This window comes from Massilia yuzhufengensis (genome assembly GCF_900112225.1).
Classification (GTDB): Bacteria; Pseudomonadota; Gammaproteobacteria; order Burkholderiales; family Burkholderiaceae_D; genus Telluria; species Telluria yuzhufengensis.
The window spans coordinates 1-57264 of sequence record NZ_FOLD01000034.1; the positions used below are offsets into that span (position 1 = coordinate 1).

The window sequence follows — 57264 nt, forward strand, 5'->3', positions numbered from 1 at the left end:
TGACGCTGCGCTCGAAAACAATGGATGGGGTATATCAGGAAATCTGGGGTACGCTCATTGCCTACAACCTAATCCGCCTTGAAATCGCCAAGGCCGCGCTGGCGGTCAAGTGCGAGCCGACCGAGGTGAGCTTCATTCGCGCCTTCCACCTGATCCAGTTCGAACTGCATTGGGCAGGCGTCACTAGGTCGTACGGAAAATTGCCAGCCTCGATGAAACATTTGCGAGAAAGGCTGGTTAGCCTTCTGAAAGACGAACGGCCCGGCCGCAAATGCGACCGGGTCGTCAAGGCAACGCCGAAGCGCTATGCCGTCAGGAAGGTCAAGAAACTACCTTAACTGAACGGCATTACGGCCGGATGGCCGTTTTTCGCGGAGAAAAGATGCGTGTCCTGAACCGACTGGTACTACCCCTGGCCTTGACCCTGTGCGCGCCCGCCGCGCTGGCCCAGACAACCGTCGAGGCCTTCAGCCCGGAGGGCCAGGCCAAGGCGATTCGCCAGGTAACGGCGCGCTTCTCGGCGCCCATGGCGGCGTTCGGCGACCCGCGCGCGATCGCACCCTTCACGGTCGCGTGCCCGGGGGCGCTGGAAGCCACCCGCGGCGCCGGGCGCTGGGTCGACGCCAGCAACTGGAGCTACGACTTCGGGCGCGACCTGCCGGGCGCCACCGCCTGCCGCTTCACCCTGCGCGACGGCCTGCGCGACCTGGCCGGCCAGCCGGTCGCAGGGCGGCGCGAGTTCGCCTTTAGCACCGGCGGCCCGGCCGTCATCCGCATGCAGCCGCGCGAGGGCAGCGAGCTCGATGAAAACCAGGTCTTCCTGCTGGCGCTCGACGCGCCCGCCACGCCCGCGTCCATCGAACAGCATGCCTGGTGCCGTGCGGACGGCATCAACGAAAAGATCGGCGTGCGCCTGCTGGCGGCCGATGAGCGCGCGGCGCTGCTCGCTGCCTGGCGCGGCAAGCGCAGCCCCGCGGCGCCGCTGGTGGCGCTGCAGTGCCGCCGCACGCTGCCCGGCGACACCAGGCTCACGCTGGTCTGGGGCAAGGGCGTGGCCGCGCCCAATGGCATCGCTACCACCGAGGACCAGGAACTGGCCTACCGCACCCGCCCGGACTTTCGCCTGTACCTGAGCTGCGAACGCACCAACACCCGCGCCGGCTGCGTGCCGTTCCGGCCGGTGCGCGTGGTGTTCAGCGCGCCGGTCGCAGTGGAGGACCTGGGCGCCCTGGTGCTCGAAGAAGCCGGCGGCAAGCGCCACGCACCGCGGTTCGACGACGAAGCCAAGGGCGGCTTCGCCAGCGCGGTGAGCTTCGCCGGCCCGTTCCAGGAGCAATCCACCCTGACCCTGCGCGTGCCGGCCAGCCTGCGCGACGATGCCGGCCGCAGCCTGGACGTGCCGAAGAAGCGCCTCAGCCTCAAGGTCGACCGCCAGCCGCCGCTGGTGAAATTCGCCGCCCCCTTCGGCATCGTCGAGGCGCGCGGGGACCGCATGCTGCCGGTCACGGTGCGCAACGTCGAGCCGTCCATCGCGACCGCGGTGCGCAGCAGCGGCGCCAGCCTGCGCGTGGCGCGCGACCAGGACGTGCTGGCCTGGCTGGGCAAGCTCAACCAGCACGGGGGCGACCCGTGGTTCCAGGCCGAGGGCAGCATGGACAAGCCCTTGCTGGCCCCGCTCAAGGACGCCGCCATCGAACGCTTCGCCCTGCCCAAGCCGAACGGCAGGCGCGCTCTCGAGGTCATCGGGATACCGCTGCGCAAACCGGGGTTCTACGTGGTCGAGATCGGCAGCCCGCTGCTGGGCAGGGCGCTGCGCGACCGGCCGGCCACGGCCCATGTACGCAGCGCGGCGCTGGTCACCAATATGGCGGCCCACCTCAAGCAGGGAGCCGAGTCCTCGCTGGTGTGGGTCACTTCGCTCGACAAGGGCAGCCCGGTGGCGCGCGCCCAGGTGGCGCTGCGCGACTGCACCGGCAAGCTGCTATGGACCGGCGCTACCGGGGCTGACGGCGTGGCCCACATCCGCACCGAGCTGCCGCGCGCCAAGTGCGGCGACAAACTGTTTGTCAGCGCCCGCAGCGGCGAGGACTTCACGTTTACGCTGTCGAGCTGGCAAAAGGGCATCGAGCCCTGGCGCTTCCAGCTGCCGCAGGGCAGCGTGGGCGACGACACGCGCATCGTCGCCACCGTGTTCGACCGCACGCTGCTGCGCGCCGGCGAGACCGTGCACATGAAACACTACCTGCGGCGGCGGGTCGGGGCCGGCCTGGCGCTGGTGAGCCGCAAGGACAGGGGGCCGCAGCCCGGCTACGCCTGGCTGGGCGAGGAGACGGCCGAGGCGGGCGCGGTGCCGGCCAAGGCCTGGATCGTCCACCAGGGCAGCGGCGACAAGATCGCGCTGCCGCTTGCGTGGGACGCCGGCGGCCAGGCGCACGGCGAATGGACCATTCCGGCGCAATCGAAGCTGGGCGGCTACCAGGTCGTGGTGGGCGGGCAGGTGGCGGGCGAATTCCGCGTCGGGCAGTTCCGGGTGCCGACCATGAAGGCCATTCTCAAGGGGCCGGCGGCGCCGGTGGTGGCGGCGCGCGCGCTGGACATCGACGCCCAGGTGAATTACCTCAACGGCGGCCCGGCCGGCAAGGCGCCGGTCACGCTGCGCACCGTGGTCCAGGACGGCGACGCCCGCTTCGACGGCTTCGAAGGTTTCATGTTCAACGGCGGCGATGTCAAGGAAGGCATGACGGAGCGCGGCAGCGACGATTTTTTTGACGACGGCATGGGCGACGGCGAGGAAGAGGATGAAGACGCGGCGCCGGCCGAAGGCGCCAGGCAGGGCGACGCGCCGCGCACCCAGCGCCTGGCGCTGGACCGCGCCGGCGCCGCCCGCATCACGGTGCCGGACCTGCCGCAGGTCGACCGGGTGCGCAGCCTGCTCGCGGAGCTGAGCTGGCAGGACGCCAACGGCGAGACGCTCACGGCGTCCACCCGGGTGGCCCTGTGGCCGGCCGCGGTGGCGGTGGGCATCAAGCCGGGCGACTGGATGAGCAAGGAACGGCTGAAGTTCCAGGTGGCGGTGGCCGGCGTCGATGGCAAGCCCGCGCCGGGAATGCAGGCCTCGGTCGACTTCTTCCGGCGCGAGACCTATTCGCACCGCCGGCGCCTGGTGGGCGGCTTCTACGCCTATGAGTCGGCCAGCGAGACCAAACGCATCGAAGGCGCCTGCAGCGGCCGCACCGATGCCCGCGGGCTGCTCCTGTGCGATGTGGCGGCGCCTGGCGAAGGCAACATCATCCTGCGCGCCCGCGCCACCGACGCCCAGGGGCGCAGCGCGGTCACCAGGCACGAAGTCTGGGTGGCGGGCAAGCGCGAGACCTGGTTCGACGTTTCCGACAACGACCGCATCGACCTGCTGCCGGCCAGACCGCGCTTCGAGCCGGGCGAGCAGGCCAGCTTCCAGCTGCGTTCGCCCTTGCGCGACGCGACCGTGCTGGTGACGGTGGAGCGCGAAGGCATCCTCGACACCTATGTGCGGCGCGTCTCCGGCACCGACCCGACGATCTCGATCCCGGTCAAGGCCAGCTATGCGCCCAACGTCTATGTATCGGCGCTGGTCGTGCGTGGGCGCGTGGCCGGGGTCAAGCCCACCGCCCTGGTCGACCTGGGCAAGCCGGCCTACAAGCTGGGCATCGCCCCGATCAAGGTCGGCTGGGGCGCGCATGAACTGCGGGTGCAGGTAGTGCCCGACCGCCAGGTGTACAAGGTGCGCGAGCGCTCGCTGGTCAAGGTGAAGGTGAGCCGGGCCGACGGCCAGCCGCTGCCGGCCGGCGCCGAAGTGGCGCTGGCGGCGGTGGACACCGGCCTGCTCGAGCTCATGCCCAACGACAGCTGGAAGCTGCTGGAGGCCATGATGCGCCCGCGCAGCCAGCAGGTGGAAACCTCGACCGCGCAGATGCAGGTGGTCGGCAAGCGCCACTTCGGCCGCAAGTCGGTGGCCCACGGCGGTGGCGGCGGCCGCGGCGCCAGCCGCGAACTGTTCGACACGCTGCTGCTCTGGAAAGGCAAGGTGGTGCTCGATGCGCAGGGCGAAGCCGCGGTCCCGGTGCCGCTCAACGACTCGCTCACGGGATTTCGCATCGTGGCCGTGGCCAGCGCCGGCCCGGCCTTGTTCGGCACCGGGTCGAGCGACATCCGCAGCACCCAGGACCTGATGCTGCTCTCCGGCCTGCCCTCGCTGGTGCGCGAGGACGACCGCCTGCGCGCCGGCTTCACGGTGCGCAACGCCTCCAGCGCGGCCCTGGACGTGCGCCTGGGCGCCAGCATGTCGGCCGACGGCCACGCGGGCCAGGCGCTGGCGCCGCAAACCGTGTCGCTCGAACCGGGCGCCGCGCGCGAGGTCGGCTGGGACGTCACGGTGCCGCAAGGCCGCGCGCTGCACTGGCAGGTCGACGCCAGCGCCGGCGCCGCGCGCGACAGCCTGCGGGTGACGCAGAAGATCGCCGAAGCGGTGCCGCTGCGTACTTTCCAGGCCACGCTGCTGCAGCTCGACGCGCCAAAAACCATCACGGTCCAGCGTCCGGCGGACGCGCTTCCCGGCAAGGGCGGCGTGCGCACCACGTTCAGCCCGAAGCTGGCCGGCAGCATGGCCGGCGTGCGCGACTATATGGCGCAATACCCCTATACCTGCTTCGAGCAGCGTACCTCGAAAGCGGTGGCGCTCGGCGACCCGCAGCTGTGGTCTGGCGTGGCGGCCACGCTGCCGGCCCACCTCGACGGCGACGGCCTGCTCAAGTATTTCGCCACCATGCGCGAGGGCGACGATGCATTGACCGCCTACGTGCTGTCGGTCACCGACGAAGCGGGCTACGAGATCGCGCAGGAGCAGCGCGAACGCATGGAAGCGGCGCTCATCGGCTTCGTCGAAGGGCGCGTGCTGCGCGGCGGCAGCCTGCGCACCGGCGAGCTGGCGGTGCGCAAGCTCGCCGCACTCGAAGCCCTGTCGCGGCGCCAGCCGGTGCGCGAGAGCTGGCTGCAATCCTTCCGCATCGAGCCGAACCTGTGGCCGACGTCGGCCGTGATCGACTGGTACCTGGTGCTGCAGCGCTCCAATGCCTTGAGCCGCCGCGACGAGCTGCTGGCCCAGGCCCAGCACATCCTGCGTTCGCGCCTGAACCTGCAGGGTACGAGCGTGGGCTTCTCGACCGAGGCCAGCGACGACTGGTGGTGGCTGATGGCCTCGCCGGACGTGAACGCCAACCGGCTGCTGCTGGCCATGCTCGACAACGCCGCCTGGCAGCCGGACATGGGGCGCCTGGCGCGCGGCACCCTGGGCCGCCAGCAGCAGGGGCGCTGGAACACCACGCTTGCCAACGCCTGGGGCGTGCTGGCGATGCGCAAGTTTTCAAGCCGGTTCGAAGCGACGCCGGTGACGGGCAAGGCCAGGGTGCAGCTGGCCGGCCAGGACTGGAGCGGGACGCTGCCCGCCAGCGTGCTGCAGGGCTGGCCGGACCAGGCCGCGCCGCTGGCGATCCGCCACGAGGGCACGGGAAAACCCTGGGCGACGGTGCAGAGCCTGGCGGCGATCCCGCTCAAGGCGCCGTTTTCCAGCGGCTACCGCATCGCGCGCAGCGTCACGCCGGTCGAGCAGCAGGCGCCCGGCGCGTGGAAGCGCGGCGACGTGTACCGGGTGCGGCTCGAGATCGACGCGCAGGCCGACATGAACTGGGTGGTGGTGGACGACCCGATCCCGGCCAGCGCCAGCATCCTGGGCACCGGGCTGGGGAGCGACTCGCAGATCGCCACCGGCGGCGAACAGCGGCGCGGCTGGGTGCAGCCCGACTTCGAGGAGCGCACCGCCGGCGCCTTCCGCGCCTATTATTCCTGGGTCCCCAAGGGCAAGTGGACCATCGAGTATACGGTGCGGCTGAATAACGAAGGGCGCTTCAGCCTTCCGCCCACCCGGGTCGAGGCGATGTACAACCCCGAGATGTTCGGCGAAGCGCCCAACGCGCAGGTCGTCGTAGGAAAATGATGAAGGCCTGGCGCGCCGTGTTGCTGTTGCTGGCGCCCGCCTGTGCCGCGGCCGGCGCACCGACGCCGGCCCAGGTGCGCGCCGCCTGGCAGCCGTCCGAGGCGCGCCTGCTGGACCGCCATGGCGAGGCCATCGACGCGGTGCGCGTCGACATGCAGGCCCGGCGCGGCAACTGGGTCGCGCTCGCCGACATCTCGCCGGCGCTGGGCGTGGCCGTGATGCAGGCCGAGGACCAGCGCTTCATGGAGCATGGCGGGGTCGACCTGCGCGCCGCCGGGCAGGCCGCGTGGGACAACCTGTTCCGCCAGCGCCCGCGCGGCGCCTCCACCATCACCATGCAGCTGGCCGGCCTGCTCGATGCGCGCTTGCGCGCCTCGAGCGGCGGCCGCAACTGGCTGCAGAAATTCGACCAGGCCCTGGCCGCGCGCGAGATCGAGGCTGGCTGGAGCAAGCAGCAGATCCTGGAAGCGTATTTCAACATGGTCGGTTTCCGCGGCGAGCTGCAAGGCGTCGCGGCGGCCTCGCGCGCGCTGTTCAACAAGGCGCCCTCTGGCCTGGACGGCACCGACGCCGTCATCCTGGCCGCGCTGCTGCGCGCGCCCTCGGCCACGCCGAAAATCGTGGCACGGCGCGCCTGCCAGCTGGCTGCGGAGCTGCAGCTCCCGGGCGGCTGCGCGGCGGTCGAATGGCGCGCCGCCGTCGCGCTGGCGCGCCCCGCGCCGCCAAACCGTCCGGGCGCGCCGCCGGCCCTGCGCCGGCTGCTCGGCACGGCCGGCGCCGGCGTGCGCACCACGCTCGACGCGCGGGTGCAGCGGGCCGCCTTGGAAGCACTGCGGCGCCATGTGCGCGAGCTCAGCGACCGCAATGTCGGCGACGGCGCCGTGGTGGTCATCGACAACGCCAGCGGCGAGCTGCTGGCCTATGTCGCCAATACCGGCAACGGCGAAGTGGACGGCGTGGCGGCGCCGCGCCAGGCCGGCTCCACCCTCAAGCCCTTCCTGTACCAGCTGGCGCTCGAGCGGCGCTTGCTGACGGCGGCCTCGCTGCTCGACGACAGCCCGGTCGGTATCGCCTCCGGCGGCGGCGCCTACGTGCCGCAGAACTACGACCGCTCGTTCAAGGGCTATGCCAGCGTGCGCACCAGCCTGGCCAGCTCGCTGAACGTGCCGGCCGTGCGCACGCTGGTGCTGACCGGCGTCGAACGCTTTCACGCGCGCCTGCAGGCGCTGGGCTTGAGCACCCTCACCGAGGACGCCGACTTCTACGGCCCCTCGCTGGCCCTCGGCTCGGCCGAGGTGACCCTGCTGGAGCTGGCCAACGCCTACCGCACGCTGGCCAACGGCGGACGCCATGGCACGGTGACCCTGCTCCCGCGCAGGCAGGCGCCACTCGCCGCACTGCTGGACCCGGCGGCCAGCTTCGTGGTCGGCGACATCCTGGCCGACCGCGGCGCGCGCAGCCCCACCTTCGGCCTGCGCAGCGACCTGGCCACCGCTTACTGGAGCGCGGTCAAGACCGGCACCAGCAAGGACATGCGCGACAACTGGTGCATCGGCTACAGCGACCGTTACACGGTCGGTGTCTGGGTGGGCAACTTCAATGGGCAGCCGATGTGGGACGTGTCGGGCGTGTCGGGGGCGGCGCCGGTGTGGCGCGATGTGATGGACTACCTGCACCGCGACCGGCCGGGCCGGCAAGGCGCGGCGCCGGCGGGACTGGTGCGCAAGGCGGTCGCCTACGCACCGGCGCACGAACCGGCGCGCGAGGAATGGTTCCTGCGCGGGACCGAGACGGCGCTGGTGGAGGCGGTGCCGGCGGCGCGGCGTTCGGCCAGCATCGTGTATCCGGTGGACGGGAGCATCGTGGCGGTCGATCCGGACATCCCGGACCGGGTCGAGCGCATGCTGTTCCAGGCGCAGGGCGCGCAGGAGCATCGCTGGCGGCTCGATGGCCGGGACGAAGGGCCGGCGTCGGGCGTGTTTGCGTGGCGCCCCGTGGCGGGGGAGCATCGGCTGGAACTGGTGGATGCAGCGGGGAAGGCGGTGTCGACCAGCCGGTTTGAAGTGCGCGGCAACTAGCGCAACGTTGCGCTTACTGGTGCCACCAACCCATGCACCGTCGTACCGGCGAAGGCCGGTACCCAAGTTCGTTGCGCAGCCACCAACGCTTCATTGCATCGCTGCTCACAAAAATTGGGTACCGGCCTGCGCCGGTAGTCGTAGCCGCCAGTGGCGGGTACGACGGTCTTAAGGTTGACTCAGGGAGCCATGGTTACGACTTCGCCTCCTTCGGAACCGCCACCGGAACGTCCTTCTCCCCCATCAATATCTTATCCGGCGTAATCGGCGTGGTGCGCAGCCGCTTGCCTGTCGCGTGGAAGATCGCGTTCGCGATCGCGGCCGAGGTCCCGACAATCCCGATCTCGCCCACGCCCTTGGCCCCCAGCTGCTTGCTGACGATCCGGTCGTCCTCATCGGCGAAGATGACCTCGATGTTGTGGATGTCGGCGTTCACCGCCACGTGGTATTCCGAGAAGTTGTGGTTCATGAAGCGCCCGAAGCGGTGGTCGGTGTGGCTTTCCTCGTGCATGGCCTGGCTGATCCCCCACACCACGCCGCCAATTACCTGGCTGGCCGCGGTCTTGGCGCTGATGATGCGCCCTGCAGCCACGGCGCTGACCACGCGCGTCACCCGCACGATGCCCAGCTTCTCGTTGACCCGCACCTCGCAGAACACGGCCTGGTGCACGGCGCGCACGTACTTGCGCTGCTTGAGCATCTGCGGCGTCATGAGGAACTTGTCTTCGACCCGGTCCAACTTTTTCTCGGCCAGCAGGTCGACCAGGCGCAGCGAGACATCCGGCTGCTTGCGCAGGCGCACCGTGCCGTCGGCCAGTTCCAGGTCCTTGGGCGTGGCCTTGGCCAGCGGCGACTTCGGGCTGTCGATCGCCATCCACATCAGGCGCGTCCTGAGCTTCTCGCAGGCGCCGTGGACGGCGCCGCCCACGGTCGCCACGTGCGAAGACCCGCCTTCGATCGGCGCCATCGGCAGCGTGGAGTCCCCAAGCTGGAAAGTCACCTGTTCCATCGGCAGGCCCATGGCTTCGGCGGCGATCATCGACATGACCGTGTAGGTGCCGGTGCCGATGTCGGACGCCGCGCTGCTCACTACCAGGCGGCCGTCCGCATGCAGCACGGCCGAGGCGCGCGCCACCATCACCAGCGAATCCCAGATGCCGCTGGCCATGCCCCAGCCCACCAGCTCGTCGCCGTCGACCATGGAACGCGGCTCGATGGGCCGGTTGGCCCAGCCGAAGCGCGCCGCGCCCTTGTCGTAGCACTGGGCCAGCTCCTTGGTGGAGTAGGGCTTGCCGTCCATCGGGTTGCGCTCGGCGTAGTTGATGCGCCTGAGTTCGAGCGGGTCGATCTTGAGCTTGTAGGCCAGTTCGTCCATCGCCACTTCGAGCGCATGCACGCCGTGCGCCGCGCCGGGCGCCCGCATGTCCATTGGCGAGTGGCGGTCGTGCGCCACCAGCTTGTAGCCCAGCTTGATGTTGTCGCAAGCGTAGAGCTGGCCGGACCAGTTCACCACCACCTCGACATAGTCTTCCAGGCGCGAGGTCTCGTGCACCGCTTCATGCACGATCGCCTGCAGTTTGCCGTCCGGGTTGGCGGCCAGCTTCACCTGCTGCCAGGTTTCCGGGCGGTGGCCGAACGTGAACATCTGCTGGCGCGTCAGCACCAGCCGCACCGAGCACTTCAGGTGCAGGGCCGCCATGACGGCCAGCGGCAACTGGTACTGCGGGCGCAGGCCCGAGCCGAAGGCGCCGCCCACGTAGGGATTGCGTACCGTGACCTTGTCCTTCGACAGCCCGAACGCGTGCGACACGTACCAGCGGCTGTTCTGCGAGCTTTGGGTCTTTTCGTAGATGGTCAGGTGGCCGTCGTCGGCGCGCACCACGGTGGTGGCGTGCATTTCCATCGGGTTGTGGTGTTCCACGCCGTGGTAGAACTGCGACTCCACCTTGACCGGCGCGGCCTGGTAGGCCTTATCGGCGTCGCCGGTGGAGCTGGGCGGGGTAAAGCCGGCCTTCAGGGCGCGCGGCTTGTAGGCCTGGTCCAGGCTGCCAAGCAGGTTGGTCTCGTGTTCTTCTTCCTGGTAGCTGACCTTCACCAGCTGCGCCGCGTGGCGCGCGGCTTCGAAGGAGTCGGCCACCACCAGCGCGACCGGCTGGCCGCTGTAGAAGATGCGGCTGCCATACAGCGGCCGGAACGGCGAGCCGCCGGGAGCCGTCATGTCCTTGTGGGCCAGGTCGAAGCCGCGCACCTTGGGCCGGTTCAGGTGGGTGAGTACGTCCAGCACGCCCGGCACGGCCAGCGCGGCGTCGGTGTCGATGGCGGTGATGGTCCCGCGCGCGATGGTGCCGCTTACCACGACGCCGTAGCGCAGGTCGGGCGCGTCGTGCTCGGCCGCGTACTGGGCCGCGCCGGTCACCTTGGCGCGGCCGTCGATGCGCGACACCGGCATGCCGCTGTGCACGCGGCCGGTGCCCTCGGGCGCCGTCGGGGTGCGCAGTTCTGGAATCAGGTCGGTCATCGCTGTTCTCCCTTGGCGAATTCGGTGCCGCGTGCGGCAGTGGTCAAGGCCTGCACAATGGTGTTGCGTGCCAGCGTGAGTTTGTAGTCGTTCTCTCCGTACCCGCGTGCGCCGCGCAAGAGGATATCGGCCGCCGCATCGAAGGCGGCCGCATCGGGCTTCTTGCCCACCAGCGCGCTTTCCGCTTCCTCCACGCGCCAGGGCTTGTGGGCGACCCCGCCCAGCGCGATGCGGGCGGCGCGGATGGTGCCGCCGTCGAGATCGAGCGCTGCCGCCACCGACACCAGCGCAAACGCGTAGGACAGGCGCTCGCGCACCTTGATGTAGGCCGAGTGGGCAACGAAGCGCGCGGCGTCGGGCAGCACGAGGTGGGTAATCAGCTCGCCCGGCTGGAGTGTGTTGTCCAGCTCCGGCTGGTCGCCCGGCAGGCGGTGGAAGTCGGCGAAGGGGATCTCGCGCTGGCCGCCCTGGGAGCGCACGTGCACCACGGCGTCGAGCGCCCGCAGCGCCACGCACATGTCGGACGGATGGGTGGCGATGCAGTGTTCGCTGGTGCCGAGGATGGCCAGCTGGCGGTTCAGTCCTTCCTTGGCCGGGCAGCCGGTGCCGGGCTCGCGCTTGTTGCACGGGGTGCCGAGGTCGTAGAAATAGTAGCAGCGGGTGCGCTGCAGCAGGTTGCCGCCGTTGCTGGCCATATTGCGCAGCTGGGGCGAGGCGCCGGCCAGGATGGCGGCGCTCAGCAGCGGGTAGCGGCTGCGCACCAGTTCGTGGTAGGCGGTGTCGGCGTTACGGGCCAGGGCGCCGAGCTTCAAGCCGCCCCCTGGCGCTTCCTCGACCTGGTCCAGGCCCAGGCGATTGATGTCGACCAGGTGATCAGGTCGCATCACACCGTCGGGCGGAACGCCCGACTTCATCAAATCGAGCAGATTGGTGCCGCCCGCGATCGGACGGGCCTTGCCGGAAGCCAGTGCGGCCAGCGCGGCATCGACGTCGCTGGCCTGGGTAAAGGTGAACGGGTTCATGCGAGCACCGGACCGGTCGTGAATGGCTTGCCGTCGCCGACGGCTTCGCCGGGCGTGCCGGAAATGCCCATCACCTGGGTGACGGCCTGCGTAATCAGCGGGTAGGCCCCGCAGCGGCACAGGTTGCCGCTCATGAGTTCGCGCACGTCGTCCACGCTTTTCGCCTGGCCTTCGGCGATCAGCCCGACGGCGGAACACAACTGGCCGGGGGTACAGTAACCGCACTGGAAGGCGTCGCAGTCGATGAAGGCCTGCTGCAGGGGATGCAGCTGCTCGCCCTTGGCCAGGCCCTCGACGGTGGTGACCTCGCGGCCATCCTGCATCACGGCCAGCGTCATGCACGAATTGATGCGTTTGCCGTCGAGCAGAACGGTGCAGGCGCCGCACTGGCCGTGGTCGCAGCCCTTTTTGGTGCCGGTAAGGCCCGCGCGCTCGCGCAGGAGGTCCAGCAGCGTCACCCAGGACTGGACGGCGAACTGACGGTCCTGTCCATTGATGCGCAGCCTGAGCGGGTATTCCTGGTGAAGGTCCATCGTCCGTCCTTTCGTGTGCGAATCCTTCACCATAACCGCCACGCCGTTTCGGATCGGTTAGTTCACGCACGCAGGACGGAAATGACTTAATCGATAGTCACGGTCCTGGCCTGCGGGTCGATCATGCGCACCATCCGCAGCACCGCGTCGGTGGTGACGGTGTCGATCTGTCCTGCCATGCGGCGCTCGAACGGATGGTCGTCGAAGGCCACGTTGGCGCGGAACATGCGCGCGCCCAGGCGCACCGAGGCCGGGATCTCGACCGTGGGCGGCTGGTAGCGGATCGATTGCAGCCATTTCTGGGCTTCCGCACGGGTCTCGACCTGGCCGGCGGGTGCAGTCGCGGCCGCCAGCGTCTCCAGCACCCACTGGTTGGAGTTCTGGTATTTGGTCGAATACACGTAGGCCAGCATATTGTAAGTGGGCTCGTGCAGCCGCAGCGGCGTGCGGCTTGCGACCAGCTTTGCCAGTTTCGCCTGCGCCTCCAGGCCCGGGATCACCAGCTGGGCTTCGTGGCGGTACAGGTCGGTGAGGAAGAAGTTACCCATGCCCTCGTTGTACAGGCCGGAGACCGCGGTGCCGCAGTCGTTCAGCGCGTGGACCACGGTCCAGCGCCCCGCGGGATGGTCGCGCACGGCGATGCCCATGTGCGAATAGCGCAGGCGGTAGCGGCTCAGGTCCTGGCCGGCGCGCGAGACCAGCGCCACCTGGGCGCCGCTGGCGTCGAGCGCCCCCACGGTGCGCTGCGCCAGGTCCATCGACAGCACCACTTCGTGCGGCGCCAGCGGACGCTCTTCGCAGGGCTGGCCGGCCTGGGCCGGAAGCGCCGCCGCCAATGCGGCGGCCAGGACGAGGCGCTTCATCAGACGGCCCGCGCGTGGTGCAGCAGGGCCTTGCCCGCTTCGTTGGGCAGGAAGGCGATGGCCTTGCCCGACATGACCAGCACGTAGCCGGTCGAGGCGGTGACCACTTCCAGCGCGGCGCCCGCTGCCAGCGAGACGCCGCCGGCAACCCGGCCCGACAGTCGCACCGTGGCGCTGCTGGCGTCGGCCACGTTTTCCAGTACTATTTCCAGGGCGTCGCCCACGGTCCTGACGCTGGCGATGACCACGCTGCCGCCGGCGGCGAGGGTGAGGATGGAGCCGCCCACCACCACGCCGGACAGGTTGGCGCTGGCGTTCGACAGCGCGGACTGGCCGGCCGCGTGGCCGGTGGTGCAGGCCAGGCCGAGCAGGGCGGCGATCAGGATGCGTTTCATGGTGTGCTCCGTGGTTGGTGTATTCCCATCATCGCCAGCGGCGACGGTGAAGGCAACACCAGGGTGCGGAGTAGCACCGGGCGGGCGCGCAGGTAGCGCCACGCGCGACCTTTACGGGCCGCGGAACACGATGGTCTTGTTCCCGTGGACGAAGACGCGCCGCTCGATATGGAACTTGACCGCCCCCGCCAGCGCCATGCATTCGTTGTCGCGGCCGATGCGCACCAGCTGCTCGGGCTTGAAGTTGTGGTCCACCCGCGTGACCATTTGTTCGATGATCGGGCCTTCGTCCAGGTCTGGCGTCACGTAGTGGGCGGTCGCGCCGATGAGCTTGACGCCGCGATCGAAGGCCTGGTGGTAGGGCTTGGCGCCCTTGAAGCCGGGCAGGAAGGAGTGATGGATGTTGATGCAGCGCCCGGCCAGGCGGCGCGCCAGTTCGTCCGACAGGATCTGCATGTAGCGCGCCAGGATGACCAGTTCGGCGCGGGTTTCTTCCACCACTTCGAGCAGGCGCGCTTCCTGCTGCGCCTTGTTTTCCTTCATTACCGGCAGGAAGATGAAGCGGATCCCTTCGCGCTCGACCATCGGGCGCAGGTCGAGGTGGTTCGAGACCACCGCCGTGATCGACATGTTCAGCTCGCCGTTACGGCGGCGGTACAGCAGGTCGTCCAGGCAGTGGTCGTCCTTGGAGACCATGATGACGGTTTTCACGGCGTCGGTCGGGTCGTGGATTTTCCACTGCATGTCCAGGCGGGCGGCCACGCCGGCGCCGAACTGCTCGCCGATAGCGTCGATGGTGGGCGAACTGGCCTGCAGGCGGAACACGGCGCGCATGAAAAAGCGCTCGGTGGAGTCGTCGTCGAACTGCTCCAGCGCGCAGATGTAGCAATCCCGCTCGGCCAGGAAGGTGGCGACGGCGGCCACGATGCCAATGCCGGCGCGGCAACTGGCGTTGAGGATGTACTCGATCGGCGAGTGGGGCGGCTTGGCGGTGTCGTTCGGGGTCATGCGGTCGTCCTGTAGGTGCGCGGTATGGTTGGCGCCTGCGTGTTGCATGCGGAGCCGGAGGCGGGACGGTGGTTGACCGCATGCCGGGGGCGCCGCCGTGCAAGCCTTGTGGACGAAGCAGACGTTGTTAGTTGCTTAGCATGATTGATGCGGCTGGCGCCGTCAAGGCGAGCACGCCAGATCAGTCCCGGAACAGGTGGGTGAAGGTCCGACTGACCGCCAGCTTCTCGTCGCAGCCGCGCAGCAGCACCTGCATGCGCTCGGCATCGAGCTTTTCCACCGCCGCGATCGCGCTCACCTTCACCAGGGTGCCGCGGTGGATCTGCCAGAAGCGGTCGCTGTCCAGGCCCCCGAGCAGGTCTTTCAGCGGGATGCGCACCAGCGCTTCCGAATCGGCCAGCACCACCCGCGTGTACTTGCTGTCGGACTGGAAGAACAGCACTTCGTCGACATCGATCAGGCGGATCTGGCGCCCGACGGTGGCCTTGATCCACTTCATTTTCTCGACCGGGGCGCCAGGCAGGGCGCTTTTCAGGTGGCGCAGCAGGTCGCCCAGGTCGGCCGGCGGCTTGCTCAGCTTGGCCCGGATGCGGGCCACGGCCCGCTCCATGCGGTCGGCCTGCACCGGCTTGAGCAGGTAGTCGACGGCGCCGGCGTCGAAGGCGTCGACCGCGTACTGGTCGTAGGCGGTCACGAACACCACGTGGGCATTGTCGCCGATGCGTCCGGCCACTTCCAGCCCGGACAGGCCCGGCATGCGGATGTCCAGGAAGACCACGTCCGGCTCGTGTTCCAGGAAGCCGTCCCAGGCATCGTTGCCATTCTCGGCCACCATGACGATGTCGGCTTCGGGCCAGCTGGTGGCCAGCAGGCCGACCAGGCGCTCGCGCATCAGCGGTTCGTCTTCGGCGATCAGGACGCGGGTCATGCGGGCTCCTTTGCCGTTACCGGCATGGTCAATTCGGCCATCAGGCCCGGATAGGCTTCGCGCAGCACCAGGCCGGCGCCATCGCCATAGGCCAGCTGCAGCCGGCGGCGTACGTTGTCCAAGCCGGCGCCGTCGCCCGGCGTGTCGCTCATGCCGACGCCGCTGTCGTGCACGCAGACCGTCAGCCGCCCTCCTGCGCTGGACGCCGCGATGCGGATCTCGCCGCCGCGCAGCGACGGCTCGATGCCATGCTTGATCGCGTTCTCGGCCAGGGTCAGGACGATCATGCTGGGCACCGGCACGCCCTTGAGTTCCTCGGGCAGCAGCAGTTCGAAGCGCAGGCGGGCCCCCATCCTGGCTTGCATCACCCGCAGGTAGGCGCCGATCGTGGCGAATTCGCTGGCCAGGCTGACCTGTTCGCTGCGCATGTCGCTGAAACTGGCGCGCAGGAAGGCGATCAGGTCGCCCGTCAGGCTGGCCGCCCGCGGCGCCCCATCGGCCGCCAGTTGCTGCACCGCGCCCAGGGTGTTGAACAGGAAGTGCGGTTCGATCTGGGCGCGCAGCATGCGCAGCTGCGATTCGCTCACTTCGCGCGCCAGCCGCTCGCGCTCGGCATGCTGCTGCAGCTGGGCCGCCTCGATCTCGTACTGGCGGCGGCGGTAGGCGCCCAGCGTCAGCACCGGGATATAGATCCCCATGCCGCCGACGATGGCGCCGAGCGCCAGTTGCGACAGCCGCGGGAAGATGCTGTCCAGCGGCTTGCCGTGGTAAATCATCAGGACAGTGTAGGAGCCGAGGGCGCCCAACAGCGCGCCAACCACGCTGCCAACGATCATCTTGCGCTTTTTCTTCATCACGTCCGACGGGTTGAACCAGGTGCCGACGGCTCCCATCAGCAGCGAGAATCCCAGCAGGTTGGCCAGCACGACCGGGGTGACGAATCCTCCCTTGGGAAAAGCGAAGGCCGCCAGCACGCCGGCCACGGTAAATGCCGCCGTGAACGCGGCAATGGCTTTCCAGAGCCGGGCGCCCCGGTAGGCAACGCAGAACTCATGCAGGCGGGCGCGCTCGAGCGGCGACATGGCGGCCAGCTTGGTGGCGTTCCAGCGCCGGAAGCCCTTCGGGGCATGCGCAGCCAGGCTCGGGTCTTTCATGACCGCGAGCTGTTCCTGTTCCAGCGTGTCGTACCAGTTAACAATACTGCGCCACATGATGATCTCCTCCTATTAATACTATAAGGCAATGTAGACAGTGTAGGTACTGGCAAGCGGGATGACCACCGCAGGGCGATGAACGACGAGGGGGCGGGGATGAAATACGAAGCGCGGCATGCTAGGATACCGGCCCCGGGTTTTAGCGAAGAAACGATCATGCAGGACAGCCATTGGCGCTTGCGCGCAATGCGCGCCGCCGACCTCGCCGCCATCCTCGCCGTGCAGGCCGCGTGCTATCCGGCATCGATGCAGGAGCCGGCTTGCGTGGTGCAGGCCCGCATCCGCGATGCCGGCGACAGCTGCGCCGTGGCGGTGGACAGGGAGGGGGTGTGCGCCTACCTGTTCGCCTACCCGAGCCGGTTGGGCAAGGTGACGCCCCTCGACGGCCTGTTCACGGTCGCGCCCGATGCCGACGCGCTTTACCTGCACGACCTGGCGGTGGCGCCGCGGGCGCTCGGGCGCGGGCTGGCGCGCGCCTTGGTCGGCTACTTGCTGGAAGCGGCGCACAGGCGCGGCTTGCCGGCGTCGGCGCTGGTGTCGGTGCAGGGCAGCGAGGGATTCTGGTCGGCGCTGGGCTACCGCGCCAGCGCGCCGGCCTGCCCGCAGGCGCGCGCGGCCCTGGCCAGTTATCCGGGCGGCGCGCAGTACATGACGCGCGTGCTTACTGGACCCGGCGCACCTTTGCCGAACTGTTAGAGCCTTCCACCTTCAGGAACAGCGTGCCGAACATATTGCGCTCGATCGTCACCTTCTGGTCGCGCGCCGGCGTCAGCACCGCTTCGCTGCCGTCGATGATGCGCCATACCTGGCCGTTGGCCAGGCGGATCTGCGAGCCCGGGCCCCAGCCTGCGAAGTTGCCGACCACGGTGCTGCTGACCGACTTCGGGCTTTCTTCGCGCATCTTCGCCACTTCCATGCCAAAGTTTTCTTCCTTGCTGCGGGCAGGCAGCGCGGCGGCGACGGGCGCCGCAGGCGCCCTGGTCCCGACCTTGATCGCGTCGTAGCAGGCCAGTCGGGCGGCCGTATCGGTCATCGTGCGGCAAGCGAGGATGGCCTGGTCGTCGGCCATGGCGGCGCCCGAGAGCAGGAGCAGGGAGAGGGGCAGTGCTTTCATCGTGGTCCTGGAGTTAAGTACACAAGCGCCCGATTATAGGGCCAGTTCCGTAAAAAAGGCGGAGGGGAAGCCGCGCGGGAGACCAGATGCGGGGCGTGACGCTGGTGTCCGCCCACGCTGCATCAACAAGGGTGGCCGGCTTCGCCGGCCGCGCGTTCAATCCAGGTTTGCGGCCCACGACGGGTAGTTGAACGCACGGTCGGCACAGCCGACCACCCTACGCGGAGTATTGGCGGATGAAGGCTGCGCAGTCTTCCGCCGCCAGCGGCTCCGAATAGTAATACCCCTGGATCTGGTCGCACTCCGCCTTGCGCAGGGCCGCGACCTGTTCCGCCGTGTCGACCCCTTCCGCGATCACGGTCAGCTGCAGCTGGTGCGCCATCGCGACGATGGCCTGCACGATGGCCACCGACTCGGCGCTGTTCGCCATGTCCTTCACGAAGGACTTGTCGATCTTGAGCTTGTCGAGCGGCAGGCGGCGCAGGTAGCTGAAGCTCGAGTAGCCGGTGCCGAAATCGTCGATGCTGAGCAGGACGCCCAGCGCGCGCAGTCCCTGCATCACCACCACGCTGCGCTCCGGGTCGGCCATCGACACGCTTTCGGTCAGTTCCAGTTCCAGCATGCCGGGCGCTAGCCCCGACTGTTCCAGCTGCTGGCGCACGCTGTCGATCACATCGCTTTGCAGGAACTGGGGCGCCGACAAATTTACCGCGACCGGCGCCAGCGGCAGGCCTTCGGCGCGCCAGGCCACCAGCTGGGCGACGGCGCTGCGCATCATCCACTCGCCGATCGGCAGGGCCATTCCGCTTTCCTCGGCGATGGGAATGAATTCGTCGGGCCGGATCACGCCGAACTCCGGGTGGCGCCAGCGCACCAGCGCCTCGAAGCCGGCGAGCAGGCTGCTGCGCAGGTCGACCTTGGGCTGGTATTGCACGAACAGTTCGCCCTGGGCGATGGCGCGCCGCAGGTGGCTCTCGAGCGTGAGCCGGCGGCCCTGTTCGGTGCGCAGGCCGGGCATGAAGCGCTGGATGTTGCCGCGGCCCTGGGCCTTGGCATGCATCATGGCGGTAACGGCGTTGTTGAGGAGGGCGTCGGCGTCGTCGCCGTCTTGCGGCAGCAGCGCGGTGCCGATGCTGCAGGTGAGGGCGATCTCGCCGCTGGCCGTGGGCACGGCGCGGTTGGCCGCCGCCATGATGCGCTCGAGCGCGCGTTCCGGCTCCGGGTGCTCGCCGCGCGCGTGCAGCAGCACCAGGAATTCGTCGCTGCCGGCGCGCGCCAGCATGTCGCCCTCGCGCAGCAGCGCCTGCAGGCTGGTGGCGATTCCCACCAGGATGTCGTCGCCGGCCCGGTGGCCCAGCAGCTCGTTGAAGCGCTTGAAGCGGTCGACGTTGATGCAGGCCACCAGCGCCGGCGTGCCGTCGGCGCGCCAGTTGGCGATGCTTTGCCCGATCGCGCGCAGCATCGCCTGGCGGTTCGGCAGGCCGGTGAGCAGGTCGTGCGCCACCAGCCAGGCCAGCTCGCCCGAGGCGCTGTTAGGTTCGGCCGCGGCGCCGCCCGAGGTGCAGGCGTCCTGCAGGCGCTCGCTCAGGGTCTGGGCGGCCATCGCCAGCTGGCGGTGGTAGACCAGCTGCTCCACCATGCGCGCCAGGTCGCGCAGCGCATCGAGTTCGCCCTCGTCGAGCCGGCGCGGCTGGCGGTCCATGACGCACAGGGTGCCGATCTTCTTGCGGTCCACCGAATACAGCTGCACGCCGGCATAGAAGCGCACCCCGGTCGGGCCGGTGACCAGCGGGTTGTCGGCGAAGCGCGCGTCGAGGGCGGCGTCGGGCACCACCATCGGCTGGTCGCTATTGATGGCATGGCCGCAAAAGGAGATGTCGCGCGGCGTCTCGCGGGCATCCATCCCGGTGCGCGACTTGAACCACTGGCGGTCCTTGTCCACCAGCGACACCAGCGCGATCGGCACGGCGAGCAGGCGCGCCGCGATGCGGGTGATGCGGTCGAAGGTTTCTTCCGGCGCGCTGCCCAGCAGCCGGGTGGCGTGCAGGGCGGCCAGGCGCTGGGCCTCGTCGAGCGGGATGCGGGGTCGTTCCATCGTGCTTGCCTTGCGGTTCGGGTGGGGCGGGTGCGATGGGGAGATTAGACCATAGCGCGCCGGAGACGGGAGCACGCACGGGCCCGCCCATCCGGCCAGCTAGGCCATGCAGGCCGGCCTGCCGCATAATTGGCGCAATGACAAAATACAAGGGACGGCCATGGACAAGCTCAAGGCCATGCAGGTATTCGTACGCATCGTCGAGGCGAACAGCTTCACGAAGGCGGCCGAAACCCTGAACTTGCCGCGCGCCTCGCTCACGGCCGCCATGCAGAACCTGGAAACCTTCCTCGGCGCCCGGCTGCTGCAGCGGACCACGCGCCGGCTCTCGCTCACGCCCGAGGGCGAGCGCTTCTACCAGCAGTGCGCCGACATCCTGGCCGCGGTCGACGCGGCCGAAGCGCCTTTCCTGGGCGGACAGGGCGGCGGGCCGCAGGGCCTGTTGCGGGTGGAGCTGCCCGGGACGCTGGGCCGGGCCCGGATCGTGCCCCGCATCGGGAGCTTTCGCGCGGCCTATCCCGGCGTCGCGCTGGCGATCAGCCTGGGCGAGCGGCTGGTCGACCTGACCCGGGAGGGGCTCGATTGCGCAGTGCGGGTCGGCGCGCTGCAGGATTCGTCGCCGGTGGCGCGCCCGCTGGGCAGCATGCGCTTCCTGGTGACGGCCGCGCCGTCCTACCTGGCCGCGCGCGGCGTGCCGGCGTCGCTGGACGACCTGGCCGGGCATGAGGGCGTGGTGCATTTTTCGGGGCGCACCGGGCGCGCCTTCGACTGGGAGTTCACTAGCGGCGCGGGAGTGCGCAAGCTGGCGCTGGGCAGTGCGATCGCCGTCAACGACGCGGAAGCGAATCTCAGTTGCGCGCTGCAGGGCCTCGGCCTGGCCCAGGTCGGGCGTTACCAGGCGCGGCCGCACCTGGCCAGCGGCGCGCTGGTGGAGGTGCTGCCGGGCGTGGCGCCCACCAGCATGCCGATCTCGCTGCTGTATCCGCAGGGGCGCATGGCGAGTGCGCGCCTGCAAGCCTTTGCCGGATGGCTGGGTGCGCTGTTCGCGGCCGATCCCGACCTGTACCTGGACCGCTGAGGTGGACAATCGAAAAAATCGATGATTGATCTGCAAATTATCCGTTTTTCAAGCCGTAGCGAGGCGAGCATAATGACTCCATCGTATCGAACGATAGCAACGACGGGGCAGGCAGCGGGCAGGCCGCCAGTGATCGAAGCCTTCGATGGTCCATAACGAAAAGGAGAATACCATGTTAAACGTACGTAAAAGCAATGAACGCGGCGCCGCCAGCTTTGGCTGGCTCAATTCCCAGCACAGCTTCTCGTTTGGCCACTACTACGACCTGAAGCACATGGGCTTCGGACCACTGCGCGTGATCAACGAAGACCATGTGGCGCCCGGCCGCGGCTTCGATTCGCACGGCCACCGCGACATGGAAATCATCTCCTATGTGCTGGAAGGCGAGCTGGCGCACCAGGACAGCATGGGCAACGGTTCGGTGCTGCGCTACGGTGACGTGCAGCGCATGAGTGCGGGCAGCGGCGTGGTGCACAGCGAGTACAACCACTCGAAGCAAGAGGAGGTGCACTTCCTGCAGATCTGGATCGAGCCGAACACGAAAAGCGAAGCGCCGGGCTACGAGGAAAAGCATTTCGACGCCGCCTCGAAACAGGGCCGCCTGCGCCTGATCGCCTCGAACGACGGCCGCGAAGGCTCGGTCTCGATGCGCCAGGATGCCGCGATCTACGCCACCATCATGGGCAATGGCGATGCACTGAGCCACCAGTTGGCGGCGGGCCGCCAGGCCTACGTCCACGTGATCCGCGGCAGCGTCACCGTGAACGGCGTGCAGCTGTCGGGCGGCGACGCGCTGAAGCTGACGGACGAAGAGGCGGTGCAGCTGGCGCAGGCCGACGCGGCCGAGATCCTGGTCTTCGACCTGCCACAATAAAAGCATGAGCGACAGGCGCGGCGCCGTCCGCGCCATGCGAATTCAAGGAGGAATGCGATGGAAGTGACTGCACACAAAGGGAGCGGCAAGCTGCAGCAGGTGATCGGCATCGGCCGCCACCAGCTGCTCAGCGACGCACCGGACGCCCTGGGCGGCGAGGACAGCGGCCCCGAACCGCACGACCTGTTGGCCGCGGCGCTGGCCGCCTGCACCGCGCTGACGGTGACGATGTATGCGAAGCGCAAGGGCATGCTGCTCGACGATGTGCGGGTGCGCATCAGCCACGGGCAGAAGGATGGCGGCTATGCCTTCCAGCGCCACATCGAGTACGTCGGCGAGCTCGGCCCGGAAGACCGCCAGCGCTTGACCGATGTCGCGAATAAATGCCCGGTACACAAGACCTTATCGGGCACTATCCGTATCGACACGCAGGCCATGTGAATGTGCCGCGCACGATACGTGCGCGCTGGCGCGGCCGTGGCGATCGGCCTACCATCGGCGTTGTCCGGAAGGGCAATGTGAAGGTAAATGCGTGCGCAAAGGGGGCTGGGGTGGCTGCATCGTCGCGTCCGATCATGCTCAAGCGGGAGCGCTGCCCCGGCTGCCACGGCCAGGCCAGCACCACGCTGTACCGCGAGCCCCTCGACAGTCCCGCCATCACCCGCTACCTGCTTGCCCACTACCAGCAGCGGGTGGCGCGCGACTTCTCCGGCTATGACTACGAGCTGGCCCGCTGCCGGCATTGCGGCCTGGCCTACCAGGCCCAGGTTCCGGCGCCGGCACTGCTGGAAGAAATCTACGACCAGTGGCTGCCCGCCACCGAGCGCGCGCTCGTGGCCGCGCGCTGGGGCCTGGACGACTACCGCTACCTGGCCGCCCAGGTGGAATTCATGCTGGAGCATTTCCGCCTGCGGCCGGGCGCTGTCAAGGCGCTCGACTTCGGCTTCGGCTGGGCCGAGTGGGCCAAGATGGCGGGCGCCTATGGCTGCGACGTCTGCGGCGCCGAATTGTCGGAGGTCAGGATCGATTACGCGAGGTCGGTTGGCATCCCGGTGCTGGATGCCTCGGCGCTGCCGCAGGGCGAATATCACTTCATCAATACCGAACAGGTATTCGAGCACCTGCTCGAACCCGGCGACATGCTCAGGCGCCTGGGTAGGTCGCTGCGCCCGGGCGGGGTGGTGAAGGTCAGCGTCCCCGACGCCGCACATTCACTGCGCAAGCTGCTCGGCGCCAGGAGCTTCGCCGCCCTTGGCGAGGCCGACATCATGCCGATCGCCCCGTTCGAGCATGTCAACGCTTTCACCCATGCGTCCCTGGCCGCGCTGGGGCGCGGGGCGGGGCTGGCGCTGCTGCGGCCGTCGCTGCGCAAGCTGTATAACAGCAGCTCGGGCTGGATGAACCCGAAATCCGCGCTGAAAACGCTGGCGCGGCCGGTCTACCGCCACATCTACCCCAGGAGCACCTTCATCTATTTTGCCCGGCCGGCCTGAACAATGGCCGCTTCATGGCAGTGGCGGCCGATCATGCGTTCAAACGGCGACTGCGCGCGTATCCGTTGCAGCCACCATGTCAGCGCGGCCCCATCCTCGCCGCTGCGCCAGGCCAGGTAGAAGGTTTCGTCCGGCTTGGGCTCGACCACTTCCTTCTCGACCAGCAGGCCGGCGTCGATCGCCGGGCGGGCCCAGGCTTCGGGCAGGAAGCCGAAGCCGATGCCCTTGAGCTGGAATTCGTACTTGGTCTCCATGTCGGGCACGGCCAGCGTGTCCTGGCCAAACAGCAGGCCGACCGTGCGGGCGCCGAGCTGGCGCGCCGAATCCGAGACCGAAATCGCGCGGTAGGGCAGCAGGTCGGACTTGTCGAGCGGGTGGGCCAGGCCCGCCAGCGGATGGCCAGGCGCCACCGCGAACACGAAGCTGCTGCTGCCGATCGCCTCGGCCGTGTACCCGCCGCCGGACGGCCCTTCGCCGGCCGCCCCCACCAGCAGGTCGACGCGGCGGTCGAGCAGCGCATCCCAGGTCCCGGACAGCACCTCGCGCACCAGGCGCAGCCGGGTTTGGTCGGCCACGCCGTAGAAGGCTTCGATCTCCGGCTGCAGCGCGGCGGGCGAGAGCATCGAATCCATCCCGATCGCCAGCCCCGTCTCCCATCCCGAGGCCACCCGCCGCACCCGTGACTCCAGGTCGCCCGCCGCGCGCAGCAGGTAGCGGCCCTCCTTGAGCAGCTCCTTGCCCGCCGGCGTCAACGCCACCCGGGGCCCGAAGCGGTCGAACAGGCGCACGCCCAGGTCATCCTCGAGCTTCGAGACCGTGTACGAAATAGTGGAAGGCACGCGAAACAACTCCTTCGCGGCACCGGCGAACGAGCCCTTGCGGGCAATGGTTTCGACGATCTCGAGTGCGTCGAGGCTAAGCTTGAGCAATTACATTCCCTGTTGTCAGCAATCCCCCATGGTACCCAACTTGTTCCACTTCGGGGTCAGGTCTGACAATTGGACACGAGCTCTGCTATTGCCTCGCAGATCGGCAAGCGACATCGCCTGAATCATTGGGTGCCGGTTATTTGTTGCGCATTGGACGTGGATGGTAGGTACCTACAGTTGAGCTCGTGTCCAAATGTCAGACCTGACCCCGAAGTTACGACGTTGTGAGGATATGGCTTACTGGCCATTGGGAGGGGGCGGGGTGGGGCTTGGCGCGTTAGGATGGTGGGGATGATGAACAAGAACCGGCTCGAAGCCTTCAGCGACGGCGTGATTGCGATCGCCATTACCATCATGGTGCTCGAATTGAAGCCGCCGCATTCCACCATTCCACCAGCCTGGCCGACCTGGCGGCGGTGTTGCCGGGGTGGCTGCGTTACTCGCTCAGTTATGTCTATGTGGGCATTTACTGGGTCAACCACCATGCGCTGCTCGATCGCGTCGAGCGGGTGGACGGCCGGGCGCTGTGGGCCAACCTGCACCTGCTGTTCTGGATTTCCCTCATTCCCTTCGTGACGGCCTGGGCCGGCGAGCATCCGATGGATCCGGGGCCGGTCTCCCTGTACGGGGTGGTGCTGCTGCTGTGCTCGGTTGCGTTCATGCTGCTGGCGGCCAGCCTGCGCGGGGCGGGCGCCAGCCATCCGGACCTGGCCTGGGACAGCCGCAAGAACCGGCTGTCGATCTTCCTGTACGCGCTGGCGGTGGCGGTGTCCGTGTGGATGCCGCCGTTTGGCGCGCTGATCCATGTGGTGCTGGCCTTGTTATGGCTGAGGCCGGCGGCAGCACGGGCCGTGCCGGAAGCGGAGTCAGGCGGGCGCAGGCATTCTTGACAGGATGGTATCGTTGCTCCGACTATCGATCGCGGAGCCTGTCACCATGTTCAAGTTCATTACCGAATTCCTGGAAACCAGCGGCTATGTCGGCGTCTTCGCGCTGATGGCACTGGAGAATATCTTCCCGCCCATTCCATCCGAACTCATCATGCCCTTTGCCGGCTTCGTCGTCGCCCGTGGCGACCTGAACCTGGTCGGCGTGCTGGTCGCCGGCACCGCCGGTTCGATCGCGGGCGCCTTGCCGTGGTATTACGGCGCGCGCATCTATGGCAAGGAGCGGCTGAAGAAATTTGCCGACGGCCATGCGCGCTGGATGACGGTGACGGCCGAGGACATCGACAAGGCCATCGCCGCCTTCGACCGCCACGGCCGTACCGTGGTCCTGTTCGGACGCCTGATCCCGGCCATCCGCACCCTGATCTCGGTGCCGGCCGGGCTGGCCTGCATGTCGCTGGGCCAGTTCCTCCTGTACTCGACGATCGGTTCGCTGGCCTGGACCGGCCTGCTCACGGCGGGTGGCTTCCTGCTCGAGAACAATTACGAGCAGATCGGCAAATACATCGATCCGGTGTCGAAAGGGATCTTCGGGATCCTGCTGGCCTGGTACATCTACCGGGTGATCACGCATCGCCCGGCCAAGGCCTGAAGCGCCGCACGCGGGGGCCGGGTGTGGCGCGTGCGCCGCAGCGCGCCACCCATGGCGGCGCACATTCGGCTACACTCGGCCTGTTCGCACGCAGGCCTTGCCCATGAAGAAGCGTTTGTTGGAAGATATCGGCGACAGCCAGTCGGCCGTCGCAGCGGCCCCGCCCCGTCGCGCGCGGCCGGCGCCGCCCCCGGCGCCCGAGCCGGATGCCGACCAGACCCAGCGCAATCGCGCCGCGGTGTGGCGCAGCCGTGAGGCGGCGCCGCCGCCACCGGAAGCGCCGCCGCGCGCGCGCCCAACTCCTGCACCGGAACCGCCACGCGCGGCCCCGCACATTCCCCCATGGCCTTCGGCGTCTGCCAGCCCCGCGGCGGATTGGGCCCGACCACTGCCACCGGAGCCACCGCCATGGCCCGAACGCTGGGGCCGCAAGGCGCTGGGCTGGACCGCGGCTGCGGCGGCCGTGCTGGCGCTGGCCGCCGGCGCGGCCTGGACCTACCGCGAGACCAAGGTCGAATCGACGCTGGCGATGGTCGCAGGCCATACGCCGCCGAGCGTCGCCGCGAGGCCGCCCGCTGCACTGCCTGAGCCCTCCCCCGTGCCCGTGGACCTGCCGCCGCTCAAGCTGCTGCCGCCCGAGCCCGAGCCCGAGCCCGAGCCGGCGCCTACCGAACCCGTCGTCATCGCCGAGCCTCCCGCGCCGCCCGTGAAGAAGTCGGCCGCGAAGCGCCCGCCCGAACGCCGCAGCGCCGCCGCAGCGCCGGCGAAGCGCAGCACTGCCGCGCAGGAAAAGACGAAGAAACCGACACCGCCGCGCGAGCGCATCCTTGCGCGTGCGCCCGCGCCGCCGCCGGCGCGACCCGCGTCCGAACAGCCCGCCGAGAGCCCGCTGGCCGAAACCCTGCGCCTATGCCGCGCGGCCGGCTACCACGCCACCGCCTGCATCAAGCGCGGCTGCGAGGCGACCCGCTTCGGGCTCGCCTGCAAAGGCTGAATCAGGCGCCGGCGGATTCGCGCCAGATGCTGCAGTTGCGGCCCGCCTGCTTGGCGCGGTACAGGTGGGTGTCGGCAGCCTCGAACAGTTCGGCCGATTGTTCGCGGCTGCCCGGCTCCAGGGTGGCGCCGCCCACGCTCACCGTCAGGATCGGCGCGACGTTCGATGCTTCGTGCGGGATCATCAACTGCGCGATGGCCGTGCAGATGCCCGCGACCACCCCTTGCGCCTCGAGCGCCCCGGTTTCCGGCATCAAGAGCACCAGTTCTTCGCCCCCGTAGCGCGCCGCCAGGTCGGCCGGGCGCCGCATGCCGGCCGCGGCCAGGCGCGACACGGCGCGCAGGGCGCGGTCGCCGGCCGGGTGGCCGTAGCGGTCGTTGTACTGCTTGAAGGCGTCGATGTCGAGCAGGGCCAGGGACAGCGGCTGGCTGCCGCGGCGTGCGCGCTGCCATTCGTGTTCGTAGAGTTCGTCGAAGCGGCGCCGGTTGGCCAGCTCGGTGAGGCCGTCGACGTTGGCCAGGCGCTCGAGCATGCGGCGCTGGCGCACCACCTGCAGGTGCAGCGCCACCCGCGCCATCACGACGGTGGCGTTGAAGGGCTTGACGATGTAGTCGGAGGCGCCCATCTTGAGGCCATTGGCTTCGTCCTCGGGCCGGTCCAGGCCCGAGATGAAGATCACGGCGATGTGCGCGGTCTGCGGATCGGCGCGCAGGCGCCGCAGCACCTCGTAGCCATCCATGTCGGGCATCATCACGTCGAGCAGGATCAGGTCCGGCAGGTGGCGCGCGGCGCGCTCCAGGGTCTGGGCGCCGTTCTTGGCCAGCAGCACCGTGTACTCGGGCTTGAGCAGCTCGCCCAGCACCTCGCGGTTGATGGCGTCGTCGTCCGCCACCAGGACTTTCTGGGTGTCCGCTACATTCATGCGCTTGCTTCCAGGCTAGTGTCGAGCTGCCCGGCCAGCGTGGCCAGGGGCGCCAGCGCGGCAGCATACTCGATATCGGCCACGGCGCGCCGCACGGCGGCCAGGGCCGGCGCGCCTGCTTCGGCCAGCAGGCTGCCGGCCACCAGCAGGTCGAGCTGGGCCAGTGCGTCCTCGGCGCGCGCGTCGTCGGCGCGCAGATAGTGCTCCAGGCGCTCGATCACTTCGCCCAGCGCGGCCGCCAGCGCGGCCGGTTCGGCCGGGTTGGGCAACACGGCGGCGGCGATGCGGGCCAGGCCGGCCAGCACGGTTTCCACCGACGCCACCAGCGCCGGCACCTGCACGCCCACCCGCTCCGGCTGGCCGGCGCGCAGGTCCTGCTCGAGGCGGCTGGCGCCCGCGGCGAGGTCGAACGCGCCCACATAGGCCGCACTCGACTTGAGGTTGTGCGCCAGCGACTGCAGGCGCGTGTGGTCGCCGTCGCCCAGCGCCTCGCGCAGGATGCGCGGCGCCGAGGCGTATTCGCGCACGAAGCTGCCGGCCCGCTTTTGCAGGCGGCTGCGCTGGCCGTCGACGCTCTCCAGCGCCAGGCGCCAGTCGATGCCGGGAATCGCCGGCAGCGGCGGCAGCTCCGCGCCCGCGTCATCCTCAGCACGTGGAGGGCGCGGCTGGCTGGCCGGCGGCGGCAGGCTGCGGCCCTGCAGGCGCGCCGGGTCGATCCATTTGAGCAGGGTGCAGAACAGCAGGTCGGGGTCGATCGGCTTGGTCACGTGGTCGTTCATGCCCGCTTGCAGGCTCTTGAGGCGGTCGCTCGGCAGCGCGTGCGCCGTCATCGCCACGATCGGCAGCTCGCGCAGGCGCGGCTTGGCGCCGGCCGCGCCGCGGATCTCGCGCGTGGCCGCGAGGCCGTCGAGCTCGGGCATCTGGATGTCCATCAGCACCAGGTCGTAGTCGCCGCCGAGCGCCATGCGCACCGCCTCGCGCCCGTTGAAGGCCACGTCCACCTGCATGCGCGCGCTGGCCATGAAGTCGAGCGCCACCTCGCGGTTGTTGGCGTTGTCCTCGGCCAGCAGGATGCGCGCGCCGTCCAGGCGCGGCAGGTCGGCCGGCAGCGCCAGGCCGGCGTCCTGCGTGCGCCCGGCGCCGGCCTGCGGATGCAGGGCCTGCATCAGGCTCTGATACAGCACCGACGGGCCGACCGGCTTGTGCAGGAAGGCGTCGACCGGCAGTTCGCCCTGTTCGGCCATGACTGCTTCGCGTGTGAAGGCCGAGATCATCAGGATCGCCGGCGGGATCGCGGCGGCGTCGAAGTCGACCAGGTCCTGGCGGATGCGGCGGATGGTCTGGACCCCGTCCAGCCCCGGCATCAGGTAGTCCATCAGCACCAGCTGGTAGGGCTGGCCGGCCTGGCCGGCGCGCGCCAGCACGGCGAGGCACTCCTCGCCGGAGGACGCGGTATCGGCGCGCACGCCGAGGCTGCCGAGCATCTCGGCCAGGGCCAGGCGCGCACTGGCGCTGTCGTCCACCACCAGCGCGCGCATGTCCAGCAGCGACGCGGGCTGCGGCGTGGCGCCGGCTGCGCCCTCGGCCACGCCGAGCGGCACGGTGAAGGTGAAGCAGCTGCCAAGCTGCGGCGTGCTGGTCACCGTGATTTCGCCGCCCATCAGTTCCACCAGGCGCTGCGAGATCGACAGGCCCAGGCCCGTGCCGCCGTACTTGCGGGTGGTCGAGCTGTCGGCCTGGCTGAAGGACTGGAACAGGCGCTTGATCTCGCCGGGCGTCATGCCGATGCCGGTGTCGCTCACGGAAAACGCGAGCCGTACCTGGTCCTCGGCCTGGCCGGCGGCGGCCGGGCGCAGTTCCACCGCCACCACGATCTCGCCGCGCTCGGTGAACTTGACGGCATTGCCGGCGAGGTTGACCAGCACCTGGCCCAGGCGCAGCGGGTCGCCGACCAGGCGCTGCGGCACGCCGGGGCCGACCCGGAACACCAGTTCGAGCCCCTTGGCGGCGGTGCGCACGTCGGTCAGGCTGGCCAGGTGGTTCAGGGTGTCGTCCAGATCGAAGGGCACCGCTTCGAGATGGAGCTTGCCCGCTTCGATGCGCGAGAAGTCGAGGATGTCGTTGATGATCCCCATCAGGTGCTCGCTCGCGCCCAAAATCTTGCCCAGGTAGTTGCGCACCGCCGGCGCCGGCTCGCGCATCAGCGACAGCCGGCTCATGCCGATGATGGCGTTCATCGGGGTGCGGATCTCATGGCTCATGTTGGCCAGGAACTCGGACTTCATGCGGGTGCTGGCTTCGGCGCGCAGCATCGCCGACTGCATGTCCTTGGTGCGCAGGCCGAGGATGCGCATGAAGATCAGCATGTCGAAAGTGGAGCCGAACACCAGCGCGTGCATGGTCCAGAAATTGGCCGGCAGCTTGCCGTTGATGAGCTGCGCGGTGACCAGCGACGAGGCGAAGGCGACCGCCCAGCCGATCAGGAAGTAGCTGCCCACCGGGTCGCCGGCGCGGGTGCGGCGCCAGGCGCCCGGCAGCCCGAGCAGCATCGGCATGATGCCCAGCGTACCGACGATCAGCACCAGCTGCTTGTGGTCCAGCACCCCGGCGCCGAAACCGACGGCGGTGACCAGGCACAGGACGGCGAAGGTCTTCATCAGGAGGCTGAAGATGCGGTCCTTGCCGGGCCGCGCCAGCGACTGCTCGACGAACAGGTAGGCGCCGCAGGACGCCATGATCGAGGCCAGGCCGGTGCCGTGCTCCAGCAGCCAGGCGTTGCCGGGCCACAGGTACTGGCCGGCGATGCCGAACCAGCCGGCGGAATAGATGGTGACGCCGCCGGCCAGCAGCGCGTACTTGCCGAACAGCGGTTCGCGCAGCGTATACCACTGGCCGATCGCGTACAGGAACAGGGTGATGCGCAGCCCGAGCAGCAGCCCCTGCAGGATCTGCTCGCTCAGTGCGGCCGGCAGCACGGCGTTCGGCTGCATGAAGCTGATCGGCAGGATCTTCGGGCCGACCGACTTCACCCGCAGCAGCACCGTATAGCTGGCGCCCGGCGCCAGGCGCAGCACGGCGCCCGGGACCCGCCCGCGCAGGGTGTCGCCGGCCGGCTGCTGCATGCGCCCGAGGCTGGCGACCAGGCGCAGGCCGTCCGGCGCCTGCAGGTGGACGTCGACCTCGTCGAGCAGCGCGTAGTCGACCTGCATCACCCAGCCATTGGTGGCGTCCGCCGCCACCGCGACCGGGATCTTCACCCAGGTGGTCCCGGGCTGCATGCCCAGCGTGGCATAGGCTGTGCGCGGTTGTTCGAATTCGCCGCTGCGCGCCAGCGCCGCCCGTGCGTCCAGCGTGCTGCCCGGGTCGCGCAGGATGGTGACCGCGGGCCAGGCCTCGACTACCTGGGCGTCGCGCGCCAGCTGCAGGGCGCTCGCGTGGGCCGGGCTGGCGCCCAGGCCGAGCAGGGCCAGGACCAGCAGCGCGGCCAGGCCGAGGCGGGAAAACAGCAGGTTGGCGTCGCGCTTCATTCAGCCTCCGGGGAAACAGTCAATGCGGCACGGGAGCCGCGCTCCCGGGTCGTCGTCAAAAGCGCAGGTCCAGCCGCAGGTCGGCCGTGCGCGGGGCGGTCGGCGTGGTCATGCCGAAGCTGTCGATGATGGCCGGCCGCACCTTGCCCTCGATATTGCGCACCCGCGCCAGCAGGCTCCAGCGCGCGGCTTGCGGCTGCCAGCCCAGGGTCGCGTCGGTGCTGGTGTGCGAGGGCACGCGGTAGGTCAGCAGCTGGCTCGGCACCGCGATCACGTACTCGCCGCTGGCGCGCGCGAATACGCCGCCGGTGAGCTGGCCGCCGGCCACGGCCACGCGCTGGCTGTAGCCGAGCGTGAGGACATGGCTGGGCGCGCGATCGAGCTTGCGTCCGGCCCACGACACCGCGGGCGTGGCCATATAGCGCACATAATGGGCGTCGAGCAGGGTCAGGCCATAGGCCAGGCGCCCGCCGCTGCCCACGCGCAGTTCGCCATCGAGCTCCACCCCGCGGCTGCGCGCGGCGCCCGCATTGCGCGTCAGCAGGCGCGGGGCGCCGGCCACGATCGCATTGCCGGTCAGTTGCAGGTTGGTGTAGTCGTAGTTGAACACGGCGGCGTTCACGGCCAGGCGCCCGCCCAGCAGGCGCGACTTCAGGCCGGCTTCCCAGGCGCGCAGCTGTTCCGGCTGGTAGTACAGGAATTCGGGCGTGACGGCGGCCGCGGCCGGGCAGGCGATGCCCAGGGCCGTGGTGCCGGCCACGCAGCCGTCGTTGAAGGCGCCGGCCTTGTAGCCGGTGGCCAGGCTGAGGTAGGCCAGCGTCGCCGGCGCCAGGTCGAACTCGGCGCCCAGGCGCCAGGTGGTGCGCGCGGTCGACAGCTCGGCCGCATTGAGCAGGCGGCGGTCGGTGGCCGGGTTGAACACGGGGCCCTGCTGGAAATCGGTGGAGCCGAGGCGCCCCTTGCGGTCGAGCGTGCGGCGCGCGCCGGCCGTCAGGCGCAGGCCATCGCGCACGCGCCAGGTCAGCTGGCCGAACATGGCGCGGCTGCGCGCCTCGGTCACCAGCGGGAACGCATAATACGGCGGCAAGCCGACCGAGCGCAGGCCCTGGAAGGCGTAGGAGGTGTCGGATTCCTCGGTAAAGTAGTACAGGCCGCCCTGGGCGGCGAGCGCTCCGGCGCCATTGGTGGCAATGCGCAGCTCGTGCGAGTCCTGGCGGTTGGCGCCGTCGTAGGTGTTGATCACGCCGAGCGCCAGCGCCGGGGTGAGGCGGTAGTAATAATTGTTCACCAGCTGCTGGTCGAGCTCGCGGTGCGAGGCCAGGTAGTAGACGGTGGCCGGGCCCAGGTTCCAGCTCAGGTCCGCCGCCAGGCCGCGCGCGCGGCGCTCCTGCATGCCCTGTACCGGCGCGATGTTCGGCGGGCGGAAGCCATTGGTCAGGCGCGCGTCGGTGTCGGCGCTGCCGCTGCCGCGCCACACCGGGGCGCCGGCGGCGATGCCGGTATAAAAATTGGTGTCGGGGACGATGCGGTCGTTGTTGTTCGCCACTTCGCTGTGGTCGTAGCGCACCAGCAGCGTCGCCTCGCCCATGGCCAGCTTCGCGCCCAGGCGCGCATCGCGGTCGTCGCGGTCCATGCCCGCGCGGTACGGCGTGCCCTGGCCATTGTTCAGGAACGGGTCCTGGCGGCGCACGCTCACGGCCGCGCGCAGTGCCAGCGCGTCGTTCACCGGCACGTTGAGCATGCCATCGAGCTTGCGGTTATCGTAGCTGCCGAATTCCACCCCGGCCGCGCCTTCCAGGCGATTGGTCGGGGCGTTCGAGATCACGTGCACCAGGCCGGCGGTGGTGTTGCGGCCGTACAGCGTGCCCTGCGGGCCGCGCAGCACCTCGATGCGGTCGACGTCGAGGAAGTTCGCGCCCTGGCCGGCCGGGCGCGCGATGTAGACGCCGTCCACCATGAAGGCGGCCGACGGGTCGCCCTTGTCGGTGGTGTCGTTGTTGCTGATGCCGCGGATGGTCACGCGCAGGCCCGAAAAAGCCTGGTCGATGTGCACGTTCGGCAGGATCGGGCCGATCGCGGCCGGGTTGTCGGCGCCGAGTTCGCGCAGCTGCTCGCCCGTGAGCACGCTCATGGCGACCGGGGTGCGCGAAGCGAGCGCGCTGGTGCGCTGGGCGGTGACGACGATTTCGGGTACCTGGTTGTCGCTTGTATCCGGTGACTGGGAGGAAGACGCCTGCTGCGCCTGCGCGAGGCTGCAGACCAAGCCCGAAACCGCGACGGCCAGCAGCTTCTGTGCCGGTCGGACCTGCTGTGCATTCATGTGAAACAACCCCTTCGTTTTTCTTGTGACCCCGCTCCCCCGCGCGCCGGCATCGCCCTTGTTTTTCTATCTTGGCACTGTTGATGCGTGGGAAGATGCAAGTCCGGCCAGTCTAGCAGGTAGTGATGACGGGCAATAGTCCTACAAAACATAAATGGACCGAAATTGGCACTGGCACAACGCCTGCGGTGGGCAATGTGGACAAGTCGGCAAACTTCCGGTGGCCGCACGCGTGCGCCGCACGGCTGTCGTTTCGCTTATGTTCCAGCAACAAGAGGAGACCGCATGATCTATTCCCTACGCGCTAGCCTGGCCACGCTGCTGCTGGCGTGGTCGGCCGGCGCCGCCGCCCAGGGCGCCACCTACAGCAATCCGCTGCCGCTGCGCCTGGCCGACGGCAGCCTGGCCGAAAGCTGCGCCGATCCTTCGCTGCTGCGCGACCGCACGAGCTCGCCCACTGTCTGGTACCTGTACTGCACCATGGACCCGGTGAGCCGCAAGGAGCGCGATGGCGCCGGCTGGAAGTTCCGCATGATGCCGGTCTACCGTTCGGTGGACCTGGTCAACTGGTACTTCGTGCGCGACGCCTTCGAGCAGCGGCCGGCCGGCATCGCGGGCCCCAAGGCCGGGCTGTGGGCGCCCGAGCCGGTGTACCAGAACGGCAGCTACTACCTGTACTTCACCGTCACCGACGTGGCTGACCGGCACAGCCCGGAGAAGGGCTGCGAGAACGACAGCGCGATCGCAGTCGCCACCAGCGCCGCGCCGGCCGGGCCGTGGAAGGTGTCGGAGCGCCTGGTGGTGGCGCCGCGCCGCGCTGGCGCCGGCTGCAACTTCCACTGGAGCTTCGATCCCGACGTGGTCGAAGACAGCCAGGGCGAGCGCTTCCTGTACTACGGCAGCTATGGCGGCGGCCTGTACGTGCAGCGCCTGGCCAAGGATGGCCTCCGGGTCGAGGGCGACCCGGTGCGCATCGGCGCGGCCAACCGCTACGAGGGTGCGGAGGTTGTCCGGCACGGGAAACACTGGTACCTGTTCGCCTCGAGCACCGACTGCTGCCGCGGGCCGCTGACCGGCTACGCGCTCTACGTGGGGCGCGCCGCCACGCCGGAAGGCCCCTTCCTCGACCGCCACGGCAACGACATGGCGGCCGCGCGCGTGGGAGGCTCGCCGGTGCTGGCGCAGAACGGCAACCGCTGGGTCGGCGCCGGCCACAACACCGTATTCCAGGACGCGGCCGGCCAGTGGTGGACTTTTTATCACGCGGTGGACCGCAACCAGGGCTACTTCAGCGTCGAGGACAAGCTGACCCGGCGCCCGCTGCTGCTGGACCGCATCGACTGGGTCGACGGCTGGCCCGTAATCGCGCGCGGCGGCGGCCCGACCGACACGCCGCAGCCGGCGCCGGCCCTGCGCAAGGGGCCAGGCGTGGACCGGATCCTGGTGGGCCATTCGCAGATCAAGGCGGCGCCGCTGTGGAGCGAGCGCTTCGCCGGGGCGGCGCTCGATGCGCGCTGGCAGTGGGTGCGCCCTGGCGCGGCCGGCAGCTGGGCGACCGGCCAGCCGGGCCTGCGCATGGCCACCCAACAGGCCGACCTGCACGTTGACACCAACAACGCCGCGGTCCTTGCCACGCCGCTGCCGGACGGCGACCTGATGATCGAGGCGCGCATCCGCCTGGACGCGCCGCTCGACTGCTGCGCGCTGCCGGTGCAGGCCGGTCTGGTGGTGATGCGCGACGACGACAACTACGTGAAACTGGTGGAGCTGGCCCACGACGGCCTGCGCCAGGTGGAATTCGGCAAGGAGCTCGCGCCCGTGGAGCGCGGCTATCCACGCTATGGCAACACGGTGGTCGGCACCCCGGGCGAATGGACCGGCCTGCGCGTCGAGATCCGGCGCGGCAAGGACGAGGAGCGCTACACCGCCTGGTCGAACCAGGACGGCAAGGGCTGGGTGCAGGGCGGCACCTGGACCCACCGGCTGGGCGGCAAGGCCCGGCTAGGCCTGGTGGCGATGGGCGGGGGCGGCCACGCCGTCACCTTCGACCAGGTCAGCGTCACGCGGCTGCGCTGAGCCGCCTGCCTCGTCGCGATGGGTGCGCACCGACCAGGTGACGCCCGCCACCAGCAGTCCGATCGCGGCCAGCTCCAGCGGGCGCGGCCCGGTTCCGCGGTACACGAAGCCGTAGGCCAGCGCGAACAGGGTTTCGAACAGGATCAGCTGCCCGGCCAGCGTCACCGGCACGCGTCGGCTGGCCACGTTCCACAGGCCATTGCCGATCATCGAGGCGCCCAGTGCGAGCAGCACGCAGCAGGTCCAGAACAGCGGCCAGTCGCGCGCCGGCGCTGCCGGCGCCGGTTCGGCGAACAGCCAGGCGCACAGGCCGAGCACCAGTGCGATCACGCCGGTGGACAGGCCGAACAGGGCCGACCATTGGCTGCTCGAGAACTGCGGATGGCGCTTGAGGTAGCGGGCGTTGTCGAGCGCGTACCAGCTCCAGCACAGCAGGGCGCCCATGGCGCACAGCACGCCCAGCGCGATGTCGCCCGTCGATGTCCCCGGCGGCGCATGCGCGAAGCTGTCGACGTTGATGCAGGCGATGCCGGCGCCGACCAGCAGCAGCGGCAGCGCCAGGCGCCGCAGCGGCACGGCGCCGTGGTCGTTGCGGCCCAGCAGGGTCACCACCACCGGCAGCATCCCGATGATGAGGGAGGTCGGCGCCACGCCGGCGTACTTCACGCCCATCGCCAGCAGCATGTAATAGACGATGTTCCCGGCCAGCGCATGGCGCACCAGGGCCGCATAGTCGGACGGGGTCAGGCTGCGCAGCAGGGATTTCAGGCGCGGCAGCAGCAGGCCGAAGGCCATCGCGCCATAGGCCACGTAGCGGCCCACGGCCAGTTCCAGCGGCGAAAACGCCGCCAGGATCTCGGGCACGATGAACACCAGGCCCCACATCGCGCCGGCCAGCAGGCCGCACAGCACACCAATCCACATACCCTGCAGCGCCAGACAAAAGAAGGATTCTAACGCGCCGGCACGAACGCGATCTGAACACCCCCGATTAATAATTATTTGCTAGTATCAATCATATAAAGTTCCGCAAGTACACAGAACAAACAGGAGACCGGCTTGACCCCAATCGCCATGCGCCTTAGCGGCACAGTGTTGGCAGCGCTGCTGTGCGCGCCCGCGGTGGCCCGCGCGCAGGTCGAGGTCCGCATGTGGACCCTGCTCAGCGGCGGCGACGGCGCCCGCATGTCCGCGCTGGTCGAACGCTTCAACGCCAGCCAGCGCGAGGTGCGCGTGGTCAGCACCACGCTCAAGTGGGGCGAACCCTTCTACACCAAGCTGATTACCTCCTCGGTGGTGGGCGCCGGGCCGGACCTGGCCACGGTCCACCTGTCGCGCATGACCAACCTCGCTGGTGGCGGCGTGCTGCGGCCGATCCAGCCCGCCGAACTGCGCGACGCAGGCCTTAATCCCGCCGACTTCTACCCGCGCCAGTGGCAGAAGTCCCAGCATGCGGGCCGGACCTATGCGGTCCCGCTCGACCTGCACCCGCTGGTCCTGTACTACAACAAGACGCTGGTCGGGCAGGCCGGCCTGCTGGACGAGACCCGCAGCCTGAAGCCGATCGAAGGCATCGATGCGCTGACCGACGCGTTCCGCGCGGTGCGCCAGACCACCGGCCGGCCCGGCATGACGATGGAGAGCGCCCAGAGTTCCTACGCGATCTGGCGCCTGTGGATCTCGATGCTGGCCCAGCGCAATGCGCCGCTGATCCAGGACGGCCGCTTCGCCTATGGCCAGGCCGGCGTGGATTCGCTGGCGCGCATCAGCCAGTGGTTCGTCAAGGGCTATGCCCAGCCGGGCCTGGACTATCCGGCTTCGACCAGCCAGTTCATGGGCGGGAACGCCGGCTTCATGATCAACGGCGTGTGGGAGGTGCCCGAAATGGTGCGCGCCACCCGCCAGGGCACGCTCGGCTTCGAGTACGGCATCGTGCCGCTGCCGCGCATGTATGGCAACGACAGCGTCTGGGCCGACTCGCACGCCTTCGCCATTCCCGCCAACGAAGCTCGCCCGATGTCGCCGCACAAGGCGCGCGCGGTGATGCGCTTCGTGAGCTTTGTCAGCAAGCATTCCTTCGGCTGGGCCGAGGGCGGCCACGTACTGGCCTACCGGCCCGTGGCCGAATCGCCCGCGGTGCAGGCCCTGATGCCGAACCGCCTGTATGCGCAGGTGCCGCGCAACGTCATCTACGACCCCGACGCCTGGTACATGGGCGCGGCCGGCCCGCTGGAGGCGATGGCCTCGAAGTTCCTGCCGGCGGCGCTGTCGTCGCAGCTGACACCGGCGCAGGCGCTGCGCATGTTCGAAACCGAGGCGGCGCGCATGGTGAAGAAGCGCGCGCCGCGTTACTGAGGGATTGCATGGCCTTGACCCATTCCAGGCGCGGCGACGCGCTGCCCGCCGCCATGCTGCTGGCGCCGTTCGCGCTGGCCTTCCTGCTGTTCTTCTTCCTGCCGGCGCTCGATACCTTCTACATGAGCCTGACGGAGAGCAGCCTCACGCGCACCAATGCATTCATCGGCATCGATAATTATGTGACCCTGGTGCAGGACCCCTCGTTCTGGGCCGCAGTCGGCAATACCTTTTATTTTGCCCTGCTCACCGTGGTCCCGCTCACCGTGCTGGGCCTGGTGATGGCGCTGCTGGTGCACCGCTTCACGCGCGCCAGCGGTTGGCTGCAGGGCGCCTTCTTCCTGCCCTTCGTGCTGCCGATCTCGGTGATGACCCTGATCGCCGACTGGATGCTGCAGCCATCCTCCGGCGTGGTCAACTACGTACTGGGCATGCAGCGCGCCTGGTTCGCCGACCTGACCTGGGCCATGCCGATGGTGGCGATCGGCACCATCTGGTGGACGGTGGGCTTCAATATGCTGATGTTCCTGGCCGGGCTGCGCAACATCCCGCTCGAGCAGTACGAGGCGGCGGCGCTGGACGGGGCGCGCGGCTTCACCCTGTTCCGCGCCATCACCTGGCCGGCCCTGCGCCCGGTCGTGGGCATGGCGCTGGTGCTGCAGCTGATCGCGTCGATGAAGATCTTCGGCCAGACCTACATCATGACCACCGGCGGGCCGTTCAATACCACGCGCGTGACCCTGCACTACATGTACGAGACCGCCTTTACCCAGAGCGACGCCGGCTATGCGGCCGCGATCGCGGTGGCGTTTGTCGCGATCGTGATCGCGCTGTCGCTGCTGCATGCGGGCCTGGTGCGCTGGCTGGCAAGGAGGGACGCATGAAGCACCGTTCGAACCTTGGATGGACCCTGGTTGGCGCGCTCGCCGCGCTGCTGCTGGCCGCGATGTGGGTGGCACCGCTGCTGTGGGCCATGAGCACGGCGCTGCGGCCCGAGCATGAAACCGTGTCCGCCGTGTTCCACTGGCTGCCGCAGGACTGGACCCTGGCTGCATTTGCCAAGGTGCTCGCCGCCGGCAATGTCGGGCGCTGGCTGTTCAACAGCGCGCTGGTAGCGCTCCTGGTGACGGTGGTGACGATGGCGCTCTCGCTGATGGCGGCCTACGCGTTCTCGCAGTTGCGCTTCCGTGGCCGCGGCCTGGTGTTTGCCATCACGATGCTGGCCTTCCTGGTGCCCTTCGAAGCGCTGCTGGTGCCGCTGTTCCGGATGATGAACGGGCTCGGCCTGATCAACAGCTACGCCGGCGTCGTGCTGCCGCAGGTGGTCGCGCCCGTCGTCATCTACGTGTTCAAGCAGTTCTTCGACGCGATTCCGGCCGACTTCCGGGAGGCGGCCACGATGGACGGCGCCGGGCAGCTGCGCATCCTGTGGAGCGTCTACCTGCCGGTGTCGGGCAACATCGTGTGGGCGATGGCGATCGTGACCTTCATCGGGGCATGGAACAACTTCCTGTGGCCGTTCATCATCGTCACCTCGAACGACATGATGACCATCCCGCTGGGCCTGACCCAGACCTACGACGCCTTCGGGGTGCGCTATGCCCAGCTGATGGCCGCGGCGCTGGTCGGCGCGCTGCCGGTGGCGCTGGCCTATGTCCTGTTCCAGCGCCGCGTCACCCACGGCTTCCTGGCCGCCACCGGCCTCAAAGGCTAACCTACCCAAGCAAGAGCGGAGAATCGATGGCATCTGTGCGGCTGCAAGGCATCACCAAACAATTCGACGGCAACCCCGTCCTCAAGGGCATCGACCTCGACATCGCGGACGGCGAGTTCGTGGTGCTGGTCGGGCCTTCCGGCTGCGGCAAGTCGACCTTGCTGCGCATCGTCGCCGGGCTGGAAGACGCGGGCCAGGGCAGCGTGGAGATCGGCGGCCGGGAATGCCGCGACGTCGAGCCGGCCAAGCGCGGCATCGCGATGGTATTCCAGAGCTATGCGCTGTACCCGCACATGACGGTCGCCGAGAACATGGGCTTCGCCCTGAAGCTGGCCGGCCAGCCGCGCGCCGAGGTCCAGGCGCGGGTGGCGCGCGCCGCCGCCATCCTGCAAATCGGTCACCTGCTCGAGCGCCGGCCCAAGGCGCTGTCGGGCGGGCAGCGCCAGCGCGTGGCGATCGGCCGCGCCATCGTGCGCCAGCCCGACGTGTTCCTGTTCGACGAGCCCTTGTCGAACCTGGACGCGGCGCTGCGCGGCCAGACCCGGGTCGAGCTGGCGCGCCTGCACCGGGAGCTGGGCGCCACCATGATCTACGTGACCCACGACCAGGTCGAGGCCATGACCCTGGGCCAGCGCATCGTGGTGCTCAACGGCGGGCGCATCGAGCAGGCCGGCACGCCGCTGGAGCTGTACGAGCGCCCGGTGAACCAGTTCGTGGCGGGCTTCCTGGGCTCGCCGCGCATGAACTTCCTGCCTGGCGCCTTGGCGGGCGAGGAGGGCAGCGCCGCCCACGTGCGCCTGCCTAGCGGGGCGGTGCTGCGGGTCGCGGCCGATGTCACGCGCGCCGCGCCCGGCGCACCGGTGACCCTCGGGGTGCGTCCCGAGCACCTGCGGGTGCACGATGGGGTCGGCGTCGAGGGCGGGATTCCCGGCACGGTGGTGCTGGTGGAATTCCTGGGCGACGCCACCATCGTCCATGTCCAGGCCGACGACGTGCCCGGCATGATCGCGGTGAAGTACCGCGCCGACGAGGCGGCGCCCGAACAGGACGACCGGGTGCTGCTGGCCTTCGACCACGCCCACGGGCACCTGTTCGATGCCGACGGCGCCGCCTTCCCACGCGCAGGGCTGCCGGCATGAGCCAGGGCGGCGCGCCTGGCCGCGGCCGCCGGGCCACGATGACCGACATCGCCAAGCTGGCCGGCGTGTCGCAGTCCACCGTGTCGCTGGTGATCAACCAGGTGAGCGGCGCCAAGGTGTCGGCGCAGACGCGCAACAAGGTGCTGCGCATCGCGCGCGAGCTGGGCTATCCGGTCGAGCGCATGGGCCACCTGCAGCCGCCGCACGCGCGCAAGCTGATCGTCTACCTCACCGACGAACTCTCCACCAGCCCGCACGCCATGCTCACCATCGACGGCGCGCGCGACGCCGCCTGGGAGCACGACTGCCTGCTGTCGGTCTTCGCCACCCGCAGCGACCCGGAATACGAACAGGCGATCCTGGCGCGCGTGATGGCCGATCCCGCGCTGCTGGGCGTGGTCTACGCCACCATCTTTACCCGCGCCGTCACGCTGCCCGCTAGTCTAGCCCAGGTGCCCACCGTCCTGCTCAATTGCCATCCGCAGGACCGCCGCGAGCGCCTGTATTCGTCGGTGGTGCCGAGCGAGGTGCTGGGCGGCTTCGCCGCCACCATGCATCTGCTCGACGCCGGCCACCGCCGCATCGGCCTGGTCAACGGCGAAGGCTGGATCGAAGCGGCGGCCGAGCGCCTCAAGGGCTACCGCCAGGCCCTGTCCACGCGCGACATCCCGTTCGACCCGGCCCTGGTGCGCGAAGGCGACTGGCAGGTCGGTACCGGCCACGCCCACGCGCTGGCATTGCTGGCGCTGCCCGACCCGCCCACGGCGCTGTTCTGCGCCAACGACCTGATGGCGGTCGGCGCCCTCGAAGCGGTGCGCGAACGCGGCATGGAGGTGCCGCGGCAAGTGTCGGTGGTCGGCTACGACGACCAGGACATTGCCCGCTACACCCAGCCTCCGCTCACCACAGTGTTGTTGCCAAACTACGAAATGGGCCGCTGGGCCGCAGAAAATTTGATCGCCCAGGTCAATGGCGGGGTGCTCCGGCGCACCAGCGTGAAGATGGATTGCCCTCTGGTGGAGCGCGATTCGGTGGCCTCGCCAAGCCTGCCGCAGGCCGTTTTCCAGTCATCTTGAGTGCGCCACGGCGGTGCAATCTGGGTTAGCTTGCCATATTGGTCATAATTTATGACTAATATTGATTCCAATATCGGCAGGCCCGTCTGTCATCCGGTGGACGCAGGCACTGCCAACGTTTTCAGGAGACCTCGATGACCACGTTGAAAGTCCGCCCAGTCTGCGCTGCCGTCCTGCTGCTGTGCGCCCACAGCGGCTCTGCCGCCGCCCAGGAGTCGACTCAGGCCACGCTTGACCCCGCCGCCCAGCCGGCCGCCGGCGAGATCGCCACGGTGCAGGTCACCGGCATCCGCAGCAGCATTCGCTCGGCCGAACAGATCAAGCGCGACGCCGAGCAGGTGGTGGATTCGATCAACGCCGACGACATCGGCAAGTTCCCCGACCGCGCCGCCGGCGACGCGCTGCAGCGCATCGCCGGGGTGCAGGTGGGGCGCGACCGCGGCGAGACCAACACCGTGATCATCCGCGGCTTGCCCGACGTCGCGACCACCATCGACGGCAACGAGATCTTCACCGGCACCGGCCGCCGCCTGTCCTACCAGGACTTGCCGGTGCAATCGATCGCCGGCCTGGACGTGTACAAGTCGGCCACCGCCAACCAGTTCGAGGGCGGCATCGCCGGCGCGGTCAACATCCGCCTGCGCGCGCCCTTCGACTTCAAGGGCTACACCGTCACCGGCTTCCTGGAAAACCGCCGCACAGAAGTGGAGGGCAGCAGCGCGAGCAAGGCGAAGAACAACCCGGGCGGCGGCCTGTTGCTCAGTAACCGCTGGCAGACCGGCGTGGGCGAGATGGGCGTGCTGGTCGACCTGGCCTACAACAAGGACCACTGGGCCTTCCCGGTGCAATGGGTCGACCGCCCGGACCGCATCTTTTCGGTCAGCCCGGACGGCACCGCCATCCGCCTGAACGACGACCAGCCGATCGCGCCGCTGCGCGCGGGCGACCGCCTGGGCGAATTGCCCAACATCGGTGGCATCTACAACGCGGGCGACCGCGAACGCGGCAGCATGCATGCGGCCTTCCAGTGGAAGATCAGCCCGGCCCTCGAATTGACCACCCAGTACCTGGGCACCGGCTACCGCGGCGAGAGCGAAGTCGACTACATCCTCAACATCGCCACCTGGACCCCGCGCCTGACCAATGTGGTGATGGCCCCGGTGGGCGACTACTGCAACACGCCCAATGGCGTGATCTGCCCGATCCAGTCGGCCAACGCGGCCGCCGCGCGCTTCAACGGGCCCTACGACTGGGACCCGTACACCGCCACCAGCACCTGGGGCGTCAAGGAACGCACCGACACCCACTTCCTGAACTTTGGCCTCAAGTACCGCGAAGGTCCGCTGTCGCTCGACACCAACCTTGCCTTCAACCGCTCGGACTTCATCAACGACACCGTGATCGTCGACCAGCAGATCCCGGGCGCCAGCTCCTCGGTCTACACCTACGGGCGCGACGGCCACGGCGGCTACAACAGCGTCACCACGCCCACTTCCAGCGCGGCGCTGCGCGACCCTAACCAGTTCGTGTTGCGCGGCATGGTGCAGAACTGGGGCGAGTCGCGTGGCGAGCAGGCCCAGTTCCGCAGCGACGCCGTGTACCGCGTGGGCGACGGCTTCATCACCGCGCTCACCGGCGGCCTGCGCCTGTCCACCCGCGACGTGAGCTTCCACAGCGGCGAGCGGGCCAACGACCTGCCCAATACGACGCTGCGCGCAACGCCGGTCGGCGCCTTCGGCCCCTCGTTCCAGACCCTGGTGCCGGGTCTGGACCGCCTGGGCGGCCCCTGGTACACGCCCTCGCGCGAATTCCTGATCCACCAGGCCGACACCGTGCGCGCCTTCTACGGCCAGCCGGCCGGCCGGGTGGCGGACGATCCGATGCGCCTGTTCGAGCAGCGCGAGCGCACCGCCACCTTGCACCTGGGCGCGCGCTGGAAGGCGGCGCTTGGCTCGATCGGCATGACCGGCAACGTCGGCGGGCGCCTGGTGAAGGTCGACCGCCAGCTGCAGGGCAACCAGCGGGTCGGCAATGTCGTCACCCCGATCGACGAGGACAGCGACGAAACCAACTTCCTGCCCAACGTGTCGGCGGTGGTCAACTGGACCGATCGCCTGCAGTCGCACCTGAGCGTCGGCAAGACCCTGACCCGGCCCGAGTTCTCGCAGCTGAACCCGGCCCTGTCCCTGATCCCGCCCACCGTCAACGCGCCCGGCACCGGCTCGGCCGGCAACCCGAACCTGGCGCCGACCAAGTCGGTCAACAGCGACGCCACGCTGGAGTACTACTTCAAGGACAACGGCTTCGCCCAGGTCGCGCTGTTCCACCGCGATATCGACGGCTACCTGCAGAACTTCGAGCAGGACGAAACCATCAACGGCGTCACCTACCGCGTCAACCGCCCGCAGAATTCCGGCAAGGGCAAGCTGAAAGGCGCCGAATTCGGCATCCAGAAATTCTTCGATTTCCTGCCGGGCGTGTGGAGCGGCCTGGGCGCGCAGTTCAATTACACCTGGATCGATGGCGAAAACCAGACCCGCACCAGCTTGAACAGCGGCGCCTTTACTAGCACCCGGATGGTCGGCGTGGCGCGCCAGAGCTACAACTTCGCGCTGCTCTACGAGCGCGGCAGCTGGACCGGCCGCCTGGCCGCCACCCGCCGCGGCAAGTACGTCGAACAGATCGCCGAGCCGCGCTTCGGCCAGGACCGCATCGTCGCAGCCTCGACCTACGTCGACCTGAGCATCGGCTACGCGCTCACGCCGCACTTGTCGCTCAACTTCGACGCGATCAACCTCACCAGGGAACGCTACGAGAGCTACCTGGGCGACCCGATCCGCCCGCGCGACATCCGCTACACGCCAACCACGTATGGCCTGAGCCTGCGCTACCAGATGTGAAGGCGCCCAATCAGGAGACGATATGTTGAAGACCTACTGCAATCCGGTGTACCCGGAAATCATGGCCGACCCTTTCGTGCTGAAACACGAAGGGCGGTATTACGCCTACGGCACCGCCCCCGACGGCCCGGGCGGCGGGCGCTTTCCCGTGCTGGTGTCGAACGACCTGGTCGACTGGCATCGCGCCGGCTACGCGCTGCAGGTGGCCGGGAGCGACCATTTCTGGGCGCCCGAGGTGGCCTGTAGCGAGGGCCAGTTCTGGCTCTACTACTCGTCCGGCGACATGGAGGGCAAGAACCACCAGCTGCGCGTGGCGGTGTCAAACGATCCCATCGGCCCGTTCCAGGACCGCGGCGTGCTGCTGGTGCCGGACCAGCCGTTCTCGATCGACGCCCACCCGTTCCGCGACAAGGATGGCCAGTGGTACCTGTACTACTGCGTCGACTTCCTGGAACTGGAGGACGACCACCGTATCGGTACCGGCATCGTGGTCGACCGCCTGGATGCCATGGACCGGCTGGCGGGCCAGCCGCGCACAGTGGCGCGCCCGCATGCGGACTGGCACCTGTTCAAGACCCAGCGCGCCATGTACGACGCCGTGTACGACTGGCACACCGTGGAGGGCGCCTCGGTGCTGGTCCATGGCGGAAAATACTACTGCTTCTACAGCGGCGGCGCCTGGGAGAAGGAGAACTATGGCGTCAGCTACGTGGTGGCCGACCATCCGCTCGGACCCTTCGAGCGCCCGGCCGGCAGCGACGCGGCGCTGCTCATGCGCTCCCGCGCGGGGAACGTGATCGGGCCGGGCCACAACTCCTTCACCACCTCGCCCGACGGCAGCCAGGACTGGATCGTCTACCATGCCTGGGACACCGCCATGACCGGGCGCCGCATGTGCATCGACCAGCTGGTATGGGAGGGCGCCAAGCCCACCACGCCCGGCCCGAGCTTCACGCGGCAGACTGCGCCGTCCGGGCTGGCAGTCTAGGCGTCGACCGGACTCAAAAGCGGCTTGCCGGCAAAATGCGCGAGCAGGTTGCCGATGGCGAGCTCGCGCATCGCCAGCCGCGCTTCGACGGTCAGGCTGCCCACGTGCGGCGTCAGCACCACGTTCTCCAGTGTTGTCAAGGCCGCCGGCACGTTCGGCTCGTCCTCGAACACGTCGAGCGCCGCGCCGCCCAGGCGCTTGGACGCCAGCGCCGCCACCAGCGCCGCCTCGTCCACCACGCTGCCGCGCGCGATATTGACCAGCGTGCCTTCCGGGCCCAGCGCGTCGAGCACCGCGGCATCGACGGCGTGGCAGGTGGCGGGGCCGCCCGGCGCGCACACGAGCAGGTAGTCGCTGGCCCCTGCCAGGGCCTGCAGCGAGGGACTGCGCAGCGCCGGTTCCGGTCCGTCGCTGCGCTGGAAGTAGCGGATCTCCATGCCGAAGCCCCGCAGGCGCGCCGCCACCGCCTGGCCGATGCGCCCGTACCCGTAGATCCCGGCCACCTTGCCGCGCAGGCTGCGCGAAGGCTGGAGCGGGCGCTTGTCCGCCCAGTGTCCGGCCCGCACGTAGCGGTCCAGCGCCGGAATGCGGCGCGCCGCCGCCAGCAGCAGGGACACTGCGAGATCGGCCACGTCGTCGGTGAGGACGTCCGGCGTGTTGGTGACGACGATGCCGCGCGCGGCCAGCGCCTCCAGGGCCACGGCATCGAGCCCGACCCCGTGCACGGCGACGATTTCCAGCGCCGGGAATTGCGCGGCAAGCGCTGCATCGATCCCGGCCACGCCCGTGGTGAGCACGCCGCGCACGCCCGCCGCCTCCGCGCGGAAGAAGCCGGCCCGCTGCTCGCCCGTCATGCGCGTGAGCTTGTGGCAGGTGAACTGCTGGTCCAGGGCGGCCAGCACCGCGTCGGGCCACACTGTTCCCAGGATCGCGATAGGCGGTTTCATGGCACTCCATTGCTGTTGTCGATGAAGCATCGTACAACGAATCGCGCCGGGAGCCTGCCTACGCCTGCATGATCACGCCGCGCAGGGCGGCGAGCGGCATCGGCCGCGCCAGGTAGTAACCCTGGGCCTGGTCGCAGCGCGCGGCGCGCAGGAAATCGAGCGCCTCCGGCGTTTCCACGCCCTCGGCCACCACCGCCATGCCCAGCGCGTGGGCCATGTCGACGAAGGCCTTCACGAAGTCGACGGTGGTCGCGTTGTCGTCGGCCGGCAGCAGGAACGAGCGGTCGAGCTTGAGCACATCGATCGGGAAGCGGCGCAGGCAGGCCAGGCCGGAATAACCGGTGCCGAAGTCGTCCACCGCCAGCCTGACGCCGAGGCGCTTGAGTTCGCGCAGCATCGAAGCAGTGTGCTCGATGTCCTCGATCAGCGCGCTTTCGGTCAGTTCCAGTTCCAGGCAGCCGGGCGGCAGGCAACTTCGCGGAAGCGCTGCTCGCTCTGGCGCAGCGCCTGCTCGGCGTTGCGCTTGGCGGTGATCTCGTGGAAGTAGACCGAGATGCCGTCCGCGTTCGGGTATACCCGCGCCTCGAGCCAGACCTGGCGCGGTTCCCAGAATTCCTCTAAGGTTTCGGGCTGGCGCGTTGCCATCGCGTGCTGGTAGCGCAGCAGGGAAGGCGATTGCAGCAGGTCGGGCGCGACCTCGAGCAGCTTGCGCCCGATCGCGCTGGCCGGGTCGACGCCCACGAAGTCACCCGCCTTGTGGTTGGCGTAGGTGATGCACCAGTCGCTGTCGATGGCGAAGAAGGCGTCGCCAATGCTGTCGAGCATGCTGTTGAGCGCCGCTTCCGAGCGCAGCAGGGCGTCGCTGGCGCGCTGCTGCATCGTGACGTCGCGCGCGGTCAGGAAGATGCGCTGGTGCGGCTCGGACGAGCGCGCGGCATCGACATCAGCACCACGCGCCCGTCCCTGCGGCGCATCCGCAGCGGGATGTCGGGACGCTCCGGGTACTCGTTCTGCAGGCTGCCCTGGATGCCGAGGGCTTCTTCGCGCTGCTCCGGATGCACCACCTCGTTGTAGTGGCGTCCCACCAGTTCGTCCGGCGCGTAGCCGAGCAGGGGCAGTGCCGCCGCGTTGGCGCGCAGGATGTGGCCGGTGGCGTCGAGCACGACCATCAGGTCCAGGGCGTTGTCGATCAGCGCCGAGTTTTCTTCGGCGAGCAGGGCAGGTAGGATAGTCAAGATGGTGCAGGAAATAAGCCAGTCGCAGCGCTGAAGGCATGCGAACCTGTATGACAAGTTGAAGCGCGCAGTATATACATTGCTGATGGAAACTTATTGAACAGGATGGAAATACCACGCCTATATAGACAGGTTTCTATCCCACCTTGCCTCGCCCCGGGCTTCATTTTCCCTTGCGGTGTCCGGAAGCGAATTCCTCGATCTTCCTGGTTGGCCCCGACACGATCAGGAGGTCGGCCGCGCGGATCCGGGTCGCCGGCAGCGCGTGCTGGAAGTCTTCGTTGGCACGCTTGACGCCAACGATCGTGACGCCGAAACGCGAGCGCACGTGGGCTTCGGCCAGGGTCAGGTCGTGGGTGCCGGCCGGCGCATGGATCTTGGCGATGGCAAAACCGTCTTCGAACTCGATGAAGTCCATCATGCGTCCGGTAATCAGATGCGCAACGCGCATTCCCATGTCGGCCTCCGGGAAGATGACATGGTGGGCGCCGATGCGCTGTGCGATCTGCCCATGCTCGGGCGACATCGCCTTGACCCAGATGTCCTTGATGCCCAGCTCCGTCAACACCATCAAGCTCATCAGGCTGGCGGCAAGGTCCGAGCCGATGGCAACGATCGCGTGCGAGAAATCGGCCACGCCGAGTTGCAGCATGACATTCTCATTGGTCGAGTCGGCCTGCACCGCATGGGTCAGGCGGTCGCCCCATACCTGGACCAGGTCTTCCTTGCGGTCGATTCCCATCACGTCGTGGCCGAGGCGCACGAGGGACTGCGCAACCGCACCCCCGAAGCGCCCGAGGCCGATAACCACGACACTATCGCTGGCGGAAAATGCAAACTGCTCTGTGAAAATTCTACCCAACAATTGGATGCTCCTCGGGATAGCGGTAGGGCATGCGCCGCTCACCCATGACCAGCGACGTGGCCAGAGTGATCGTGCCTACCCTGCCAAAAAACATTAATAGCAGCAAAACCAGCTGGCCCGCCACGGGCAATTGCGCGGTGATGCCTGTGGACAGGCCAGCTGTGCTGAAGGCCGCGATGACTTCGAAAATGATCTGGTCGGTCGGGAAATCTGTCATGCGCAGCAAGGCCAGGGTACCCAGCACGATCAGGATGCTGCCGATGACCAGTACCGTCACCGCCTGGCGCTGGGCCGATGCGCCGACCCGGCGGCCGAACGCTTCGGTATCGCTGTGGCCTCTGGCCTCGGCCACCACCAGCAGGAACAGCACCGCGACGGTTGCCACCTTGACGCCGCCGGCGGTGCTGGCGCTGCCGCCGCCGATGAACATCAGGAGGTAGTGCAGCGCCCAGGTTTCCTGGGTCAGGGCGGCAATGTCGACCGTGTTGAAGCCGGAGGTGCGGGCCGCGGCCGAGATGAAGAAACTGTTCAGGATTTTCTCGCCCGCCCCGAGTGGCCCCAGCGTGCGGGGATTGCCCCACTCGAACAACAGGACCGCGACGAAGCCGGCCAGCAGCAGCACCAGCGTTCCGGCCAGGGTCAGCTTGGTATGCAGCGACCAGTGGCGCGGATCGCGCAGGCGCATGCGCAGGTCGTGCAGCACAGGAAAGCCGATCCCGCCCAGGATGAAACCGAGCAGGATTGGGAGCAGGATCAGGGCGTCGCCGGCATAGCGGGTCAGGCTGTCCGGGTGGATCGAGAAGCCGGCGTTGTTGAACGCCGAAACCGCGTGGAACAGGCCCGACCACGCCGCGTCCCGCCATGCCAGTCCGTGCCCCAGGCCCAGGCGCAGGGTCAGCACCAGCGCGATCGCGGACTGGCAGGCCAGCGTCATGTAGAGCACCAGCCTGGCCACGCTGTGCACGTCGCCCAGGCCGAGCGAACGGGTTTCGGTCTGGGTCATCAGGCGGGTGCGCAGCCGCGCCGAGCGGTTGACCATCAGGCCCAGCAAGGTTGCCGCGGTCATCATGCCGAAGCCGCCGATCTGGAACAGCAGCATGATGATCACCTGCCCGAAGGTCGACCAGTAGGTGCCGGTATCGACGGTGACCAGGCCGGTGACGCACACCGCCGAGACCGAAGTGAAGAACGCCACCAGCAGCGGCGCACCCGCCCCCCCGGGACGCGCCTGGGGCAGCATCAGCAGCAGCGCGCCCAGCACGATCACCGCCAGGAAGCTCAGGGTGACGGCGCGTGCCGGATGGAGGATTGCGTGCATGTCAGCGCTGCTGCCGTCCCACGCGCAACGGGGCGTCGTCGAAGTCCAGGGTGTCGGTGTCGGGATCGGAGGGCAATGGCGCCCCGAGGAACTTCAGCCACGCGAACCCGATCATGCCGGCCACCAGCGACGCCAGCAGGATCGCCATCTTCGACCCGTTGATCACGTCGGCCTGCCCGGTGAAAGCGAGATTGGTAATGAAGATCGACATCGTGAACCCGATGCCGCCGAGCAGTCCCGCGCCCAGCACATGGCGCCAGGCCAGGTCGAGCGGCAGGCGGCACAGCCCCAGCATCACCGCTGCCAGGCTGAACAGGACGATGCCGGCCGGCTTGCCCAGCACCAGTCCGATCAGGATGCCGAGGCTGTTCTGCGACAGCAGGTCCTGGGCCCAGCCGGCGCCGATCACGATCCCGGTATTGGCAAGCGCGAACACCGGCAGGATCAGGAAGGCGACCGGCTTGTGCAGCACGGCTTCGAGCCTGTGGGACGGCGATGCCACATCGTCCTCGAGGCTGGAAAAGGGAATGGTAAAGGCAAGCAGGACGCCGGCGATGGTCGCGTGCACGCCCGACTTGAGCATCAGGAACCACAGCAGGGCGCCGCCCAGCAGGTAGGGCCACAGGGACATCACGCGCAGCAGGCGGTTCATGGCCAGCAGGCCGGCGAACACTGCAAGTGCCCCGCCCAGGTAGGACCATGACAGCTCGGCGGTATAGAACACGGCGATGACGATGATGGCGCCCAGGTCGTCCATCACCGCCAGCGCGGTCAGGAAGATCTTCAGCGAGGCCGGCACGCGGCTGCCGAGCAGGGCCAGCACGCCGAGCGCAAACGCGATATCGGTCGCCATCGGGATGCCGATCCCGGCCTGGGTCGGGCTTGCGCGGTTGAGCATGAAGTGGATCAGTGCCGGGATGGCGATGCCGCCGGCCGCGGCCACGATCGGCAGGATCGCATTGCGGGGATCGGACAATTCGCCGTTCTGCAGTTCGCGCTCGAGCTCCAGGCCGATCAGCAGGAAGAACACCGCCATCAGCGCGTCGTTGACCCAGTGCTCGATCGACAGGCCGGCGACATACTGCTGCCAGAACCCGAGCCACGCGCTCCCCATCGGGGAATTGGCCAGGGCCAGCGAGGCGGCCGTGCAGGCGATGAGGACGATGCCGCCGGACTTGCCGGACGCGGCGAACTGCTTGAAGGTAGTGGAGAGGCGCTTTTCAATACGCATTGCGGCCCCCCCGAATCGAAGGGGCGGGAGCGGCGACGGCGAGTTGTGGTGTCATGGGCATGGACGTGATGGTGGCCGCGTGGCGGCCCGACCATCGCGCATCCTGCCGTACCGGCATGGTACGAACACCCAGCCGTTATTGTAACTGTTTCATGTCTGCATGGCCACACACGCCGGGCCGCGTCCTCCTACTCCGCGTCGGCTTCGTTCTTCATGGCCACGAAGTCGCGCTCGAACATCGCATGCAGCTCTTCGCGCGCACGGGTCGCCATCGACGCGTACTGCTGGCGGTCCTTGTAATAGGGGTAGATATCGAGCACGCTCTTGAGGTTGTGCTCGCGAAAGCGCATCGCGGCCTGGCGCGCCAGGTAGGCGCCGAAGCCCAGTTCTTCCATCACGCGCCGGCCCAGCATCAGCGCCGCCTCGAAGGTCTCGCGCTCGATCACGGTCACGCCCAGGTCCATCAGCTGGTAGTAGTGCGTCACGTTGCGGGCCCGGGCCAGGATCGGCAGGTCCGGGAACTCGGCGCGCACCGCGGCGGCCAGCTTCAGGCTGTCGTCGATGCCGTCGATCGACAGCACCAGCGCACGCGCGTGGGCCGCGCCCGCCGCGTGCAGCAGGTCGGTGCGGGTGGCGTCGCCGTAGAACACCTTGAAGCCGAACTCGCGCAGCGTGTCGATCTGGTCGGGATCATGGTCCAGCATCGTCAGCGGCACCTGGTTGGCGTGCAGCAGGCGCCCGACGATCTGGCCGAAGCGCCCGAAGCCGGCGATGATCACGTGGCCCTGGTTGGCGTCGATGGTGTCGGCCTCGCGCCGCTTGCGGCTTTGCCAGCGCGGTTCCAGCACCCGGTCGTAGAGGATGAGCAGCAGCGGCGTGGCCATCATCGACAGCGCCACCACCAGCACCAGCATCGAGGCGGTGTCGGCATCGAACACGCGCGCGGTGGCGGACGCGCCGAACACCACGAAGGCGAACTCGCCGCCTTGCGAGAGCAGGAAGGCGAACAGCACGCGCTGGCGCCCGCGCATGCCGAACGGGCGCGCCAGCAGCCACAGCACCGCCAGCTTGATGGACAGGAAAATGCCGGCCATCAGCACGATGCGCCAGGGCTGGGCCAGGAACACGCCGAAATCGACCGACATGCCCACCGCGATGAAGAACAGTCCGAGCAGCAGGCCCTTGAACGGTTCGAGGTCGGCCTCGAGCGCGTGGCGGTATTCCGAATCGGCCAGCAGCACGCCGGCCATGAAGGCGCCGAGCGCCATCGACATGTTCACCCAGGCCATCAGGAGCGAGATCGAGATGATCAGCAGCAGGGCAAAAGCGGTGAAGATCTCGCGCATGCCGGTGCGCGCGATGAAACGCAGCACCGGGCGGATCAGGAAGCGCCCGGCCAGCACCAGACCGGCGATCACGGCCACGGCCTTGAGCACGCCCATCCAGCCGGCGTCCGCATGCGAATCGGGCATGCCCAGCACCGGCACCAGCGCGATCATCGGGATCGCGGCGATGTCCTGGAACAGCAGGATCGAAAAGCCGGCCTGGCCGGCCGGGGTCGGGAGCAGGTTGCGTTCCTGCATGGTGGTCAGCGCGATCGCGGTGGACGACAGCGACAGGCCGAGGGCCGCGATGAGGGCGGTCTTCCAGCCGACGCCGGCCAGGACCGCGGCCAGCAGCAGCAGGCCCGTGACGCCCGCTACCTGCGCCGCGCCCCAGCCGAAGATCGAGCGGCGCAGCGACCACAGGCGGCGCGGCTCGAGCTCCAGGCCGATCACGAACAGCAGCAGCACCACGCCGAACTCGGAAAAATGCAGGATGGTCTCGACTTCGCGGATCAGGCCCAGGCCCCAGGGGCCGATCGCGATCCCCGCCAGCAGGTAGCCAAGCACCGCGCCCAGGCCAAGCCGCTTGGCGACGGGGACCGCGATCACGGCTGCGGCCAGGTACACCAGGGCGTTGATCAGGAGGCTATGCTCCATGGCCGCCTCCCGTGGTGGTGGCGATGCCGGCGGTGGCGGCCAGTTGCGCGCGCAGCGCCGCGGCATGATTGGTGGCGGCCTCGGCGCCGCCCGCATCGGCGCCGTAGAACACGTGCGGGGGCAGCCAGGCCATGCCGCAAGCCCGGGCGGTCTGTTCGATCGGCGCCAGGAAGTCGGCCAGCGGCCGGCCGTGCAGGCCGCCGGTCTGGTAATCGGCGGCCGAGCTGTTGCAGGCCACCGCCACGAAAGCGGTCTTGCCATGCAGGCGGCCCGGCTGCCCGGCCGCCCACTCGGGCTTGAACACCGTGTCGAACCATTCCTTGAGCAGCGAAGGCATGGCGTACCAGCCAAGCTGGAACAGGAACACGACTACAGGCGCGGCCTTGAGCAGTTCGCGCTCGCGCCGCACGTCGATGTAGAAGTCGGGGTACAGCTGGTACAGGTCCTGCACCCGCACGCCGGGCAGGCTGGCGACGGCGCCGGCCACCTGGCGGCTGATGCGCGAACGGTGCAGCGAAGGGTCGGCGAAGACGACCAGGGCGCGGAGATCGGGAGTCATGGAAGGGTCGTGTTGGAGACCGGGAGATTGTACCTTGCGAAAATGGAACTGTTGGCCTGCCGTGCGTAATGACGGTGTGTGTGGCGGTATCATAGTCGGCGACCAAGCACTACAATTGCAATTCTATAAACGAACCAGGGCCGGCATGGCGCTTCCCGATACGGCACGGTCCCGGCGTTTCGCCCTTGGCGACGGCGACCTGGGCAAACTCATCGACGAGTTCGACTGGAGCACCACCGCGCTGGGGCCGGTCGAGCACTGGCCGCCCGTCATCTGTAACACGGTGGGCCTGATCCTGCGCTCGCCGGTGCCGATGGTCACCCTGTGGGGCCAGGACGGCGTCATGATCTACAACGATGCCTACCGCGGCATAGCCGGCTGGGGCCATCCCGGGCTGCTCGGCGCACCGGTGCGCCAGGGCTGGTCCGAGATCGTGGAATTCAACGATCACATGATGAGCGTGGTGCTGGCCGGCGGCACCTTGTCCTACCGCGACCAGGAGCTGGCCCTGGGCAGCGCCGGCCAGTCCGCACAGCAGTGGTTCAACCTCGACTATTCCCCGATCGTCGACGAGGCGGGCAAGGTGGCCGGCGTGGTCGCCATCGTGGTCGAGACGACGGCGCGGGTGTGCGCCGAGCGCGCACTGGCGGCGAGCGACATGCGGTTACGCAGCTTCGCCCAGGCGATGCCGCACCAGGTCTGGGCGGCCGACGCGAGCGGCGCGCTGGACTGGTTCCGGTTGAGCATGGCGTGGTGCTGGGCCGTGTTCTTCTGTTCCTCGATGTCGGTATTGGTGCCGATCCAGCCGCTCACCCTGCCCTCGGCGTCGCGCAGGGGCACGGCGCGCTTCAGGTGCCAGCGGTAGCTGCCGTCGGCGCGGCGCAGCCGCACCTCCACCTCGAACGGGGCGCCCGTCGCGAGCGACTCGGTCCAGCGGCTCCGGACCAGGTGCAGGTCGGCCTACGGCTTTGCCCGCCAGTCGGGCGGCCACCTGGCCATCGACAGCGAGCCGGGCCGGGGCACCGTGGTCCGGGTCTATTTGCCTCGCAGCATGGCCGAAGAGGGCAGCGTGCCGAGGGCCTGATCCTACAGCCTGTGCGGGCGCGGGCCTATTCGTGCGCGCCCCGGGCGGGGCTATCATGGCTTCCTGTCTAGATAAAGAAGGAGGCCAGCATGTCGATGCAAAACGAAGGCAAGGACACCAAGGGTCGCACCTACGACCAGACCACCAAGGGCGGCAGCGGCAGCGCCGCCAGCATGGGCACGGGCGGCACCGGCGACGCCGGTTCCATGGGCGGCAAGGGCGCCGACCAGGGCAGCCGGCAGTCGGCCAGCCGGACCGACGACCTGCTTGCGGGCGACACCACCGACCAGGAAGCCGAGCAGGCGTTCAGCGGCGGCAGCAAGTCGGGGGAAGTGCGCACCGGGATGGAGGGGATCGGTAAGGCTGGTGGACGGGAATCGCCGCCGCGCAAGCCTTGAGACCGCGCGAAGCATACCAGCAGGGTGGCCGGCTTCGCCGGCCGCGCGTTCAAGCGTCGCCAGGGTTGCCACGGCGTTCGCTTTGGTCGCACGCGCGGTCGGCGGAGCCGACCACGGTAAAATCCCGCCCGGCGGCGAGCCGGTACAGCACATGGCGCGACAGCGGATGCCCGGGCGCCAGCGCCGGGTGCTCGAACGCGCCGCCCGCATCTTCCCGCATGCCCAGCTTCTCCATCACCGCACGCGAACGCAGGTTGGCCGAGACGGTGAAGGACACGATCTCGTCGAGCCGTACATCCCCGAAACCGAAGCCGATACAGGCGCGCGCCGCCTCGATCGCATAGCCCTTGCCCCAGTGCGGCGCCGCCAGGCGCCAGCCGATGTCGGTGCAGGGCGCGATTGGCAGGCCGGCGTCATGGCGCTTCAGGCCCGTAAACCCCACCAGTTCCCCGCTGTCTGCCAGTGTGAGTGCGAAGTAGCAGGCGCCGCTGGCGTCGAACAGCGCCTGCTGCGCGGCGACGAAGTCCACCGCCTGCGCCATCGTGGGAGGTGCGGGCAGGAAGGCGGTGACGCGCGGATCCTGGTTCAGTTCCCAGAACGCCTGCGCGTCGGCGGTGTCCCAGGTGCGCAGGACCAGCCGCGCGCTGCGGATCACGTCCATACGGTCCCTTTGTTGACACTCTGCATTGTCAAAGTCTTCATGGCAAGTTTCTGTGTAGAATGTAACGATGAAAGCACAGCTCACCACCAGCAGCCGGTCCTACCGTGGCCTGTCCCAGGAAGCGCGGCGCGCCGATCGCCGCGCGCGCCTGGTCGCCGCCGCCATCGCCGTGTACGGCGAGCGTGGCTACCACCAGGCCACCGTCAAGGCGGTGTGCGACGCCGCCGGCCTGACCGAGCGCTATTTCTACGAGTCGTTCGCCAACAGCGAAGCCTTGCTGATCGACTCGTTCGACGCCGTGGTGCACTCGGTGCTGGGGCAGATCACCCGCGCCGCCCAGGACGCCGGGCGCGGGCGAATCACCCGCTCGCGCGCCATGCTGCACGCCTATTTCGAGTCGCTGCAGAACGAGCCGCAGTCGGCGCGCGTGTTCCTGGTCGAGATCCGTGGCGTGAGCCGGGCGGTGGACCAGGCCTTCGACGGCGCGCTGCGGGCGATCGGGCGCGAAGTGGCGCGCATCGTGGCGCCGCCCGGAGTACCCGAGAACGCACTGCTGCAGGCCGGCGTGGTCGGCGGCGTGATCCACATCGCGCTGCGCTGGATCGAGGACGGCTACCGTCCCGGCATCGACACCGTGGTCGATTCGGCGCTGCGCCTTGGTACCGTGCTGGCCTCGGCGTCGCGGCGCCGGACCACCCCGGCGCCGCGCTAGCGGCGCTGTTAGCCGGCGGGAGTGACGATCGGCAGCTCCAGTTCGTCGATGGTCGCCTTGATGATGGCTTCGAAGGCCACCAGGTCGGTCTTCGCATCGACCTGGGCCAGCATCCGGCGCGCCAGTTCATTGGCGCGGGTGCCGTTGTAGGCCAGGACTGTCGATACGCGCAGGCTCATCTGGCGATAGAAGCTGGCCGATACCGCCAGCTTGTTGCGCACCGCCACGGCATCGTCGCCCTGCGCCCCGAGCATGATCGACATCGCCGCTTCGGCGCGCGAGATCTGTCCGTTGTCGATCGCATTGGTCCACCAGGCCAGGCCCGGGAGGTCGGCGCTGCGGTTGAACAGGTTGCGGTACACCCCATCGAGGAACATCGGGGTATTTCCGGGATATAGCTGCTGCGATTCGGCGCTGTTCGAGAACGCATCGAACACCTGGCGCACCCCCGCATTCCAGCGGTACTGCGCCGCCAGCGCGGCGGGTTCGGTCGGCGCCCGTGACAGCTTGAACTGGCGGTCCCAGAACACCATTCCGCCGACATCGGCCGGC

46 protein-coding genes and 3 pseudogenes (1 of these 49 only partly in view) are annotated in these 57264 nt (G+C 68.8%); 22 read left to right on the forward strand and 27 right to left on the reverse strand.

Translation table 11 applies throughout. The annotated features are described in order from the left end of the window. The 3 genes and pseudogenes from BM031_RS21200 to pbpC form a co-directional block, all read left to right on the forward strand. Positions 1–338: pseudogene (locus BM031_RS21200) on the forward strand (IS4 family transposase); the annotation flags it as partial. 44 nt (positions 339–382) lie between these two features. Further along, on the forward strand, positions 383–6028 hold the full coding sequence (locus BM031_RS21205; protein ID WP_091876586.1) for an alpha-2-macroglobulin family protein: 5646 nt from the start codon (positions 383–385) through the stop codon (positions 6026–6028). Further along, the gene (gene pbpC / locus BM031_RS21210) at positions 6028–8106 is read left to right on the forward strand and encodes a penicillin-binding protein 1C (RefSeq protein ID WP_091876547.1); all 2079 of its coding nucleotides are present in this window, start codon (positions 6028–6030) and stop codon (positions 8104–8106) included. The genes BM031_RS21205 and pbpC overlap by 1 nt, the downstream gene beginning before the upstream one ends. A gap of 193 nt (positions 8107–8299) precedes the next feature. Here pbpC and BM031_RS21215 read toward each other — a convergent pair whose 3' ends face one another. From BM031_RS21215 to BM031_RS21250, 8 genes are all read right to left on the reverse strand, one after another. Next, the gene (locus tag BM031_RS21215; RefSeq protein ID WP_091876548.1) at positions 8300–10624 is read right to left on the reverse strand and encodes a xanthine dehydrogenase family protein molybdopterin-binding subunit; all 2325 of its coding nucleotides are present in this window, start codon (positions 10622–10624) and stop codon (positions 8300–8302) included. Next, positions 10621–11646 carry an FAD binding domain-containing protein gene (locus tag BM031_RS21220; RefSeq protein ID WP_218147629.1) on the reverse strand — a complete coding sequence of 342 codons (1026 nt, stop codon included), beginning with the start codon at positions 11644–11646 and terminating at the stop codon, positions 10621–10623. Before BM031_RS21220 ends, BM031_RS21215 begins: the two co-directional genes overlap by 4 nt. After that, on the reverse strand, positions 11643–12179 hold the full coding sequence (locus BM031_RS21225) for a (2Fe-2S)-binding protein (RefSeq protein ID WP_177207851.1): 537 nt from the start codon (positions 12177–12179) through the stop codon (positions 11643–11645). Before BM031_RS21225 ends, BM031_RS21220 begins: the two co-directional genes overlap by 4 nt. 86 nt (positions 12180–12265) lie before the next feature. Then, positions 12266–13042, reverse strand: coding sequence for a DUF2145 domain-containing protein (locus tag BM031_RS21230; RefSeq protein WP_091876550.1), 777 nt, complete (start codon positions 13040–13042; stop codon positions 12266–12268). Next, a complete protein-coding gene (locus BM031_RS21235) occupies positions 13042–13437 on the reverse strand; it encodes a hypothetical protein (RefSeq protein ID WP_091876551.1) in 396 nt (131 codons plus the stop codon). The genes BM031_RS21230 and BM031_RS21235 overlap by 1 nt, the downstream gene beginning before the upstream one ends. Positions 13438–13548: 111 nt before the next feature. Continuing rightward, positions 13549–14445, reverse strand: coding sequence for a formyltetrahydrofolate deformylase (gene purU / locus BM031_RS21240; protein WP_091876588.1), 897 nt, complete (start codon positions 14443–14445; stop codon positions 13549–13551). A gap of 181 nt (positions 14446–14626) precedes the next feature. Continuing rightward, positions 14627–15373 (reverse strand): LytR/AlgR family response regulator transcription factor, encoded by a 747-nt coding sequence (locus BM031_RS21245; protein ID WP_091876552.1) that lies wholly within the window; start codon positions 15371–15373, stop codon positions 14627–14629. Next, the gene (locus BM031_RS21250; RefSeq protein ID WP_091876553.1) at positions 15370–16584 is read right to left on the reverse strand and encodes a sensor histidine kinase; all 1215 of its coding nucleotides are present in this window, start codon (positions 16582–16584) and stop codon (positions 15370–15372) included. Before BM031_RS21250 ends, BM031_RS21245 begins: the two co-directional genes overlap by 4 nt. A 159-nt stretch (positions 16585–16743) precedes the next feature. Here BM031_RS21250 and BM031_RS21255 point away from each other — a divergent pair, with 159 nt between their 5' ends. Next, the gene (locus tag BM031_RS21255) at positions 16744–17283 is read left to right on the forward strand and encodes a GNAT family N-acetyltransferase (protein WP_218147630.1); all 540 of its coding nucleotides are present in this window, start codon (positions 16744–16746) and stop codon (positions 17281–17283) included. Here the strand turns inward: BM031_RS21255 and BM031_RS21260 are convergent. After that, a complete protein-coding gene (locus BM031_RS21260; protein WP_091876555.1) occupies positions 17249–17701 on the reverse strand; it encodes a hypothetical protein in 453 nt (150 codons plus the stop codon). The genes BM031_RS21255 and BM031_RS21260 overlap by 35 nt on opposite strands. A gap of 217 nt (positions 17702–17918) precedes the next feature. Then, positions 17919–19796, reverse strand: a complete 1878-nt coding sequence (locus tag BM031_RS21265) for a putative bifunctional diguanylate cyclase/phosphodiesterase (RefSeq protein ID WP_091876556.1) — start codon at positions 19794–19796, stop codon at positions 17919–17921. 160 nt (positions 19797–19956) lie between these two features. Between BM031_RS21265 and BM031_RS21270 the strand changes: the two genes are divergently transcribed. The 4 genes from BM031_RS21270 to BM031_RS21285 all read left to right on the forward strand — a co-directional run bounded on the left by BM031_RS21270 (position 19957) and on the right by BM031_RS21285 (position 23241). Further along, positions 19957–20874, forward strand: coding sequence for a LysR family transcriptional regulator (locus BM031_RS21270; RefSeq protein ID WP_091876557.1), 918 nt, complete (start codon positions 19957–19959; stop codon positions 20872–20874). Between the two features lie 172 nt (positions 20875–21046). Next, entirely contained in the window at positions 21047–21748 is a 702-nt protein-coding gene (locus BM031_RS21275) for a pirin family protein (protein ID WP_091876589.1), read from the forward strand. Between the two features lie 57 nt (positions 21749–21805). Continuing rightward, entirely contained in the window at positions 21806–22189 is a 384-nt protein-coding gene (locus BM031_RS21280) for an OsmC family protein (RefSeq protein WP_091876558.1), read from the forward strand. A 134-nt stretch (positions 22190–22323) separates the two neighbouring features. Beyond that, positions 22324–23241 (forward strand): class I SAM-dependent methyltransferase, encoded by a 918-nt coding sequence (locus BM031_RS21285; protein WP_091876590.1) that lies wholly within the window; start codon positions 22324–22326, stop codon positions 23239–23241. Here the strand turns inward: BM031_RS21285 and BM031_RS21290 are convergent. After that, the gene (locus tag BM031_RS21290; RefSeq protein WP_091876559.1) at positions 23220–24170 is read right to left on the reverse strand and encodes a LysR substrate-binding domain-containing protein; all 951 of its coding nucleotides are present in this window, start codon (positions 24168–24170) and stop codon (positions 23220–23222) included. The genes BM031_RS21285 and BM031_RS21290 overlap by 22 nt on opposite strands. Positions 24171–24524: 354 nt before the next feature. Between BM031_RS21290 and BM031_RS21295 the strand changes: the two are divergent. The 3 genes and pseudogenes from BM031_RS21295 to BM031_RS25280 all read left to right on the forward strand — a co-directional run bounded on the left by BM031_RS21295 (position 24525) and on the right by BM031_RS25280 (position 26703). After that, a pseudogene (locus tag BM031_RS21295) lies at positions 24525–25060 on the forward strand (TMEM175 family protein). A gap of 46 nt (positions 25061–25106) precedes the next feature. Continuing rightward, positions 25107–25709: a DedA family protein gene (locus tag BM031_RS21300; protein WP_091876560.1), complete on the forward strand. Its 603-nt coding sequence runs from the start codon at positions 25107–25109 to the stop codon at positions 25707–25709. A 103-nt stretch (positions 25710–25812) separates the two neighbouring features. After that, positions 25813–26703 carry a hypothetical protein gene (locus tag BM031_RS25280; RefSeq protein ID WP_143084668.1) on the forward strand — a complete coding sequence of 297 codons (891 nt, stop codon included), beginning with the start codon at positions 25813–25815 and terminating at the stop codon, positions 26701–26703. A 1-nt stretch (position 26704) separates the two neighbouring features. Here the strand turns inward: BM031_RS25280 and BM031_RS21310 are convergent, their stop codons facing one another. From BM031_RS21310 to BM031_RS21320, 3 genes are read right to left on the reverse strand one after another with little or no spacing between them, the layout of a single operon-like run. Continuing rightward, positions 26705–27625 (reverse strand): diguanylate cyclase domain-containing protein, encoded by a 921-nt coding sequence (locus tag BM031_RS21310; RefSeq protein WP_091876562.1) that lies wholly within the window; start codon positions 27623–27625, stop codon positions 26705–26707. Continuing rightward, positions 27622–31152: a hybrid sensor histidine kinase/response regulator gene (locus tag BM031_RS21315; RefSeq protein WP_091876563.1), complete on the reverse strand. Its 3531-nt coding sequence runs from the start codon at positions 31150–31152 to the stop codon at positions 27622–27624. Before BM031_RS21315 ends, BM031_RS21310 begins: the two co-directional genes overlap by 4 nt. A 55-nt stretch (positions 31153–31207) precedes the next feature. Beyond that, a complete protein-coding gene (locus BM031_RS21320; RefSeq protein WP_091876564.1) occupies positions 31208–33472 on the reverse strand; it encodes a TonB-dependent receptor in 2265 nt (754 codons plus the stop codon). A 285-nt stretch (positions 33473–33757) separates the two neighbouring features. Between BM031_RS21320 and BM031_RS21325 the strand changes: the two genes are divergently transcribed. Next, the gene (locus tag BM031_RS21325) at positions 33758–35548 is read left to right on the forward strand and encodes a glycoside hydrolase family 43 protein (protein ID WP_177207852.1); all 1791 of its coding nucleotides are present in this window, start codon (positions 33758–33760) and stop codon (positions 35546–35548) included. On the opposite strand, the gene BM031_RS21330 is transcribed toward BM031_RS21325, so the two are convergent. Then, positions 35474–36472, reverse strand: a complete 999-nt coding sequence (locus BM031_RS21330; protein ID WP_091876566.1) for a DMT family transporter — start codon at positions 36470–36472, stop codon at positions 35474–35476. The two genes, BM031_RS21325 and BM031_RS21330, sit on opposite strands and share 75 nt — an antisense overlap. Before the next feature lie 135 nt (positions 36473–36607). On the opposite strand from BM031_RS21330, the gene BM031_RS21335 reads away from it, so the two are divergent. From BM031_RS21335 to BM031_RS21365, 7 genes are all read left to right on the forward strand, one after another. Then, positions 36608–37903: an extracellular solute-binding protein gene (locus BM031_RS21335; RefSeq protein ID WP_229409111.1), complete on the forward strand. Its 1296-nt coding sequence runs from the start codon at positions 36608–36610 to the stop codon at positions 37901–37903. Between the two features lie 8 nt (positions 37904–37911). Beyond that, positions 37912–38787, forward strand: a complete 876-nt coding sequence (locus tag BM031_RS21340) for a carbohydrate ABC transporter permease (protein WP_091876568.1) — start codon at positions 37912–37914, stop codon at positions 38785–38787. Beyond that, positions 38784–39617, forward strand: coding sequence for a carbohydrate ABC transporter permease (locus BM031_RS21345; RefSeq protein ID WP_091876569.1), 834 nt, complete (start codon positions 38784–38786; stop codon positions 39615–39617). The genes BM031_RS21340 and BM031_RS21345 overlap by 4 nt, the downstream gene beginning before the upstream one ends. Positions 39618–39643: 26 nt before the next feature. Further along, complete coding sequence (locus BM031_RS21350; protein ID WP_091876570.1) at positions 39644–40756, forward strand: ABC transporter ATP-binding protein; 1113 nt, start codon at positions 39644–39646, stop codon at positions 40754–40756. Continuing rightward, a complete protein-coding gene (locus BM031_RS21355; protein ID WP_229409112.1) occupies positions 40753–41832 on the forward strand; it encodes a LacI family DNA-binding transcriptional regulator in 1080 nt (359 codons plus the stop codon). The genes BM031_RS21350 and BM031_RS21355 overlap by 4 nt, the downstream gene beginning before the upstream one ends. 134 nt (positions 41833–41966) lie before the next feature. After that, positions 41967–44732, forward strand: coding sequence for a TonB-dependent receptor (locus BM031_RS21360; protein WP_091876571.1), 2766 nt, complete (start codon positions 41967–41969; stop codon positions 44730–44732). Between the two features lie 22 nt (positions 44733–44754). After that, entirely contained in the window at positions 44755–45720 is a 966-nt protein-coding gene (locus BM031_RS21365) for a glycoside hydrolase family 43 protein (RefSeq protein WP_091876572.1), read from the forward strand. Here the strand turns inward: BM031_RS21365 and BM031_RS21370 are convergent. The 9 genes from BM031_RS21370 to BM031_RS21410 form a co-directional block, all read right to left on the reverse strand. After that, positions 45717–46667 carry a 2-hydroxyacid dehydrogenase gene (locus BM031_RS21370; RefSeq protein WP_091876573.1) on the reverse strand — a complete coding sequence of 317 codons (951 nt, stop codon included), beginning with the start codon at positions 46665–46667 and terminating at the stop codon, positions 45717–45719. The two genes, BM031_RS21365 and BM031_RS21370, sit on opposite strands and share 4 nt — an antisense overlap. 58 nt (positions 46668–46725) lie before the next feature. Continuing rightward, on the reverse strand, positions 46726–47136 hold the full coding sequence (locus BM031_RS25680) for an EAL domain-containing protein (protein ID WP_307187436.1): 411 nt from the start codon (positions 47134–47136) through the stop codon (positions 46726–46728). Then, complete coding sequence (locus tag BM031_RS21380) at positions 47106–47546, reverse strand: PAS domain-containing protein (RefSeq protein ID WP_091876575.1); 441 nt, start codon at positions 47544–47546, stop codon at positions 47106–47108. The genes BM031_RS25680 and BM031_RS21380 overlap by 31 nt, the downstream gene beginning before the upstream one ends. Positions 47547–47563: 17 nt before the next feature. Continuing rightward, complete coding sequence (locus tag BM031_RS21385; protein ID WP_091876576.1) at positions 47564–47902, reverse strand: PAS domain-containing protein; 339 nt, start codon at positions 47900–47902, stop codon at positions 47564–47566. 163 nt (positions 47903–48065) lie between these two features. After that, positions 48066–48713, reverse strand: coding sequence for a potassium channel family protein (locus BM031_RS21390; protein WP_229409113.1), 648 nt, complete (start codon positions 48711–48713; stop codon positions 48066–48068). Between the two features lie 43 nt (positions 48714–48756). Then, positions 48757–50085, reverse strand: coding sequence for a TrkH family potassium uptake protein (locus BM031_RS21395; protein ID WP_091876578.1), 1329 nt, complete (start codon positions 50083–50085; stop codon positions 48757–48759). Position 50086: 1 nt separating this feature from the next. After that, positions 50087–51316 carry a Na+/H+ antiporter NhaA gene (nhaA, locus tag BM031_RS21400; RefSeq protein ID WP_091876579.1) on the reverse strand — a complete coding sequence of 410 codons (1230 nt, stop codon included), beginning with the start codon at positions 51314–51316 and terminating at the stop codon, positions 50087–50089. A gap of 188 nt (positions 51317–51504) precedes the next feature. Then, positions 51505–53298, reverse strand: a complete 1794-nt coding sequence (gene kefC, locus BM031_RS21405; protein WP_091876580.1) for a glutathione-regulated potassium-efflux system protein KefC — start codon at positions 53296–53298, stop codon at positions 51505–51507. Further along, the gene (locus BM031_RS21410; protein WP_177207854.1) at positions 53288–53857 is read right to left on the reverse strand and encodes an NAD(P)H-dependent oxidoreductase; all 570 of its coding nucleotides are present in this window, start codon (positions 53855–53857) and stop codon (positions 53288–53290) included. The genes kefC and BM031_RS21410 overlap by 11 nt, the downstream gene beginning before the upstream one ends. Before the next feature lie 313 nt (positions 53858–54170). On the opposite strand from BM031_RS21410, the pseudogene BM031_RS26125 reads away from it, so the two are divergent. Continuing rightward, positions 54171–54470: pseudogene (locus tag BM031_RS26125) on the forward strand (PAS domain-containing protein); the annotation flags it as partial. On the opposite strand, the gene BM031_RS26130 reads toward BM031_RS26125, so the two are convergent. Further along, positions 54410–54754 carry a PAS domain-containing protein gene (locus tag BM031_RS26130; RefSeq protein ID WP_229409122.1) on the reverse strand — a complete coding sequence of 115 codons (345 nt, stop codon included), beginning with the start codon at positions 54752–54754 and terminating at the stop codon, positions 54410–54412. The pseudogene BM031_RS26125 and the gene BM031_RS26130 sit on opposite strands and share 61 nt — an antisense overlap. A 276-nt stretch (positions 54755–55030) precedes the next feature. On the opposite strand from BM031_RS26130, the gene BM031_RS21425 reads away from it, so the two are divergent. Continuing rightward, the gene (locus BM031_RS21425; protein ID WP_091876582.1) at positions 55031–55339 is read left to right on the forward strand and encodes a hypothetical protein; all 309 of its coding nucleotides are present in this window, start codon (positions 55031–55033) and stop codon (positions 55337–55339) included. A 49-nt stretch (positions 55340–55388) separates the two neighbouring features. Here BM031_RS21425 and BM031_RS21430 read toward each other — a convergent pair whose 3' ends face one another. Further along, a complete protein-coding gene (locus BM031_RS21430) occupies positions 55389–56000 on the reverse strand; it encodes a GNAT family N-acetyltransferase (protein ID WP_091876583.1) in 612 nt (203 codons plus the stop codon). 67 nt (positions 56001–56067) lie between these two features. Between BM031_RS21430 and BM031_RS21435 the strand changes: the two genes are divergently transcribed. Beyond that, positions 56068–56712, forward strand: coding sequence for a TetR/AcrR family transcriptional regulator (locus BM031_RS21435; protein ID WP_091876584.1), 645 nt, complete (start codon positions 56068–56070; stop codon positions 56710–56712). A gap of 8 nt (positions 56713–56720) precedes the next feature. Here BM031_RS21435 and BM031_RS21440 read toward each other — a convergent pair whose 3' ends face one another. Then, on the reverse strand, positions 56721–57264 hold the 3' portion of the coding sequence (locus tag BM031_RS21440; RefSeq protein WP_091876585.1) for a DUF4214 domain-containing protein. 209 nt of this gene lie beyond the right edge of the window; only the last 544 of its 753 coding nucleotides appear in the window; its start codon lies off the right edge, out of view — the gene reads right to left on this strand; its stop codon occupies positions 56721–56723.

What these genes read in the sequence shown, in the direction of transcription:
- BM031_RS21270 (WP_091876557.1), top strand. Translation starts at nt 19,957, where the DNA reads ATGGACAAGCTCAAGGCCATGCAGGTATTCGTACGCATCGTCGAGGCG.
- BM031_RS21280 (WP_091876558.1), top strand. Translation starts at nt 21,806, where the DNA reads ATGGAAGTGACTGCACACAAAGGGAGCGGCAAGCTGCAGCAGGTGATC.
- BM031_RS21370 (WP_091876573.1), bottom strand. Translation starts at nt 46,667, where the DNA reads ATGAAACCGCCTATCGCGATCCTGGGAACAGTGTGGCCCGACGCGGTG.
- BM031_RS21330 (WP_091876566.1), bottom strand. Translation starts at nt 36,472, where the DNA reads ATGTGGATTGGTGTGCTGTGCGGCCTGCTGGCCGGCGCGATGTGGGGC.
- BM031_RS21275 (WP_091876589.1), top strand. Translation starts at nt 21,047, where the DNA reads ATGTTAAACGTACGTAAAAGCAATGAACGCGGCGCCGCCAGCTTTGGC.
- BM031_RS21340 (WP_091876568.1), top strand. Translation starts at nt 37,912, where the DNA reads ATGGCCTTGACCCATTCCAGGCGCGGCGACGCGCTGCCCGCCGCCATG.
- BM031_RS21250 (WP_091876553.1), bottom strand. Translation starts at nt 16,584, where the DNA reads ATGTGGCGCAGTATTGTTAACTGGTACGACACGCTGGAACAGGAACAG.
- BM031_RS21355 (WP_229409112.1), top strand. Translation starts at nt 40,753, where the DNA reads ATGAGCCAGGGCGGCGCGCCTGGCCGCGGCCGCCGGGCCACGATGACC.
- BM031_RS25280 (WP_143084668.1), top strand. Translation starts at nt 25,813, where the DNA reads ATGAAGAAGCGTTTGTTGGAAGATATCGGCGACAGCCAGTCGGCCGTC.
- BM031_RS21345 (WP_091876569.1), top strand. Translation starts at nt 38,784, where the DNA reads ATGAAGCACCGTTCGAACCTTGGATGGACCCTGGTTGGCGCGCTCGCC.
- pbpC (WP_091876547.1), top strand. Translation starts at nt 6,028, where the DNA reads ATGAAGGCCTGGCGCGCCGTGTTGCTGTTGCTGGCGCCCGCCTGTGCC.
- BM031_RS21310 (WP_091876562.1), bottom strand. Translation starts at nt 27,625, where the DNA reads ATGAATGTAGCGGACACCCAGAAAGTCCTGGTGGCGGACGACGACGCC.
- BM031_RS21395 (WP_091876578.1), bottom strand. Translation starts at nt 50,085, where the DNA reads ATGCACGCAATCCTCCATCCGGCACGCGCCGTCACCCTGAGCTTCCTG.
- BM031_RS21430 (WP_091876583.1), bottom strand. Translation starts at nt 56,000, where the DNA reads ATGGACGTGATCCGCAGCGCGCGGCTGGTCCTGCGCACCTGGGACACC.
- BM031_RS21350 (WP_091876570.1), top strand. Translation starts at nt 39,644, where the DNA reads ATGGCATCTGTGCGGCTGCAAGGCATCACCAAACAATTCGACGGCAAC.
- kefC (WP_091876580.1), bottom strand. Translation starts at nt 53,298, where the DNA reads ATGGAGCATAGCCTCCTGATCAACGCCCTGGTGTACCTGGCCGCAGCC.
- BM031_RS21265 (WP_091876556.1), bottom strand. Translation starts at nt 19,796, where the DNA reads ATGGAACGACCCCGCATCCCGCTCGACGAGGCCCAGCGCCTGGCCGCC.
- BM031_RS21285 (WP_091876590.1), top strand. Translation starts at nt 22,324, where the DNA reads ATGCTCAAGCGGGAGCGCTGCCCCGGCTGCCACGGCCAGGCCAGCACC.
- BM031_RS21225 (WP_177207851.1), bottom strand. Translation starts at nt 12,179, where the DNA reads ATGGACCTTCACCAGGAATACCCGCTCAGGCTGCGCATCAATGGACAG.
- BM031_RS21230 (WP_091876550.1), bottom strand. Translation starts at nt 13,042, where the DNA reads ATGAAGCGCCTCGTCCTGGCCGCCGCATTGGCGGCGGCGCTTCCGGCC.
- BM031_RS21380 (WP_091876575.1), bottom strand. Translation starts at nt 47,546, where the DNA reads ATGCAGCAGCGCGCCAGCGACGCCCTGCTGCGCTCGGAAGCGGCGCTC.
- BM031_RS21320 (WP_091876564.1), bottom strand. Translation starts at nt 33,472, where the DNA reads ATGAATGCACAGCAGGTCCGACCGGCACAGAAGCTGCTGGCCGTCGCG.
- BM031_RS21235 (WP_091876551.1), bottom strand. Translation starts at nt 13,437, where the DNA reads ATGAAACGCATCCTGATCGCCGCCCTGCTCGGCCTGGCCTGCACCACC.
- BM031_RS21245 (WP_091876552.1), bottom strand. Translation starts at nt 15,373, where the DNA reads ATGACCCGCGTCCTGATCGCCGAAGACGAACCGCTGATGCGCGAGCGC.
- BM031_RS21410 (WP_177207854.1), bottom strand. Translation starts at nt 53,857, where the DNA reads ATGACTCCCGATCTCCGCGCCCTGGTCGTCTTCGCCGACCCTTCGCTG.
- BM031_RS21315 (WP_091876563.1), bottom strand. Translation starts at nt 31,152, where the DNA reads ATGAAGCGCGACGCCAACCTGCTGTTTTCCCGCCTCGGCCTGGCCGCG.
- BM031_RS21435 (WP_091876584.1), top strand. Translation starts at nt 56,068, where the DNA reads ATGAAAGCACAGCTCACCACCAGCAGCCGGTCCTACCGTGGCCTGTCC.
- BM031_RS21325 (WP_177207852.1), top strand. Translation starts at nt 33,758, where the DNA reads ATGATCTATTCCCTACGCGCTAGCCTGGCCACGCTGCTGCTGGCGTGG.
- BM031_RS21255 (WP_218147630.1), top strand. Translation starts at nt 16,744, where the DNA reads ATGCAGGACAGCCATTGGCGCTTGCGCGCAATGCGCGCCGCCGACCTC.
- BM031_RS21215 (WP_091876548.1), bottom strand. Translation starts at nt 10,624, where the DNA reads ATGACCGACCTGATTCCAGAACTGCGCACCCCGACGGCGCCCGAGGGC.
- nhaA (WP_091876579.1), bottom strand. Translation starts at nt 51,316, where the DNA reads ATGCGTATTGAAAAGCGCCTCTCCACTACCTTCAAGCAGTTCGCCGCG.
- BM031_RS21205 (WP_091876586.1), top strand. Translation starts at nt 383, where the DNA reads ATGCGTGTCCTGAACCGACTGGTACTACCCCTGGCCTTGACCCTGTGC.
- BM031_RS21220 (WP_218147629.1), bottom strand. Translation starts at nt 11,646, where the DNA reads ATGAACCCGTTCACCTTTACCCAGGCCAGCGACGTCGATGCCGCGCTG.
- purU (WP_091876588.1), bottom strand. Translation starts at nt 14,445, where the DNA reads ATGACCCCGAACGACACCGCCAAGCCGCCCCACTCGCCGATCGAGTAC.
- BM031_RS21300 (WP_091876560.1), top strand. Translation starts at nt 25,107, where the DNA reads ATGTTCAAGTTCATTACCGAATTCCTGGAAACCAGCGGCTATGTCGGC.
- BM031_RS21365 (WP_091876572.1), top strand. Translation starts at nt 44,755, where the DNA reads ATGTTGAAGACCTACTGCAATCCGGTGTACCCGGAAATCATGGCCGAC.
- BM031_RS21425 (WP_091876582.1), top strand. Translation starts at nt 55,031, where the DNA reads ATGTCGATGCAAAACGAAGGCAAGGACACCAAGGGTCGCACCTACGAC.
- BM031_RS21260 (WP_091876555.1), bottom strand. Translation starts at nt 17,701, where the DNA reads ATGAAAGCACTGCCCCTCTCCCTGCTCCTGCTCTCGGGCGCCGCCATG.
- BM031_RS21360 (WP_091876571.1), top strand. Translation starts at nt 41,967, where the DNA reads ATGACCACGTTGAAAGTCCGCCCAGTCTGCGCTGCCGTCCTGCTGCTG.